General features: G+C 68.0%; 49 protein-coding genes, 1 tRNA gene and 1 rRNA gene. 18 read left to right on the top strand and 33 right to left on the bottom strand.

What is annotated here, in order from left to right; all coding sequences use genetic code 11:
* From ACFV15_RS30015 to ACFV15_RS29995, 5 genes are all read right to left on the bottom strand, one after another.
* Positions 1-212, bottom strand: a 212-nt coding sequence (locus ACFV15_RS30015; protein WP_378354391.1) for a hypothetical protein, incomplete at its 3' end; no start/stop codon positions are given.
* Entirely contained in the window at positions 209-439 is a 231-nt protein-coding gene (locus ACFV15_RS30010; RefSeq protein WP_378354389.1) for a hypothetical protein, read from the bottom strand. The genes ACFV15_RS30010 and ACFV15_RS30015, both read right to left, overlap by 4 nt.
* Positions 436-825 carry an SsgA family sporulation/cell division regulator gene (locus ACFV15_RS30005; protein WP_378354388.1) on the bottom strand — a complete coding sequence of 130 codons (390 nt, stop codon included), beginning with the start codon at positions 823-825 and terminating at the stop codon, positions 436-438. The genes ACFV15_RS30010 and ACFV15_RS30005 overlap by 4 nt, the downstream gene beginning before the upstream one ends.
* Complete coding sequence (locus tag ACFV15_RS30000; RefSeq protein ID WP_378354386.1) at positions 822-2,858, bottom strand: type IV secretory system conjugative DNA transfer family protein; 2,037 nt, start codon at positions 2,856-2,858, stop codon at positions 822-824. Before ACFV15_RS30000 ends, ACFV15_RS30005 begins: the two co-directional genes overlap by 4 nt.
* Positions 2,858-3,115 (bottom strand): helix-turn-helix domain-containing protein, encoded by a 258-nt coding sequence (locus ACFV15_RS29995; RefSeq protein ID WP_378354384.1) that lies wholly within the window; start codon positions 3,113-3,115, stop codon positions 2,858-2,860. Before ACFV15_RS29995 ends, ACFV15_RS30000 begins: the two co-directional genes overlap by 1 nt.
* Positions 3,116-3,467: 352 nt before the next feature.
* Between ACFV15_RS29995 and ACFV15_RS29990 the strand changes: the two genes are divergently transcribed.
* The gene (locus ACFV15_RS29990) at positions 3,468-4,145 is read left to right on the top strand and encodes a GntR family transcriptional regulator (RefSeq protein WP_378354383.1); all 678 of its coding nucleotides are present in this window, start codon (positions 3,468-3,470) and stop codon (positions 4,143-4,145) included.
* A 66-nt stretch (positions 4,146-4,211) separates the two neighbouring features.
* On the opposite strand, the gene ACFV15_RS29985 is transcribed toward ACFV15_RS29990, so the two are convergent.
* Complete coding sequence (locus ACFV15_RS29985) at positions 4,212-5,048, bottom strand: hypothetical protein (protein ID WP_378354382.1); 837 nt, start codon at positions 5,046-5,048, stop codon at positions 4,212-4,214.
* Between the two features lie 410 nt (positions 5,049-5,458).
* Here ACFV15_RS29985 and ACFV15_RS29980 point away from each other — a divergent pair, with 410 nt between their 5' ends.
* Entirely contained in the window at positions 5,459-6,250 is a 792-nt protein-coding gene (locus ACFV15_RS29980) for a lysozyme (RefSeq protein WP_378354380.1), read from the top strand.
* Positions 6,251-6,299: 49 nt separating this feature from the next.
* On the opposite strand, the gene ACFV15_RS29975 is transcribed toward ACFV15_RS29980, so the two are convergent.
* The 3 genes from ACFV15_RS29975 to ACFV15_RS29965 form a co-directional block, all read right to left on the bottom strand.
* Positions 6,300-7,925, bottom strand: a complete 1,626-nt coding sequence (locus ACFV15_RS29975) for a carbohydrate-binding protein (RefSeq protein WP_378354378.1) — start codon at positions 7,923-7,925, stop codon at positions 6,300-6,302.
* Between the two features lie 234 nt (positions 7,926-8,159).
* Positions 8,160-8,618 (bottom strand): nuclear transport factor 2 family protein, encoded by a 459-nt coding sequence (locus ACFV15_RS29970; protein WP_378354376.1) that lies wholly within the window; start codon positions 8,616-8,618, stop codon positions 8,160-8,162.
* 10 nt (positions 8,619-8,628) lie between these two features.
* Entirely contained in the window at positions 8,629-9,498 is an 870-nt protein-coding gene (locus ACFV15_RS29965; protein WP_378354375.1) for an LLM class F420-dependent oxidoreductase, read from the bottom strand.
* A gap of 60 nt (positions 9,499-9,558) precedes the next feature.
* On the opposite strand from ACFV15_RS29965, the gene ACFV15_RS29960 reads away from it, so the two are divergent.
* Entirely contained in the window at positions 9,559-10,386 is an 828-nt protein-coding gene (locus ACFV15_RS29960) for a class I SAM-dependent methyltransferase (protein WP_378354374.1), read from the top strand.
* A gap of 95 nt (positions 10,387-10,481) precedes the next feature.
* A complete protein-coding gene (locus ACFV15_RS29955; protein ID WP_378354373.1) occupies positions 10,482-11,273 on the top strand; it encodes a hypothetical protein in 792 nt (263 codons plus the stop codon).
* Between the two features lie 54 nt (positions 11,274-11,327).
* Here ACFV15_RS29955 and ACFV15_RS29950 read toward each other — a convergent pair whose 3' ends face one another.
* A complete protein-coding gene (locus tag ACFV15_RS29950; protein ID WP_378354372.1) occupies positions 11,328-12,137 on the bottom strand; it encodes an Fpg/Nei family DNA glycosylase in 810 nt (269 codons plus the stop codon).
* Positions 12,137-12,607: a ribose-5-phosphate isomerase gene (locus ACFV15_RS29945; RefSeq protein WP_378354370.1), complete on the bottom strand. Its 471-nt coding sequence runs from the start codon at positions 12,605-12,607 to the stop codon at positions 12,137-12,139. Before ACFV15_RS29945 ends, ACFV15_RS29950 begins: the two co-directional genes overlap by 1 nt.
* A 76-nt stretch (positions 12,608-12,683) precedes the next feature.
* Between ACFV15_RS29945 and ACFV15_RS29940 the strand changes: the two genes are divergently transcribed.
* The gene (locus ACFV15_RS29940; RefSeq protein WP_378354368.1) at positions 12,684-13,313 is read left to right on the top strand and encodes a 2-phosphosulfolactate phosphatase; all 630 of its coding nucleotides are present in this window, start codon (positions 12,684-12,686) and stop codon (positions 13,311-13,313) included.
* Positions 13,310-14,137, top strand: coding sequence for an MBL fold metallo-hydrolase (locus ACFV15_RS29935; RefSeq protein ID WP_378354366.1), 828 nt, complete (start codon positions 13,310-13,312; stop codon positions 14,135-14,137). The genes ACFV15_RS29940 and ACFV15_RS29935 overlap by 4 nt, the downstream gene beginning before the upstream one ends.
* Here the strand turns inward: ACFV15_RS29935 and ACFV15_RS29930 are convergent.
* On the bottom strand, positions 14,100-14,711 hold the full coding sequence (locus ACFV15_RS29930; RefSeq protein ID WP_378354365.1) for a DsbA family protein: 612 nt from the start codon (positions 14,709-14,711) through the stop codon (positions 14,100-14,102). The two genes, ACFV15_RS29935 and ACFV15_RS29930, sit on opposite strands and share 38 nt — an antisense overlap.
* Positions 14,712-14,871: 160 nt before the next feature.
* Here ACFV15_RS29930 and pepN point away from each other — a divergent pair, with 160 nt between their 5' ends.
* Entirely contained in the window at positions 14,872-17,442 is a 2,571-nt protein-coding gene (pepN, locus tag ACFV15_RS29925) for an aminopeptidase N (RefSeq protein ID WP_378354363.1), read from the top strand.
* Positions 17,443-17,499: 57 nt separating this feature from the next.
* Here the strand turns inward: pepN and ACFV15_RS29920 are convergent, their stop codons facing one another.
* The 5 genes from ACFV15_RS29920 to ACFV15_RS29900 all read right to left on the bottom strand — a co-directional run bounded on the left by ACFV15_RS29920 (position 17,500) and on the right by ACFV15_RS29900 (position 24,487).
* Positions 17,500-18,084: a hypothetical protein gene (locus tag ACFV15_RS29920; RefSeq protein ID WP_378354361.1), complete on the bottom strand. Its 585-nt coding sequence runs from the start codon at positions 18,082-18,084 to the stop codon at positions 17,500-17,502.
* 8 nt (positions 18,085-18,092) lie between these two features.
* Positions 18,093-22,469 (bottom strand): DUF6531 domain-containing protein, encoded by a 4,377-nt coding sequence (locus ACFV15_RS29915; RefSeq protein WP_378354360.1) that lies wholly within the window; start codon positions 22,467-22,469, stop codon positions 18,093-18,095.
* 156 nt (positions 22,470-22,625) lie between these two features.
* A complete protein-coding gene (locus ACFV15_RS29910; RefSeq protein ID WP_378354358.1) occupies positions 22,626-23,108 on the bottom strand; it encodes a DUF5130 family protein in 483 nt (160 codons plus the stop codon).
* On the bottom strand, positions 23,095-23,334 hold the full coding sequence (locus tag ACFV15_RS29905; RefSeq protein WP_378354357.1) for a hypothetical protein: 240 nt from the start codon (positions 23,332-23,334) through the stop codon (positions 23,095-23,097). The genes ACFV15_RS29910 and ACFV15_RS29905 overlap by 14 nt, the downstream gene beginning before the upstream one ends.
* A 652-nt stretch (positions 23,335-23,986) precedes the next feature.
* A complete protein-coding gene (locus tag ACFV15_RS29900) occupies positions 23,987-24,487 on the bottom strand; it encodes an HNH endonuclease (RefSeq protein ID WP_091291826.1) in 501 nt (166 codons plus the stop codon).
* A gap of 386 nt (positions 24,488-24,873) precedes the next feature.
* On the opposite strand from ACFV15_RS29900, the gene ACFV15_RS29895 reads away from it, so the two are divergent.
* From ACFV15_RS29895 to ACFV15_RS29885, 3 genes are read left to right on the top strand one after another with little or no spacing between them, the layout of a single operon-like run.
* Complete coding sequence (locus tag ACFV15_RS29895; protein ID WP_378354355.1) at positions 24,874-25,938, top strand: mechanosensitive ion channel family protein; 1,065 nt, start codon at positions 24,874-24,876, stop codon at positions 25,936-25,938.
* Positions 25,935-26,324, top strand: coding sequence for a globin (locus ACFV15_RS29890; protein WP_176968751.1), 390 nt, complete (start codon positions 25,935-25,937; stop codon positions 26,322-26,324). The genes ACFV15_RS29895 and ACFV15_RS29890 overlap by 4 nt, the downstream gene beginning before the upstream one ends.
* The gene (locus ACFV15_RS29885) at positions 26,324-27,895 is read left to right on the top strand and encodes a glycoside hydrolase family 13 protein (protein WP_378354353.1); all 1,572 of its coding nucleotides are present in this window, start codon (positions 26,324-26,326) and stop codon (positions 27,893-27,895) included. The genes ACFV15_RS29890 and ACFV15_RS29885 overlap by 1 nt, the downstream gene beginning before the upstream one ends.
* A 58-nt stretch (positions 27,896-27,953) precedes the next feature.
* Here ACFV15_RS29885 and ACFV15_RS29880 read toward each other — a convergent pair whose 3' ends face one another.
* Positions 27,954-29,381 carry an LVIVD repeat-containing protein gene (locus tag ACFV15_RS29880; RefSeq protein ID WP_378354352.1) on the bottom strand — a complete coding sequence of 476 codons (1,428 nt, stop codon included), beginning with the start codon at positions 29,379-29,381 and terminating at the stop codon, positions 27,954-27,956.
* Between the two features lie 87 nt (positions 29,382-29,468).
* On the opposite strand from ACFV15_RS29880, the gene ACFV15_RS29875 reads away from it, so the two are divergent.
* On the top strand, positions 29,469-30,101 hold the full coding sequence (locus ACFV15_RS29875) for a DUF305 domain-containing protein (protein WP_378354351.1): 633 nt from the start codon (positions 29,469-29,471) through the stop codon (positions 30,099-30,101).
* Positions 30,102-30,105: 4 nt separating this feature from the next.
* Here ACFV15_RS29875 and ACFV15_RS29870 read toward each other — a convergent pair whose 3' ends face one another.
* The 7 genes from ACFV15_RS29870 to ACFV15_RS29840 form a co-directional block, all read right to left on the bottom strand.
* On the bottom strand, positions 30,106-30,750 hold the full coding sequence (locus ACFV15_RS29870; RefSeq protein WP_378354350.1) for a hypothetical protein: 645 nt from the start codon (positions 30,748-30,750) through the stop codon (positions 30,106-30,108).
* The gene (locus ACFV15_RS29865) at positions 30,743-31,162 is read right to left on the bottom strand and encodes an acyl-CoA thioesterase (RefSeq protein WP_378354349.1); all 420 of its coding nucleotides are present in this window, start codon (positions 31,160-31,162) and stop codon (positions 30,743-30,745) included. Before ACFV15_RS29865 ends, ACFV15_RS29870 begins: the two co-directional genes overlap by 8 nt.
* Positions 31,159-36,120 carry an NAD-glutamate dehydrogenase gene (locus tag ACFV15_RS29860; protein WP_378354348.1) on the bottom strand — a complete coding sequence of 1,654 codons (4,962 nt, stop codon included), beginning with the start codon at positions 36,118-36,120 and terminating at the stop codon, positions 31,159-31,161. The genes ACFV15_RS29865 and ACFV15_RS29860 overlap by 4 nt, the downstream gene beginning before the upstream one ends.
* Before the next feature lie 165 nt (positions 36,121-36,285).
* The gene (locus ACFV15_RS29855) at positions 36,286-39,066 is read right to left on the bottom strand and encodes a hypothetical protein (RefSeq protein WP_378354346.1); all 2,781 of its coding nucleotides are present in this window, start codon (positions 39,064-39,066) and stop codon (positions 36,286-36,288) included.
* A gap of 171 nt (positions 39,067-39,237) precedes the next feature.
* A complete protein-coding gene (gene ettA / locus ACFV15_RS29850; RefSeq protein WP_378354345.1) occupies positions 39,238-40,914 on the bottom strand; it encodes an energy-dependent translational throttle protein EttA in 1,677 nt (558 codons plus the stop codon).
* A 103-nt stretch (positions 40,915-41,017) separates the two neighbouring features.
* Positions 41,018-41,491 carry a single-stranded DNA-binding protein gene (locus tag ACFV15_RS29845; protein WP_378354343.1) on the bottom strand — a complete coding sequence of 158 codons (474 nt, stop codon included), beginning with the start codon at positions 41,489-41,491 and terminating at the stop codon, positions 41,018-41,020.
* Positions 41,492-41,660: 169 nt separating this feature from the next.
* Positions 41,661-43,649, bottom strand: a complete 1,989-nt coding sequence (locus ACFV15_RS29840; protein ID WP_378354341.1) for a cytochrome c oxidase assembly protein — start codon at positions 43,647-43,649, stop codon at positions 41,661-41,663.
* Between the two features lie 36 nt (positions 43,650-43,685).
* On the opposite strand from ACFV15_RS29840, the gene ACFV15_RS29835 reads away from it, so the two are divergent.
* Entirely contained in the window at positions 43,686-44,402 is a 717-nt protein-coding gene (locus ACFV15_RS29835) for a histidine phosphatase family protein (protein ID WP_378354339.1), read from the top strand.
* Here ACFV15_RS29835 and ACFV15_RS29830 read toward each other — a convergent pair.
* Positions 44,298-45,482 (bottom strand): MFS transporter, encoded by a 1,185-nt coding sequence (locus ACFV15_RS29830; RefSeq protein ID WP_378354337.1) that lies wholly within the window; start codon positions 45,480-45,482, stop codon positions 44,298-44,300. The two genes, ACFV15_RS29835 and ACFV15_RS29830, sit on opposite strands and share 105 nt — an antisense overlap.
* Before the next feature lie 92 nt (positions 45,483-45,574).
* Between ACFV15_RS29830 and ACFV15_RS29825 the strand changes: the two genes are divergently transcribed.
* The 3 genes from ACFV15_RS29825 to ACFV15_RS29815 all read left to right on the top strand — a co-directional run bounded on the left by ACFV15_RS29825 (position 45,575) and on the right by ACFV15_RS29815 (position 47,512).
* Positions 45,575-46,654, top strand: a complete 1,080-nt coding sequence (locus ACFV15_RS29825) for a LacI family DNA-binding transcriptional regulator (RefSeq protein ID WP_378354335.1) — start codon at positions 45,575-45,577, stop codon at positions 46,652-46,654.
* Between the two features lie 152 nt (positions 46,655-46,806).
* Positions 46,807-47,190: a peptidase inhibitor family I36 protein gene (locus tag ACFV15_RS29820; protein WP_378354333.1), complete on the top strand. Its 384-nt coding sequence runs from the start codon at positions 46,807-46,809 to the stop codon at positions 47,188-47,190.
* Positions 47,191-47,438: 248 nt separating this feature from the next.
* Positions 47,439-47,512: transfer RNA gene (locus ACFV15_RS29815), tRNA-Arg, on the top strand.
* Positions 47,513-48,145: 633 nt separating this feature from the next.
* On the opposite strand, the gene ACFV15_RS29810 is transcribed toward ACFV15_RS29815, so the two are convergent.
* From ACFV15_RS29810 to ACFV15_RS29800, 3 genes are read right to left on the bottom strand one after another with little or no spacing between them, the layout of a single operon-like run.
* Positions 48,146-48,517, bottom strand: a complete 372-nt coding sequence (locus ACFV15_RS29810) for a VOC family protein (protein WP_378354331.1) — start codon at positions 48,515-48,517, stop codon at positions 48,146-48,148.
* Positions 48,514-48,918 carry an SgcJ/EcaC family oxidoreductase gene (locus ACFV15_RS29805; RefSeq protein WP_378354329.1) on the bottom strand — a complete coding sequence of 135 codons (405 nt, stop codon included), beginning with the start codon at positions 48,916-48,918 and terminating at the stop codon, positions 48,514-48,516. The genes ACFV15_RS29810 and ACFV15_RS29805 overlap by 4 nt, the downstream gene beginning before the upstream one ends.
* A complete protein-coding gene (locus ACFV15_RS29800) occupies positions 48,915-49,658 on the bottom strand; it encodes a hypothetical protein (protein WP_378354327.1) in 744 nt (247 codons plus the stop codon). Before ACFV15_RS29800 ends, ACFV15_RS29805 begins: the two co-directional genes overlap by 4 nt.
* 17 nt (positions 49,659-49,675) lie before the next feature.
* On the opposite strand from ACFV15_RS29800, the gene ACFV15_RS29795 reads away from it, so the two are divergent.
* Entirely contained in the window at positions 49,676-50,641 is a 966-nt protein-coding gene (locus tag ACFV15_RS29795) for a LysR family transcriptional regulator (protein WP_378354325.1), read from the top strand.
* A 19-nt stretch (positions 50,642-50,660) separates the two neighbouring features.
* Positions 50,661-51,158: a VOC family protein gene (locus ACFV15_RS29790; RefSeq protein ID WP_378354323.1), complete on the top strand. Its 498-nt coding sequence runs from the start codon at positions 50,661-50,663 to the stop codon at positions 51,156-51,158.
* Here ACFV15_RS29790 and ACFV15_RS29785 read toward each other — a convergent pair.
* The 3 genes from ACFV15_RS29785 to ACFV15_RS29775 all read right to left on the bottom strand — a co-directional run bounded on the left by ACFV15_RS29785 (position 51,129) and on the right by ACFV15_RS29775 (position 53,913).
* Entirely contained in the window at positions 51,129-53,237 is a 2,109-nt protein-coding gene (locus ACFV15_RS29785; RefSeq protein WP_378354321.1) for an MMPL family transporter, read from the bottom strand. The two genes, ACFV15_RS29790 and ACFV15_RS29785, sit on opposite strands and share 30 nt — an antisense overlap.
* Positions 53,238-53,347: 110 nt before the next feature.
* Positions 53,348-53,596, bottom strand: a complete 249-nt coding sequence (locus ACFV15_RS29780; RefSeq protein WP_378354320.1) for a hypothetical protein — start codon at positions 53,594-53,596, stop codon at positions 53,348-53,350.
* A complete protein-coding gene (locus tag ACFV15_RS29775; protein ID WP_378354318.1) occupies positions 53,593-53,913 on the bottom strand; it encodes an ArsR/SmtB family transcription factor in 321 nt (106 codons plus the stop codon). The genes ACFV15_RS29780 and ACFV15_RS29775 overlap by 4 nt, the downstream gene beginning before the upstream one ends.
* 192 nt (positions 53,914-54,105) lie before the next feature.
* On the opposite strand from ACFV15_RS29775, the gene ACFV15_RS29770 reads away from it, so the two are divergent.
* Positions 54,106-54,780, top strand: a complete 675-nt coding sequence (locus ACFV15_RS29770) for a DUF4328 domain-containing protein (protein WP_378354316.1) — start codon at positions 54,106-54,108, stop codon at positions 54,778-54,780.
* Between the two features lie 216 nt (positions 54,781-54,996).
* On the opposite strand, the gene rrf is transcribed toward ACFV15_RS29770, so the two are convergent.
* Positions 54,997-55,113, bottom strand: a 5S ribosomal RNA gene (gene rrf, locus ACFV15_RS29765).
* Positions 55,114-55,262 lie beyond the last annotated feature (149 nt).

Raw genomic sequence — 55,262 nt, 5'->3', positions numbered from 1 at the left:
GACGCCGCGTCCGGGGTGACGTTGTCGGCGAGGAATTGGGTGATCTGCTCGACGGTCTGGCCGTGCACAACGCGCCACACGACGATGTCCACCAGTGCCCGCGTGGTCGCGAACAACGGCGCGTCCGCCGGATCGGTCACCTGGCGGGCGATCGCGTCGATCACGGCCTGTACGTGCGATCGGGAGAAAGTCCCGTTCGGGTCGGTGCTCATCGGGTCACCTCCACGAGGTCGAAGCGGTTGTGCAGGTCGGACCAGGCCGCGTGGTGGCGACCGTCGGCGGTGTGCCATTGCCCGTCGAGGCCGTGGCACCAGCACCGCATCAGCCCGTCACGCACCTGCGGGCAATCGGCGGGTTCGGGTGCGGCGCCGAGTCCGGCGACCAGCCACACCCTCGGCCGCGTGATCACGTCGGTGGTGGGGTTCGGTGGCGTGTTCACAGCGACACCCCCGGAAAGTCGGTGATGTCCGACCAGTCCAGAACGAGAGACTCATCGCCGGGGCGCACCAAGCGGTGTGTGCGGTTGACCAGCTCGGCGACGTCATCGCGGCGGAACACGACCGTGGCCGTGCCCGTCGGGCTCGTCAGGGCGAGCACCACCAGGTCACCGCGCGCAGTGACGTGGATGGCCCCGACGGCGTGGCCAGCGTGCCCGTGCCTCAGCGCGGCGGCCAGCAGGTCGCGGCTGACCATCCACTCCGTGTCGGGGTACAGCTCGGAGAAGTCCAGCAGTACACCGAACGGCTCCTGCGGTCGATAAGTCGCCACCAGTTCCGCGTTCCCGACAGGCAAGCTCGCCTGAATGCGCATCGTCAATGCGTTCATCGCACACCGCCTTCGGTGGTGTCGTCGCTGGTCGTGTGGTCGCCCGGCACCGCGGACAGCTCGGCGTCCAGCCGCGCGAGCGGGTCCTCGTCGAGCCGGGTCGCGTCGGCCGAGATCACCGGCCGCCACGCGCCGCTCGGGTCGTCGCTGGTCGTCTTCGTGCCGCTGAGGCGGTCGAGCATCCGCTCGACCCACGGGTTGACCTTGTCGGCGACCCGGTCGACGAACGCGCCGAACCGCTCGGTGAACTCATCGCGGCGCGTGACGATCCGTTCGCGCAGCTCGATCCAGCGTTCCTGCCGCTCGATGGCCTTGACGTCGCGGCGCTTCCACGCCATCTGCAGGCGCCCGATCGCGGCGGGCATGCCCCGGCGCACGATCACCGCGTGCAGCTCCGGCAGCTGCGAGATCTGCCCCGGCGAGAGCACCGGCACCAGCTGCGGAGTCCGCCCGGTCACATGCCCGTCGACGTCCTCGGTCTCGACCATCTCGTGCCGCTCGGACGTCAGCAGCGAATACGCCTTCAAGTCCTCGTCATCGCGGGCCCCGGCAAGGATCAGCACCGTCGCGGAGTTCGTCATGATCGCCGCGCACCCGGTGTTGCCCCACCGGTCACGCAGCTGAGCCCTGCTCTGCGCGCCGATGTGGATGGTGACGTTGCGGCCACCCATGTCGGCGGTCCACTTGTCCAGCGGCACCGGCGACACGAGCGCGGCCTCGTCGAGCACCAACGTCAGCGCTGGGTCCAGCCGCCCGCCGGGCGACTCGGCCGCGATCCGGCGAGCCTCCCGCGCCAAGTGCGAGGTCAACGCAGCCACCAACGACGCGGTGTGGCCCTCCTCGGCGCCGAGCATGTACACCGTCGCGCGCTGCTCCAGCAGCTCGGCGACGTCGAACGTGCCCCCCGGTGCCGCGGCGGCTTTCGCGTTCGGGTCGGTCAGCCACTCCAGCGCGGGCGTGATCGTGGTCGTGATCGACGACCGCGTGCGGTCGTTGGTGGTCAGGAACTGCTGCGCGGCGGTCGAGAACGCCGGCTCCGGCGAGCGGCGCAGCAGGCGCAGCACCTCATCCGCGGAGCCTTCCGGGTCCGCGACCCAGTCGGCCACGTCGGTCATCGCGAGGTCGCCGACCGCGGCGGCGTGCAGCAACGTCGCCAGCGCACGGCGAGCCAGCTTGATCCAGTGCTCACGCTCGGGATCCCCGCCGTCAGCCGGGATCAGGTCCGCCCCGCGATGGAGGGCGGTCACCGGGTCCGCGCACCCCGACAGCGGGTCGAAGGTGATCGTCGACGGCAGCTTGCCCAGCCCCGACGGGTTGAACACGTACACCGGGCCGCGCCGCTCACGCAGCTTCGCGGTCAAGTCGATCAGGTCCGTGCGGGTCGAGGTGGCGATCACCGCGCCCGGCGCGTCCAGAATCCGGCACGCCAGCTCACCGGTCTTACCCGAACGTGGACCACCGAAGCGGGTCGTCACGTCCTCCGCCGGAGACCAGATCTTCTGCCAGCCGACCTTCGCGATCGGCGTGGCGTACTCGATCACCGGCACCCGCCGCCGCGTCCACCACATCGCCCTACGCAGCGACGGCTTGAGCACCTTCGCCTTCCGACGCATCGCCGACGCCGACGCCACCCGCCAGATCTGCCACCGCGACGCCACACCACCGTTACGCCGCGAACGACGCGACCACCTACTGATCAGCCCACTCGAACCACGCCGACCACGCAAACCGGAGACCAGGCCGAACAGTAGGACCGGCAGTCCCATAAGGCCCCACGGCCACGCGCCGTACCCCGGCGTCTCCACCGGAACCCAGCCCGCGAACCACACCGACAGACCAACCAAGCCAGCCGACACCACCGACGCACGAGCCAGGTTGCCCCGCGCGAGCTCAGCAGCACCAAACACCGCCGCAGCCACGCCCAGCGTGACCAACCACGGCCAGATGACCGCGACCTTGACGTGCGCGTCGCTCAACGCCACACCCAAGAAGATCAGCACAGCCGCCACCAAGGCGGCACCAAAGGTACGCATCAGGCCGCACCCCCAGCGGCGAAATGCACTGCGTCGCCATCAGCGGGCTGACCGGCGCGGGTTGCCGCAGCCAACTCGCATGCCTCGACGTACTCCTTGAGTGCGTCGCCGGGGATTCGCACAGTGCCTTTCCCCGCGCCCAAGCGAATCGCGCGCAGCGCGCCGGACTCCACTGCCCTGTAGATCGTCGCGACCGAGACGTCGAAGCCATCGGCCACCGTTCGAACCCGGTACAGCCGGGTACTCTCAACCTGCATCGTTTCTCCAAGGTTTCGGTGCTTGCCCTGGTTGGTGGTGACGCACTGACCAGGGTTTTTTGCTGTCCTCAGCACCCTCGCTAGCTGCTCGGCGGTTGCTGCTTTCTCAAGGTATACCCAACTGGGTATACCCACAAGCTCTGCGCATGCACAGTTGGGTATACCCAGAGCGCCGGTCCCGCGAATCACGGCTTCCACCTGCACAAACGCCCAATTATTCCCGTTCGCAAACTTCTGTAGCCAGCCGGATTTCAGGCAGCTAGCACACTTCAACCCATGAGCGGTCGCCTATGTATACGCAGTTGGGTATGCTCTCCGCGTTGTCCACTCACCGAGCAGAAGGGGTCCGCACATGGCGGAACCGGCGTACGTCTCAATTGCCAGCGGCTACGCTCGCCGAATTCGAAGCGGCGAGCTACCTGCCGGAATGCAACTCCCGAGCGTCGCGGAAATCGCTGAGCAGAACGGCGTATCCCCTATCGTTGCCCGGAAAACTGTTGAGCTGCTACAGAATCTGGGCCTCGTCCGAACAGTTCAACGCCGGGGCGTGTTCGTAACTAGTCGACCTAACCTCGTTCGAGTTTCACCTGAGCATCAAATGCAGGATGCTGAAACAACGTTCGGGAACGAGTCCGACAAGAAGATCCGCGTCGAGCGCGAAACCGAAGAAGTCGAGGCGGACGAAGATGTCGCAAACGTACTCGGAATTTCCCCTGGGGTTCGCGTCACGCGAACCGTAACACGCGGCATGGAAGACCGGCGAGCGATCTCCATTTCAGACACGTATCAGCCATTGGGTATTTCAGGAATAGCGTCCGCTGAGGACCTCGAAGAGGCCGTTTCGGAGGCGCTTCCGTCGCCCGCACACGCCGAGTGGCTCAAGACGTCTCCGGGCGATCTCGCGTGGAGCGTCGAGCAAAAGTTCACTGACAGCGCAGGCCGCGTGGTGATGGCGTCTAAGATCTCGTACCCACGCGACCGCTACGCCAAGTTCGTATTTCGCATGTCACTCAAGCCTGCAGAGGAATAGGACTCAGACATCCACCGCCATTGCCGTCGGGCTGCCTCGTTCCACACAGGCAGCCCGACGGCTTTTCTACGGATGGGTCCAAAATTGACCAACGTCGGAAAGATTCCACCAGCTCACAAAGTGGACATCTTCGGATTCGAGATTCCAGCCTTCGCTTAGCGCATCGAAAAACCCATCATCGCCGGTCTTTCCACCTTTGGGTTCACCAACGAACAGCAACCTTCGACCACCTGCCTCTGCGAATCCGCGCAGGGCTTCTGACGCCATCGTGTTTCCCCAGCCCGGTGGCCAGCACAAGAACAGCACCGATTCACTATCGACCGAACCACGGGCGGCGTACTCGGCCATACCGTCGACCGCCCGCCAAGCCTGTACGCCCTCACCGTTCGCGGAGAACGACGGATTCTCGCCCTTGCGGGGCGGGTCGATGTCATACGCCTCCACCACGAGCCCCAAGCGGTCAAGCTGCGCTGCCCAGTAGCCGCGGCCGGCGCCCAGCTCGACGACCGTCCGCCCGGCGCACAGGGCCTGAATCCACGTCAGCGTTTCAGGTGAGGGCACCGCGTACGCATAGGCGTCTTGCAGCACAGTCTCAGCGAATGCCAGCCTGGCGCTGCCGTCAACGCGTCCTCCGTCGACGATTCGACGACCGTTCCGCTCGGTAACCGACGGGCCGACGATGTCCCAGTAGGGATTGCTGCTCTCGGCAGCACCACCGGTGACGTAGTGCAGCATTCGCAGGTCAAAAGCGGCATCGGCCTGGTCGTTGCCGGTGCCGGCCAGTCCTGGTGCCATATCGAGATACTCGGCAAGCTTCGGGTACGTGCTCTTCAGCCGCTGCTCGTCATCAAGCAGCGCGAGCAAGTCGCGTCGACGTTCGTCCGTCAGTATCAGATCAGCCACCTGGCCATCGTGGCGCAACTCGGGGCCTGGCCCTAGTCGGGTACCACGTTCGGACGGCACCGAAGACGACCAGTTCGAGCCGAGACGGCTCCGACGGCGTCGGGGGCCCGTCTCAGTTTCCGTCTCAGTTCGTACCGTTTCAGGGTGACTCAGAGGTTGCTCGAAGCGCGCTGACCAGCACTGGAGCGACCTGTGTATACCCAGAGAACCGCGTGCCCGAGTCTTTGGGTGGGGTGGGTCGCTTTTAAAAACCCTGAAAACCCCCCCATAAATGTGGTGAGTGTTGCGGACGGTTCTAGCCGCCGGCAACACTCACGACTCATTTCAGCGGTGCTTGAAAGTCTTTGTCCGCCCAGTCCGCGCGCTGCACGATGAGCCAGTTGTCCGCGCACGACTTGACTGGGGTGCACATGAAAAGGACGATCCTGCTCTGCCTGACCGCGGCCGCGGTCGCGTTGACCAGCGCCACGACCGCCAACGCCGCCGCGCCCGGTGACCACGCGATGGGGTCACAGATCGCCAAGCACGAGGGCCGCCAGACCACCAACGGCGCCATCCGAACAGCCGGGGAAACGGTGCCCGGCATGGATGTCAGCAGTTACCAGGGCAACGTTGACTGGCAGGCCGCGTACAACGCGGGCGCACGCTTCGCCATCATCAAGGCGACCGAGTCCACCGGGTACCGGAACCCCTACTTCACCCAGCAGTACAACGGTTCCTACAACGCGGGCCTGATCCGCGGCGCCTACCATTTCGCGCTGCCGAACGAGTCGAGCGGCGCCACGCAGGCGAACTACTTCCTGGCCAACGGGGGTGGCTGGTCCGCCGACGGAAAGACGCTGCCGGGCGCGCTCGACATGGAGTACAACCCTTACGGCGCAACCTGTTACGGCTTGAGCCAGGCTTCGATGGCTGGCTGGATCCGCGACTTCAGCAACGCCTACTACGCCAGGACCAGCAAGCGACCGGTGATCTACACGTCGACCACCTGGTGGCGCCAGTGCGTCGGCACCCAGGGCGCCTTCGCCGACACGAACGCGCTGTGGATCGCGAACTACGCGTCGAGCCCAGGGCCACTGCCGTACAACTGGACGTACTACACGTTCTGGCAGCACGCGGACGCCGGCCGCTTCCCCGGTGACCAGAACCTGTTCAACGGCCCCTACAGCCAACTACAAGTTTTCGCCCGCAACCACGACTGAGTCGTGAGCGTTGCGGGCGGTTCTGACCGCCCGCAACGCTCACGAGTCCTTAAGCCGTGGTCACGTCGAGGTAGTCGAGGTTCGCCGGGCCGTCGGCCGTGGTGGCCGTGATCCGGATCGTGTTCGAGCCCGCGGCCAGGTTCGCGGTGCGCGAGATCTTGCTCCACGTGGTCCAAGCGCCGGTGCCCGGGAACGTGACCCCGGACGCGACGACCGTCCCGTTGACCGAGATGTCGACCGGCCTGGCGGTCACGGTTCCGTTGGCGTAGCCGAAGTCCAGCGTCGCCTGGCCCGCCGCGGCCGCGTTCACGGTCCACTCGACGTAGCTGCCGGCGGCGTTGGTGCCGTTGGCGAAACCGGTGCCGGAGAAGCCGACGTGGTTGGAGTCGATGGTGCCGCCGGTGGAGAGGGTGGCCGACTCGGCCTCGTAGCGGACGGTGTCACCGGGAGGGGTGCCGCCGCTCTTCGAGACGCGGTAGAGCACGGTGCCGTGCGACGGCACCGAGGCGCTGATCGCGCCCGTGGTGTTCTTGCTGGACTTGGTCCACAGGTCCTTCAGCGTGTACGAAGCCGAGCCGCCCATGCCGATCGCGGACGCGGTGGTGCTGATGGTCGCGGTCGCGCCGGTCTCGTTCGACAACGCCACCGCGTGGTCGCCGTTGGCCAGCACCTTGTTGTAGACGACCAGTCCGCCGCTGTTGCTGGTGATCGTGGCCTGCTTGCCCAGCTTGTCCTGGTCGACGTCGATGACGTCCTTGTTCTCCAGGATCTTGAACGTGTCGTCGTTGACCTTGCGCAGGTCCGAGCCGATCAGCAGCGGCGCGGCCATGACGGCCCACAAACTGAAGTGGGTGCGGTACTCGGTCGGGGTCATCCCGCCGTTGCCGACCTCGAGCATGTCGGGGTCGTTCCAGTGCCCGGGACCGGCGTACTGCGACAGCACGCGGTTCGCCTTCGCCTTGCCGATCATGCTGGACCAGTTGTCGGAGATGTCACCGGTGGTGCGCCACAGGTTGCCGACCGGCTCGCCCCAGGTCCAGATCTTCGGGTCGCTCTTGCCCCACTCGCAGATCGAGTAGACGATCGGGCGGCCGGTGGCCTTGAGCGCGTCGCGCATGGCCTTGTAGCGCTTCTGCGCGTCGACGCCCTGGTTGTTGCAGTTGTCGTACTTCAGGTAGTCGATGCCCCACGAGGCGAAGAGGTTCGCGTCCTGCTGCTCGTGGTTGAGGCCGCCGGGGAAACCGGCGGTGTTGCAGGTCTTGGTGCCGGCACTGGTGTAGATGCCGATCTTCAGGCCCTTCGAGTGGACGTAGTCGGCGACGGCCTTGATGCCGTTGGGGAAGCGCTTCGGGTCGGGCTGGAGGTCGCCCTTGGAGTTACGGCTCGGCAGCGCCCAGCAGTCGTCGAGGTTCACGTACTGGTAACCGACGTCCTTGAGGCCCTTGTTCACGAAGATGTCGGCGATGCCCTTGACCATCGCCTCGTTGAACTCCGCCCGGCATCCGGTCGTGTTCCAGTTGTTGAAGCCCATCGGCGGTGTCCTGGCGAGGCCGTTCTCCAGGGCGAGTGCTTCTTCGGGGACGCTCAGCCAAGCGGTGGCCGAAGACACCGCGCTCAGCGCGAGAACTGCCGCGGCGGCCGTGGCCAGCTTTCGCAGCAGGGGGGATGCCGACATTCGTACTCCTAGGTTCCACTGGGTGGTCACTACGACCCGAAAGCAGCCGAAACGTCGAATGATCAGATGGATGCATGACGGCTTGCACCCATTAATCCGACAAATGTCCCTGCGCCACTTTGAGCCAGTGGTAAAGGTAGGAGGTCTGAACCACATTAGTAAAGGGGGCTTACGAAACGGAGTCGGCGCACCGCCGTCCGCGTGACACTTCCACAGGTGACCGGTCCTGCCCGGTTACTTCCCGTGTTCGACCTGGCGGGCGGTCGCGAGCGCGCGGTCGGTCTCCCAATGCGCGCGCATCGAGCGGATGAGCCCGTCCTCGCCGACGCGGTAGACGAACACGCCGTCCGTGTCGACGACATAGCCGCCCGGCAGGTAGGTGGTGATCGTGCCGACGTTGGCGACCTCGCGGCCGTCGTTGGCGGCGTGCGAATCCCTGATGACGAACTCGAACCGCTCCACCTGTGCGATCGTGAGGTCCCAGAACGCGGCCACCGCGTCGGCGCCGCGATGCCCCTTGCCCTCGGCGTCGAACATCGAGGGGCCGACCGGGTCCTCGATCACCGCGTCGGCGGCGAACAAGGCGACCCAGGCGTCCTTGTCGCCGGCGCAGACCGCGTTCATCGACCGCCAGGCGGCCTGGCGGGCCGCGGGCTGCTCGGCAGCGGGATCCCAGCACACTTCGGCACCCACGGCGCGCTCCTTAAAATCGAGAGATGATCTCGTCGCCGAATTTCTTGATGGAGTCCTTCTTGGCGTTCAATTCACCGTCGAAGCCGATGCCGTCGAACACCCACGGCATGGTGATGATGTCGGTGACGCCGATTTCCGCCTGCGCGCGATAGCCGTCCAGGCCGAACTTGTCGATGCAGACGGCCTGATACTCGAATGGATCGTCCGCGCGCCCGCTTTCGGCGAGCAGGGCACGCAGCCGCTCGATGGTCTCGCGCAGATCGTCGAACTTCATCATCGCCGAAGACCAGCCGTCCGCGACGCGCACGGCGCGGCGCAGCGCGACGTCGGTGTGCCCGCCGATGTAGAACGGGACGCGCTTCGGCGGCGTCGGGCTCATCCGGAGCTTGCCGAAGTCGAAGAACTCGCCGTGGTACTCGACCATCCCGCCGTCGAGGATCAGCCGCAGCACGTCGATCGCCTCGTCCACGCGCTTGCCACGCCGCTCGTACGGCGCGCCGCACCACTCGAACTCCTCCGGCGACCAGCCGACGCCGAGGCCGAGCCCGAACCGGCCGCCGGTGAGCGTCGCGACCGAGTTGACCTGCCTGGCGAGCAGCACCGGATTGCGGGAGCCGAGCTTGAGCACCGAGGTGTAGAACTCGATCTCGCTGGTCACCGCGCCCATCGCCGCGGCGGCGACCAGCGGGTCGGACCAGGGGGTCTCTTCGGTCCAGAAGCGGCTGCCGTCGGGGGTGTACGGATAGTCGGCGGAGACCGTCTCGGAGTAGAAAAGCGAGTCAGGCAAAGCGATCGACGAGAAGCCGCACTCCTCGGCCGTGCGGGCGAGGTCGGCGAAGTGCTCCAGCGGATTCATCGCGACCGAGAGCGTGAACTTCATGGTTCCGGACTATAACGTGTTCTAGTTTTCTCCGCCAGTGATCGCCGTCGGCTGAATCGGTTGCCCGGCAGCGCGATGATCGGCAGGCTCGGCGGCATGGGGAAAGTGCGGATCTTCGCGGGTGACACGGTCGACAACTACGCGAAGCACCGGCGGGGCTACCGGCCGGACGTGATCGGGCATCTGGCGGCCGCGTTCGGCGTTGGCGCCGGGTCGCGGGTGCTCGACCTGGGCTGCGGCACCGGGCAGCTGGCGTACCCGTTCGCGGAGGTGGCGGGCGCGGTGATCGGGATGGACCCGTCCGTCGACATGCTCGCGCAGGCACGCGCCGGAAGCACGGCGTCGAACATCACCTGGCTGCTCGGCGCCGACACGGACGTGCCGACACTGGAAACCTTGCTGGGCAAGGAAAGTCTTGACTTGGCGACGATCGGTTCGGCGTTGCACTGGATGGAGCCCGCGCCGCTGTTCGCGGCGCTGGCTCGCCTGCTGCGCCCCGGCGGTGGCGTCGCGGTGACCGCTAACGGCATTCCGATGTGGACGCACGACACGCCGTGGTCGCACGCACTGGCCGAGGTTTCGGCCGAATACCTGGGAAAGCCCGACCTGTCCGGCTGCGGGACCGACGACACGGCACGCGCGGGCTATGCCGAGGCGTTGCGCGCGGCCGGTTTCACCGACGTCAAAGAGGAGCGGTTCGACTACACGGAGGCGCACACGCCCGACGACGTGATCGGGTCCTTGTATTCGGCGGCGAACCTGGACGCGCTGACCGACGAGCAGCGGGCGGATTTCGACGCCGCATTGCGGGCGGCGCTGGGCGGCGGGCCGTTCGTCGAAGACGTGCCGGTGAAGGTGCTCACCGGGCGGTGTGCCACGTCCGGGTAATCCCCGGTGTGCCCTGGGCCTCATCGGGAACCTCCGGCGTACCGTCCGCGTTGTCCGACTCAAAGGCTCTGCTTCGAAGAACCCGGGAGTGACCCATGGGCACCGCGATCTTCCTGATCGTGCTCCTCGTCCTTGTCGTCGGCGGCGGCATGTACCTCGCGAAGTCGCGGGCCGCCGCCCGCCAGCAGCAGCTGGACGACGCCAAGGCCGACGCGCGCCGCCTGATGGAGCGGCTCGGCGGCCAGGTGCTGAACCTCAGCGGCACCGACACGGCCTCCCAGCAGGCGCTCGCGGACGCGGCGGAGCGCTACAACGCGGCAGGCTCGCAGATGGAGCAGGCCAAGACCATCGAGCAGGCCCGACTGGTCAAGGACACCGCGGTCGAGGGGCTGTACTACGTGCGCGCCGCGCGCGTGGCGATGGGCATGGACCCCGGCCCCGCGCTGCCGGACGACGCCGAGCGCGAGCGCGCGGGCAAGGTCACCGAGTACCGCAGCGTCGACGTCGAGGGTCAGCACTACGAGGCCTCGCCCGAGGCGGGCAACAACACCCCGTACTACTACCCCGGTGGCCGCGTCGCGGGTCGTCCGGTCCCGCAGGGCTGGTACAGCGAGCCGTGGTGGAAGCCCGCGCTCGTCGCCGGCGCCTGGGGCATCGGTTCGATGTTCCTGTTCAGCGCGATGTTCTCCGGCATGGGCGGCATCGCGAGCGCCTCGGCCTGGGAATCGGGCTATGACGCGGGCCAGGCGGACGCCATGGACGCGGGCGGTGGCGGTGACGCCGGCGCCGACATGGGCGGTGGCGATGGCGGCGGCTGGGACGGCGGCGGCTTCGATGGTGGCGGTTTCGACGGCGGCGGCGACTTCGGCGGCGGCTTCGACTTCTAGTTTCGCAGCTCAAGGGTCGTGAGTGGTATTGCCGGTTCTAACCGGCGAAAACACTCACGACCCTTGGCATTTCGGGCACCAGTAGAGGTTGCGGCCGACCAGTTCCGAGTGCGCGATCGGCGTGCCGCACACGTAGCACGGCAACCCGGCGCGGCGGTAGACGTAGACCTCGCCGCCATGGCGGTCTTCGCGAGCGGCGCGGCCCATCGCCTCGGGCAGGTGCTCCGGGGCGACCGTGTCGATGCGGCCGGTGCGCACGCCGTCACGCATCAGGAACACCAGGTCGGACCAAATGTCCTTCCACAGCGCGGAATCCAAGGAACGACCGGGCACCATCGGCGCGATCCCGTGCCGGAACAGGACCTCGGCCCGGTAGACGTTGCCGACGCCGGCGAGCACCGATTGATCCATCAGCAACGCCGCGAGCGAGGTCTTCGACCGTGAGATGCGGGCGAAGGCCTTGTCCGGGTCGGCGTCGCGGCGCAACGGGTCAGGCCCGAGGCGGGCCATGATGGCGTCGACCTCACCCGAAGTCAGCAGTTCGCAGCGAGTAGGGCCGCGCAGGTCCGCCCACTGGGTACGGCCGACCATCCGCATCCGCACCTGGCCGACCGGCTCGGTCACCGGCAGCTTCATCTCGCTGAACGTGCCGTACAGCCCGAGATGGACATGGACTGTCCCATGTGGACCGTAGTCGTGGAACAGGTGCTTGCCGTACGCCTCGGCGCGGACCAGTACCTGACCGTCCACAAGAGACGCTTCAGCCGCGAACCGGCCCTGTGGGCTGCTGACGGCCACCGGGGCGCCGGCGAAGCGGCGCTGGTGGGCCTTGGCGAGCCGGTGGAGCGTGTGCCCTTCGGGCATCAGGCAGGCAGTGCCGGCGGGGTGCCGGTGCGCTCGTAGTCGAGCATCTGCTGGACGCGGCGACCGTGCCGCTCCTCCGGCGACGGCGGCGTCTCGAGGAAGGCCTCGACGATCGCGGTCGCCTCTTCGACGCTGTGCATCCGCGCGCCGACGCCGATGAGCTGGGCATGGTTGTGCTCGCGGGTCAGCTTCGCCGTCTCGACACTCCAGGCCAGCCCGGCACGGGCGCCGCGGACCTTGTTCGCCGCGATCTGCTCGCCGTTGCCCGAACCGCCGACCACGATGCCCAGGCTGCCCTCGTCGATGACCACGCGGCGCGCGGTCTCGATGCAGAACGCAGGGTAGTCGTCGGCCGCGTCGTAGACGTGCGGACCGATGTCGGTCACTTCGTGGCCCTGCTCGCGCAGGTGCGCCACCAGGTGGTTCTTCAGTTCGAAACCGGCATGGTCGGATCCCAGATAGACACGCACAGTGCGGAAGTCTGCCATCCGGCCATCGGGCGGGCATGCTGTGGGGGTGGGCTACTGGGGCCAAGACGGCTTTGACGTGAGGCTCGAATGGGGCCGCGAAGGCGTCGAGACGCTCGGCGCCGCCTGCGCCGTGCTGGTGATCGTCGATGTGCTTTCGTTCAGCACCACGGTCGATCTGATACTCGGCCGTGGCGGCGGCGTGCGACCGCTCACCTGGCACTCGGGCGCGCGGCTGCCGAGGCCCGCGGCCATCGGCGACTCCCCCGGGCTGACCGACCTGCCGTCACCGAACGGCCCCACGCTCACCGCGGCGGCGAAGGAAACCGGCGCGATCGTCCTGGTCGGCTGCCTGCGCAACGCCACCGCCGTCGCCGAGGCCGCGAACGCACTCGCCGGGACCGGCCCGGTCGGTGTCATCGCGGCCGGCGAGCGCTGGGGTGTGGTCGACGGCCCGCTCCGGCCCTGCGTCGAAGATCACCTCGGCGCGGGAGCGATCGTTACGGCACTCAGCCGTAGCAAGTCCCCAGAAGCCGCGTTGGCCTCCGCTGCTTATCAAGCGACCGACGTCGAGCGAGCACTCGCCGAATGCTCGTCCGGGCGAGAACTCATCGACAAGGGCCACGGCGCCGACATCCCGCTCGCGGCCGCCGTCAACGTCAGCACGACCGTCCCGATACTCAACAACGACATCCTGGAGAAGCTTTGACCTGGCTGGAACTGGCCGAGGGCGTCTACGCCCGCCGCTACGAGGAACTCGACCTGACCGTCGGGCTCGTCGTCGGCGCCGAGAAGTGCCTCGTGATCGACACCCGTGGCGACGTCGACCAGGGCGCCGAACTCGCCGCGGCCGTCCGCGAGATCACGCCGTTGCCCTGGATCGTGGCGTACACGCACGCGCACTTCGACCACGCCTTCGGCACGACGCCGTTCCTGCCGTGCGAGGTCTGGGCGGCCGAAGGCTGCCGCGCCGAGCTCGACAGCTTCGGCGACGACGCCCGGCGCAAATGGGCCAAGTCCTACCTCGAGCAGGGGAAACCCGAGATCGCGGACGCGCTGGAGCGCACCGAGATCGAGCGGCCGGACCGGGTCGTGGACACCGAGGTCACGCTGGACCTGGGCGGCCGCACGGCGGTGCTGATCAACCTCGGGCACGCGCACACCGACCATGACCTGGTCGTCCACGTGCCGGACGCGGGGGTCGTCTTCGCGGGCGACACCGTGGAGAACGGGCCTGCCGGGTTCACCGCCGACTCGTTCGGGGTCGACAACGACTTGACGAACTGGCCTGCCGCACTTGACCGGATTCTGGCGTTATGCCCGAAAATAGTCGTGCCGGGCCATGGCGAACCTGTCGGTCCGGCCTTCGTTGCCGAGCATCGTGACGGTATGGCTTCGCTGTCCGTGCTCGACGCCGCGGTGACCGCGGGCGAGCTCACCGTAGTCAGTGCGCTCGCCCGCTCCCCTTATCCGGAGGACGTCACCAGGGCGGCGCTCAGTCGAAATTCAGCTCGCCCGTCCGAGTCCGCTTGAGCTCGAAGAAGTCGGGGTAGCCCGCGAGCAGGCGAGCGCCGTCGAAGACCTTGACGGCGTCCTCGCCGCGCGGGATCGAGGTGAGCACCGGGCCGAAGAACGCGACGCCGTCGATGTGGATGGTCGGCGTGCCGACGTCCATGCCGACCGGGTCCATGCCCTCGTGGTGGCTCTTCTTCAGCGCCTCGTCGTACTCGGTGGAGTTCGCGGCCTCGGCGAGCTCGGCGGGCGCGCCGATGGCGGCGAGCGCCTCCTTGATGACGACGTCATAGTCCTTGACCCCGCCGTTGTGGTGGCGCGTGCCGAACTCGGTGTAGAAGCCGCGCAGCGCCTCTTCACCCTCGGACTTGGCGAGCGCGGTGGCGACGCGGACCGGGCCCCAGCCCTTCTCCATGAGCTCGCGGTACTGCTCCGGCAGCTCGTCGCGGCCGCTGTTCAGCACGGACAGGCTCATGATCCGGAAGCGGAGGTCGAGGTCACGATGCTTTTCGACCTCGAGGATCCACCGCGACGAGATCCACGCGAACGGGCAGATCGGGTCGAAATAGAAGTCGACCTTCACCTTCTCGGACATTCGATGACTCCCTGGAAACAACTGGCTTGTCGGGACCGTCCCCACACTGCGAGCCAACAGCATCAGAGCGACGCTTGTTCCCGGTCGTCAGTGCGCGTGTCCACATGATTGGATGCCAGTAACCACTACCGAAAACCGATACCAACAACCAGAGGTGCCCGTGCCCGCCCCGAACCTGACCCGCGACCAAGCCAAGCAGCGCGCCGAGCTGCTGGAGGTCGAGTCCTACGACATCGAACTCGATCTGACCGACGGTCGCGGCGGTCCCGGCGAGAAGACCTTCTTGTCGACGACCACCGTCCGGTTCACCAGCAACCGTGCGGGTGAACGCAGCTGGATCGACATCGTCGCCGAGAGCGTCCGCTCCGCGACCCTCAACGGCGTCGAGCTCGACGTCTCGGCCTACATCGAAGACAAGGGCGTCGAACTGCCCGAGCTGGCCGAGTCCAACGAACTCGTGCTCGTCGCGGACTGCCGGTACATGAACACCGGTGAGGGCCTGCACCGCTTCGTCGACCCGGTCGACGAGAGCGTCTACCTCTACACCCAGTTCGAAACCGCCGACGCCAAGCGGATGTTCGCGTGCTTCGACCAGCCGGACCTGAAGTCGGTCTACCGGCTGACCGTGATCGCGCCTCAGGACTGGAAAATCATCTCGAACGCGCTCGCCGAGTCCGTGGAGGAGACTCCGGAAGGCGCCGCTCGCACCGTTTTCGGCGTCTCGCCGAGGCTTTCGACCTACCTGGTCGCGCTGATCGCCGGTCCGTACGCCGAGTGGCGTGACGAGTACACCGACGAGCACGCCACCATCCCCCTGGGCATCTACTGCCGTGCCTCGCTCGCCGAGCACATGGACGCCGAGCGGCTGTTCACCGAGACGAAGCAGGGTTTCGGCTTCTATCACCAGAACTTCGCGACGCCGTACCCGTTCGGCAAGTACGACCAGCTGTTCGTGCCCGAGTTCAACGCGGGCGCGATGGAGAACGCCGGCGCCGTGACGTTCCTGGAGGATTACGTCTTCCGGAGCCGGGTCACCCGCTACGCCTACGAGCGCCGCGCCGAGACGCTGCTGCACGAGATGGCGCACATGTGGTTCGGCGACCTGGTCACCATGCGCTGGTGGGACGACCTGTGGCTGAACGAGTCGTTCGCGACCTTCGCGAGCGTGCTCGCGCAGGCCGAGGCGACCGAGTACAAGAACGCGTGGACGAGCTTCGCGAACATCGAGAAGTCGTGGGCGTACCGGCAGGACCAGCTGCCCTCGACGCACCCGATCGCGGCCGACATCGTCGACCTGCACGCGGTCGAGGTCAACTTCGACGGCATCACGTACGCCAAGGGCGCGAGCGTGCTCAAGCAGCTCGTGGCCTACGTCGGCCTCGAGCACTTCCTCGACGGCCTGAAGGTCTACTTCACCAAGCACGCGTGGAACAACGCGACGCTGGCCGACCTGCTGTCCGCGCTGGAGGAAGCCTCCGGCCGCGACCTCTCGTGGTGGAGCGCGCAGTGGCTGGAGACGACCGGCCTCAACTCGCTCAGCCCGCGGTACGAAGTGGACACCGACGGCACCTACCGCTCGTTCGCGGTCGTGCAGACCGGCGCCAAGCCGGGCGCCGGTGAGCTGCGCACGCACCGCGTCGCGGTCGGCGTCTACGACGAGGACGGCGAAGGCAAGATCGTTCGTATCCGCCGCGTCGAGCTCGACATCGACGGCGAGCGCACCGAAGTGCCGGAACTGGTCGGCACCGCGGCGGGCAAGCTCGTGCTGGTCAACGACGACGACCTGACGTACTGCACCATGCGTCTCGACCCGGCCTCGCTGACCACGCTGATCGACCGCATCGCCGACATCACCGAGCCGCTCCCCCGCACGCTGTGCTGGTCGGCGGCCTGGGAGATGACGCGCGAGGCCGAGCTGAAGGCCCGCGACTTCGTCACGCTCATCGCGCGCGGCATCCACTCCGAGAGCGAGGTCGGCGTCGTGCAGCGGCTGCTGCTGCAGGCGCAGACCGCGCTCAACTCGTACGCCGACCAGGACTGGGCGCGCGAGCAGGGCTGGCCGTCGTTCACGCAGCGGCTGCTGGAGCTGGCTCAGACGGCCGAGGCGGGCTCGGACCACCAGCTCGCGTTCGTCAACTCGCTGGCCGGTTCCGTGCTCGACGAGAAGACGCTGGCGGTGCTGCGGGGCTGGTTCGACGGCTCCGCCCCGCTGGAAGGCCTGACGGTCGACACCGACCTGCGCTGGCGGCTGCTGCAGTCGCTCGTCGCGCACGGCAAGGCGGGCGAAGACGAGATCGACGCCGAACTCGCGACGGACAACACGGCCGCGGGCCGCCGTCACGCCGAGCGGTCACGCGCGCTGCGCCCGACCGAGGAGGCCAAGGCCGACGCGTGGCAGCGCGCGGTCTACGACGACGCACTGCCGAACGCGGTGAGCGACTCGCTGATCTCCGGCTTCTCGCACCCCGGCCAGAAGGCACTGCTCGGCTCGTACGTCGCGAAGTACTTCGAGGTGATCGACGAGGTCTGGGCCCGCCGCTCCAGCGAGCGCGCCCAGCCGACGGTGGTCGGCCTGTTCCCGTCGTGGGCCGTCGAGGCGTCCACGGTGGAAGCGGCCGACGCCTGGCTGACGGGCGAGCAGCCCGCCGCGCTGCGTCGCCTGGTCTCCGAAGGCCGCGCGGGCATCGTGCGCGCGCTGGCCGCCCGGGATTTCGACTCCCACCAGGCCTAGCCGAACCCCGAAAGTGGCTTTCGTCAGATCGGATCTGACGAAAGCCACTTTCGGGCTTCACGAGCCCAGCGCGGCCCTGATCTCGGCGACGACGCTCGGCGGGAACCAGTCGTCCAGCTCCAGCGACTGGGCGACGCGGTCGAGTACGGGACGCGCGCCGAGGGTCAGCGCGACCCGGACGAGGTGGCTCGGCGGTGGAAGGTCGTCGTCATCGTCGCCACGGACGATGTCGGCCAGCAGGTCGTCGACGACGTCCAGCGCGTCAGCACGGCCCAGCCGGAGCAACGCGATCGCCTTGATCTCGCTGAGGCGGACCACCCGCCAGGCGAGGTCGTTCGCCGGGAAGAAACCCGGATCGACCTCCCCGGCGAAGCGCAACGCGGCCTCGTCGTCGCCCGCGAGTATCGCGGCTTCCGCGAGGTGAGCACGGATCCAGTCCGGCGCGGCTCCCGACTCGATCGCCGCCGCACCCGCCGAGACCGCCTGGCCGAGCCGGTCGGGGAACTGCTGCGCGAGCATGGCGACGGCGATCGCGTGCGCCTCGGGGTCCGCGTCATCGAGCGCACGCTCGAGCAACGCGGCCCGTTCCTCACCGAAGGCAAGGCCTGCGGCTTTGTTGATCAGCTCCCGCGGAGAGGTCATCGAGTTCCTTAAACGGCGTGGTTGATGGCGCGTGCCCTGGCGTCATACCTCTTGGCCTTCGCCAGCAGCGCTTCCTTGACCTCCGGCAGCAGGCCGGGAGTCTTCGCCTCCTCGCGCAACCCTCGCGCGGCCGCGGTGAACGCGGCGCCGTGCTGGCCCATGTCCGTGGCGCCTTCCTGGGTCCGGTTGGCGTTCTTGTGCTCGCCTGCCGCCACGCTGGCATTTTCGTCGGCGCTGCGCCAGTCAGGACAGTCGTCGTCGATGCCGATGCGCCTGCCGTCCGGGCGGATCTCGCCGCAGCGGCACGGTTTGCGCCGCCGTGACTGGTTCGCGGCCAGGCCGAGCGGGTCGGACCAGGTCAACGGGTTGGGTACGTAGGCGTCCGGATTGGGCGACGGCAGCAACCCGAGCGGGTCGCCGCTGAAGTACCGGCCGGTCTCCGGTTCGTAGTAGCGGTGGTGGTTGTAGTCGAGCCCGGTCTCGTCGTCGTGGTACTGGCCGGGGAACCGCAACGGCGTGTACGCCCGCTGCCCCAGCGCGGCGAGCGCCTGCCCCCACACGGTGCTTTGCTTGTGCCACGCCAGGTTTCCGGCCGCGTCGATCAGCTCGGTCGGGGTGCCGACGAGATCGGTCACGATCGAGTAGAACTGCTCGTCCACCCACTGCTGGGACGGACGCGCCCGCTCTGTCTGCGTCAGCACCTTGCCGCTCTCGGGATGATGCGCCCAGGTGATCGCCCGGCCCGCGCTGTGTGTCTGCTCGACCAGTTGCTCACCGGCCCAGCAGAAAGCGACCTGCTCGGCGACGGACCCGGCGGCGTCCAGCCGCTGCTTCGCGATCCGCCGGCCGAGCGGGTCGTAGAGATAGCGCCATTGGGTGCCGTCCGGCGTCACGACACCGACCATGCGGTCCTCGATATCCCAGGAATACCGCCAGGTATCGGGTTTGGCGGAGAGCCGCTTCCGCTGCTTCATCACGACGCGGCCCTGCGCGTCATACCGGTAGTGGACGTTGCCCGCCTGGCGCAGCCGCGGCCCGTCGTACGCGCGAGTGCCTTGCGCGTCCGTGTCCTGACTCGGCCACGCGGCCGCGGTGATATTGCCCGACTGGTCGTAGGCGTACCGCTCGGCCCAGCCGTTCCCGTGCGCCGCCGTGATCCGGCCGGCCGGATCGAGCTCGAACCGCCGCGTGCCGCCGATCTGGTCATCGATCGCGAGGACTTCGCCATCGGCGCGGTAGCGGTACTCGCGCCGCTGGACGACCTGCGCCCGCCGGACGTCCGAAGCCACCGACGAGACCGTCTGCGAGGTCAGCCGATCGCAGGCGTCCCATGACTGCGCGATGATCGCACCCGAGTCGAGCAGCCGCTCGACTTCACGCTCGGCCGCGTCATGGCCGAAGGACATCGTCCGCCCCGAGGTGCGCAGTGAGACCGGCTGCCTGCCGGCGTCGAACGTCCACCGCTCGGCCGCCCCGGTCGGCGTGGTGCGGGAAACCCGCCTGCCCGCCAGGTCGTATTCGGTGCGCACGGTGCGCCCGTTCACGGTCTCGGCGACGATCCGGCCGAGCACGTCACGCTCGAAGGTGACGGCGGCGTGCGCGTTGGCCGCGGCCACGAGCCGTCCACGCTGGTCGAATTCGTAGGTCGCGATCGTGCCGTCCGCCGAACGCCGCTCGATGATCTCGCCGAGCGTGTTCCGGACGTACTCGACGCGCTCGCCGGCGCCGTTGACCGTCGCGGTCACCTGGCCGGCGAGATCGCGCTCGTACCGGGTGGCGCGGCCCGCGAAGTCCGTTTCCGCGACGAGCCTGCCCACCGGGTCGTAGTCGTAGCGCCAGACCTCGCCTTGGGTGTTGGTCACCGCGACGAGGTTCATCTCGGTGTCGTACTCGAACGCCAGCCGCGACCCGTCCGGCCTGACCTCCGAACTCGGGAAGTCGAAATGCGTCGTCTCGATCCGGCTGACGTTGCCCAGCACGTCGACATGCTCGACCGGGCTGCCCTCGCCGTCGTAGCGCCAGCGCTCGACGGTGCCGTCCGGATGGGTGTGCGAGGTCATCTTGCCCTCGACCGTCCACGTGAACCGCTCGACACCGCCGGTGGGCAGCGCGATTTCGCTGACCCTGCCGAACTGGTCGCGCGCGTACCGGGTCGTCGCGCCCAGCGCGTCGATGACGGCGACCGCGAGCCCGGCCGCGTTCCGCTCCACGCGGCGGGTACCGCCAGTGGGATCGGTGATCGCGATCGTCTGCCCGCGCTCGTTGCGTTGATAAGTCGTCGTCGCGCCGAGCGGATCGGTCGAGGAGACCAGGAAACCCGTTTCGTCGTAGGACTGCCGCCACACCGCGCCGTCGGGATCGACGATGACCACCGGCAGCCCGAGTTCGTTGTACTCCGCCATCGCCTGGGTGCGGTCCGGGCGGGTGATGCGCACGACGTTGCCCGCGTCGTCGCGTTCCCAGGTGGTCCGGCGGCCCAGCGGGTCGGTGCGCGACACCAGCCGGTCGTAGTCGTCCCATTCCTGCAGCGTTTCCTCGCCGAGCGGCCCGATCTCCCGCACGACCTGCCACAGCTCGTTGAAGTGGTGGGTGAACGCGTGGCCACGCGAGTCGGTGTAGACGGTGACCGCGTTTTCCTCGTCATAGGACCAAGAACCGGCCATCGCACCGCCGGATCCCTCGGTGCGGACGCATCGTCCTTTGTGGTCATAGTGGTACGCGTACCACTCGCCGTTGCGGTCTTCCCAGCGGATGATCCGCCCTGAGGCGTCGTAGCGGAACCGGTGTGCCCTGCCGGAGGAGTTGACCACCTCGGTCAGCCGCCGCTGCTCGTCGTAGCTGTAGCGCATCAGGGTGATCGGCTCGTCGCCCTCCAGCCACATCCTGCGCACCAGCAGATCCGCCGTCTCCACGCCGATGCGATAGCCGCCGGAATGCCGGATCCCGGTCGGTGCGCCGTTTTCGTCGTAGTCGAAGGCGATCTGGTTGCCATGGCGGTCGGTGATCGCCGCGATGGGGACCAGCCCGGCGTGCCCGGTGAAGGTCAGCGTCCGCCCACGCTCCGGCTGGTCGATCGCGTAACCGTCGGCCGTCCGCCGCAACGCCCAGCGCGCGCCGAACTCGGCGAACACGGCCGCATCGCCATCGGGCGGCAGCGGGTAGACGAGCCTGGCGCCGTCGGAATCGGCGAAATAGACGGCGTCGTCCTCGATCTCGATCCGCTGATCGAGGGTGGAGGACCAGGACGGGCCGAAGAACCGGCCGACCCGGTACGAGGAGTAGTGCGTGCGCTCGAAGTCGAGCGGCAAGGTGCCGACCAGCTCGATGTCGTACTGCTCCAGGTACATCTGCCCGGTCGCCAGGTCGATCGGTTCGCCGGACCCCGGCGTGCACTCGGTGTCGCGTGCGTCGGTCTTCGGGTTGTCCGCGTTGTCCTTCATGGACGGTGACTTGCCGTCGCCGCTCTTGGGCTTGCCGCTCGGCGAGGAGCCAGGGCCGTCCACCCCGTCCACGCCATCCGGACTGGACGGCGTGTCGCCGCCCTTGGGCTCATGGAGGTTCGGCCCGTCCGCTTTCGGGCCCGCCTTGGCGGCCGACGGTGTCGTGCCACCCTTGCCGCCCGCCTTGCGGCCCAGCTTGGCGAGCTTCTCCATGATTTCGCCGAGCTTGTCGATGATCTTGCGCAATTTCGGCGCCACGTTGCCGATGGTCTTGACCAGCTTGCGGATGAACTCCGACACCTTGCTGATCGCCTTCGTGATCGCCGTGGTCGCCTGGACCGCGACCAGCGGAGTGGCGAAACCGAGTGTGCAGGCCTCCTCCAGCGCCCAGCTGATCAGCTTGCCGACGAGCTCGGCGACGAGGTCTCGCACCAGCTCGCGGACCGCGGACACGACCGTTCCCATGATCATCACGCCGGTGGACACGCCATCGGCCAGCGACGCGGCGCCCGCCAGCGCGTCGGACTGCTCGGCGACCGTGGCCCGGTAAGCCTCCGCTGCCGCGCCGTCCCAGCCCGCGGTGCCGTTCTTGGCCTCGTTCAGGTAATCCTGCGCCACCGCCGCGACCTCGGTGGAGACGTTCGCCCAGGTGTCGGAGAACGACTGGATCACCGGCGGGTCGCCCGCCAGCCAGTCGAGTGCCTCCTTGAGCGGCTGCACATGCTCGATCAGCCACGAGACGCCGTACTGCGCCAAGGTTCCGATCGGGTCGACGACCAGTGAGAGCGCCTCGAGTCCGACGCCGACCGCGCCCAGGCCCGACTCGACCCAGCTGCCGTCCTTGACCCCGTTCGCGAGATCGACCGCGGACTCGGCGATGCCGATCCCGGTGATCCCCGTCGTCTGGGACTTCGCTTGCGCCACAAGCGGATTTCCGTCAGGCATGGCAGGCCCCCTTCGCAAGGGACCGACGCTGGTGACGCTTACGAGGTTCCTCAACCGCCCGAGGTTGCGACGTTCGGCCTAGCCAAGCCTATGGTTACCCCGACAACGCGAAGGCCCCCTGCCGGAAACCGGCAGGGGGCCTTCGACGGGAGAAACTCAGTGCTTGGGCGCCGGGCCCGCCTGGTCGGCGAGCATGCGCAGCGCGTTGACGAGACCGCCGACGAGGTCGCCTTCCTTGAAGGACGCGACCATGCTCGCGGTGGCCAGCTTGGCGCCGCGGTCGGGCAGGCGCTGGAAGGCGATGCCGCCGGTGACGATCTCGATCAGGCGCTCACCGGGCGACACGGCGACGAGCACCGCGTTGCCGGGGTTGTCGACCGACTCGTGCAGCTTCTCGGCGGCTTCGCGGCTGTCCGAGCCGAGCTCGCCGAGGTAGATGCTGAAGTCGAGGCCGGTCTCGCGGCTCGCGAAGGTCAGCGCCTCGTCGAGTCGCGCAAGCTGCTGCGGCGTGAAGGGGCCGGATGGAGCAACCGGTTCGTACATCTTGGCGACAGAACGCCGTCCGGTGGCCGTAATGGCGACGCCATAACCGGGTTCTTCGGTGTCCGCTGACTGGGACACGAGTTCACCAGTTGCCACGTGCGCCTCCCTTGACGGTCGGGGTGTTCTCGGCGGGTGCGGCCGTCGCGTGGTGGCCGACGCCTTCGGGGTTGGCGGTCCACCACAGCGGCGGGTAGTCCCACTGCTGCCCTGGCCGGTACCTCGGCGTACCGCCGCCCTTGGAGCGCAGCGTCAGTGCGCCGAACAGGAAGTAGATGGCCGCCGGGATCGCCACGAAGACCACGATCGTCTCGACAAGGTTCACGCGCGCAGCGTATCGGATACCCGAATGGACCACCCGATCACGCCGCACTAGCGAGAGTGAGTTCGTCGACCGCTCGACGCGTCAGACCGGCCGTCCGCCGCTTGCGCGACCCGGACTCCCACTTTGGGGCGAACATGCGCGCGCGAAAGGTTGCAACTCAACGTACAGGCGGCTGCACCCGTCGCTGTTGTCTTGTCGGCGCGGTGAAATCCTCGTAGCTTTTTCACCTGTACGGGCCTTGCGCCCCGCTCCCCATGCTCAATTTGGTAACGCACCGGTCTCAGGAGGACGCATCATGCACAAGGTCCAGCCCCCCACCCAGGCGACTTTTGACGACGTTCAGTCACTGCTTGAAGGTATTTTCGAGCCCGGAACACGTGTGACGGCCGGCACAAGGGTGACTCGCGGTACACGCGTCACCCGCGGTACCCGGGTCACGAACGGGACACGGGTCACCCGCGGCACCAGAGTGACCCGCGGTACCCGCGTCACGGCGGGCACGCGCGTCACCCGCGGTACCCGGGTCACCCGGGGCACCCGCGTGACCATGGGAACGCGCGTCACCGCTTCCTGACCGAAGGAAGAAGAGCAGCAGACCGGCTCGCCCCGGCCGCCTTGTTCAGGCGACCGGGGCGCCGATATGTCCGGGGGCTTAAGCCGCCGGTGCACCGAGGTACGGCCGCCACAGCGGGTCCGCCTCGGTGGAATGTGCGAGCAGCCGCCAATGCGGCCCGTGCGGAGCACGCGGCACGACCCGCAACCGCCAGCCCAGTTCGGCCAGCGTGTGATCCGCCTTCTTGTGATTGCATCTCGCGCAGCACGCGACACAGTTCTGCCAGGTGTGGGGTCCACCCCGGCTGCGTGGCTGCACGTGATCGATCGTTTCCGCCCTTCCGCCGCAGTAAGCGCAGCGGTAGCGGTCGCGGTGCATGAGTCCCGCCCTGGTCAGCGGCACCTTCGCGCGGTAAGGGACCCGCACGTAGGTACTGAGCCTGATGACCGAGGGCACGGGGAGCGACACCGTCGCCGCGTGCAGGAGCGAACCGGCCGGGTCACCGTGAACGACCTCGGCCTTGCCACAGAGAACCAGCACCACGGCCCGCCGCAGCGGGAGCGCGGTCAGTGGCTCGAACGTGGCATTCAGTAGGAGCACCCTGCGCCGCCCCCACAAGGGAGCGCCGTTGGGCATGGTTTCCCGCCCTCTACGTTGTCCGGGCGGTCTGTTTGCACCCCCTGGCCGTGTTCCCGGCCCACTGCTGTGGGCACTCAGGACGACCTCCGGCGCTGGTCCGGCCATGGCTTGGCTCGGGGCGCCGAGGGGGATGGGTTGTCGGTCTGGCACTCGACCACCTCCACCGGTACAGCCATAGTCGACCACAGATCACACCCAAAGTGCACGTGTGTTAAATGACGTGTCACCGGGCCGTACCTTGATCGACGCATGACGGACTCCGCCGAACGCGAATCGGACCTCGGGCCGCTATCGTGGCGGCGGGCGCACTCCCGCCGCGAAATACACAGGAAAAGGATTTGCTCTTCGTGACGCTCCTGCTCGCTGAAGCCCCGCCGTGCATCAAGGACCAGAGCACCTGGTGCGCGCAGGTCTTCAACATCACGCACAACGAATGGCTCGCCGGCTCCGCTGACTGGCTGTTGACGAAGCCGTTGCGGATCGTGTTCATCCTGCTCATCGCGTTCATCTCGCTGAAGCTCGTGCGCAGGCTGATCAACCGGCTCACCACGATCCCGAAGAGCAACGGCGGCAAGCTACCCGCGTTACTGCGGCCGTTGCGCGAGCGCGCGCCGGATGTGCTCGGCCCCGCCGTCATAGAGCGCAGGCGGCAGCGCGCGCAGACCATCGGCTCGGTGCTGAAGTCGTTGTCCACCTTCATCATCTACGGGCTCGCGTTCATCCTGATCGTCGGCGAGCTCGGGGTGAACCTGGGCCCGATCATCGCCTCCGCGGGCGTCGTCGGCGTCGCGATCGGTTTCGGCGCGCAGAACCTGGTGCGTGACTTCCTGTCCGGGATCTTCATGATGCTGGAGGACCAGTACGGCGTCGGCGACGTCGTGGACCTCGGCAGCGCGACGGGCACCGTCGAGGCGGTCGGCCTGCGGATCACGACTTTGCGTGACGTCAAGGGCACCGTCTGGTACATGCGCAACGGCGAGGTGCTCCGCGTCGGCAACTCGAGCCAGGGCTTCGCGGTCGCCGTCGTCGACCTGCCGCTGGCGTACAACGTCGACCTGGACCGCGCCACGGCCGTGCTGGCCGAAGCCGCCACCGCGGCGGCCGAGACCGAGGCGGTCGCGGCCGATCTGCTGGAGCAGCCGGAGATCCTCGGTGTGGAAAGCGTCACACCGGAGGCGATCACGCTGCGCGTGACCGCCAAGGTCCGGCCTGGCCAGCAGTGGGCCGTGCAGCGCGCGCTACGTGCCCGGATCATGGGCGCGCTGGAGGAAGCCGGTTTCGAGCCGCCGATGGGCCGGTTCCCGAAGCCGCACGCCGTGCTCGAAGCGCCCGTCGCGACGCCGAGCCCGTCGAACACCACCGGGCAGTCTGACGGACAGCCCCGCCAGGAACAGGGGACAATGAACCCGTGACCTCTCCCGGTGAAGTGAGCCTGTACGAAGCGATCGGCGGCGAGCCGACGTTCCGCGCGATCGTCGCGCGGTTCTACCAGGAGGTCGCGGCCGACGAGGTGCTGCGGCCGCTGTACCCCGAGGAGGACCTCGGCCCGGCCGAGGAGCGCTTCCGGCTGTTCCTCATGCAGTACTGGGGTGGCCCGCACACCTACTCCGACCAGCGCGGGCACCCGAGGCTGCGGATGCGGCACAACCCGTTCAAGATCGGCCCGATCGAGCGGGACGCGTGGCTGCGCTGCATCCGGATCGCGGTCGACGAGGTCGGCGTCGAAGAGCCCTACCGGGCACAGCTATGGGCTTACCTGGAGATGGCGGCGCACAGCATGATGAACAGCTTCGTCTGATGAGACGCGCGGGCAGGGGGCCGCAAGACGAACAGGCGTGGTGGCGCGAAGCCGTCTTCTACCAGGTCTACGTGCGGTCGTTCGCCGACTCCGACGGTGACGGGGTCGGCGACCTGGAAGGCATCCGCGGCAGGCTCGGCTATCTCGAACTGCTCGGCGTCGACGCGATCTGGCTGACGCCGTTCTACTCGTCGCCGATGGCCGACCACGGCTACGACATCGCCGACCCGCGCTCGGTCGACCCGTTGTTCGGCAACCTGGCCGATTTCGACGCGCTGATCGGCGACGCGCACGCGCGCGGCATCAAGGTCACCATCGACCTGGTGCCGAACCACACCAGCAACACGCACACCTGGTTCAAGTCGGCGATGGCCGCCGGGCCCGGCAGCCCGGAGCGCGACCGGTACATCTTCCGCGACGGCAAGGACGACGGGCCGCCCAACAACTGGGTCAGCTCCTTCGGCGGCCCGGCGTGGACGCGGGTCCCCGACGGCCAGTGGTACCTGCACCTGTTCGCGCCGCAACAGCCGGATCTCAACTGGGCCAACCCCGAGGTGCACGCCGATCTGGAGCGCACAATGCGGTTCTGGCTCGATCGAGGCGTCGACGGGTTCCGCGTCGACGTCGCGCACGGCATGGCGAAACCGGCCGGGCTGCCCGACATGGACCCGCGTGCGCAGCCGATGGTCGCGACCGGGTTCTACGATCCCCGGTTCGACAACGACGGCGTCCACGAGATCCACCAGATGATCCGCAAGGTGCTCGACGAGTACCCGGGCACCATGGCGGTCGGCGAACTCTGGGTCAGCGACGAGGAACGGCTCGCGAAGTACCTGCGGCCGGACGAGCTGCACCTGGCGTTCAACTTCAAGCTGGTGCTGACGCATTTCGACGCCGACGCGATGCACGCGGCCATCGAGCGGTCGCTGGCTGTCCCGCGGGCCGCGGGCGCACCGGCGACCTGGGCCCTGTCCAACCACGACGTGTGGCGTCAGGTGAGCCGCTACGGCGGCGGCGAACAGGGTGTCCGGCGTGCCAGGGCGATGGCCTTGGTCGAGCTCGCGCTGCCAGGTGCGGTGTACCTCTACAACGGCGAGGAACTCGGCCTCGGCAATGTCGATGTCCCGGCCGAAGCGATGGCGGACCCGCGTGCGAAAACTGCCGGTCCCGAGCACAGCCGGGATCGCTCGCGCGTGCCGATCCCGTGGGAAGGCGACGTGGTGCCGTTCGGGTTCTCCCGCAACGCGCGGACGTGGCTGCCGATGCCTGCCGAGTGGGCGGCGTTGACGATCGAGAAGCAGCTCGAGGACCCGGATTCGACGCTTTCGCTGTACCGCCAAGCCGTTGAGCTGCGCCACGAGCACGCGGCGTTCAGCGGCGACGAGATCGAGTGGTACGGCGCGCCCGCAGGGTGCTTCGCGTTCCGGCGCAGCCCTGGCGGGCTGATCTGCGCGCTCAACACGAGCGCGGCGCCGATTCCGTTGCCGCCGGGGAACGTGCTGCTGTCCAGCTCACCGCTGGTGGACGGCAAGCTGCCGCCGGATTCGTCAGCCTGGCTCGTCAAGGCTTAGAAACGCGATAAAGCCCGCTAGATCCCGTGGGATTTAGCGGGCTTTATCGCGTCTTACCTCAGAACAGGCCGTAGTGCGGCTGGCTCTGCGGGTTGAACTGGTTGTAGTGGTTGAGCTTCGCGGTGGCGGTACGCCAGTCACGCAGCTCCAGCACGTCGAAACCCTTCACGATGTCCGACGAGTAGATGTAGCCGTTGTAGTAGTACGCCGACCACGTGCCGCCGGTCTTGTTCCCGGTGGCTTCGAGCGGACCACGCTCCCAGAACGCGATCTCCTTCGGGTGCTCCGAGTCGGTGAAGTCCCACACCGAGACGCCGCCCTGGTACCAGGACTGCACCATGTAGTCGCCGAACAGCGTCGGGATCAGCGACCCGTTGTGCGCCACGCAGTTCTCGTTCTCGGCCTGCAGGCGCGGGATCTTGAAGTAGGACTTGAACTCGAGCTTGCGCTTGTCGCCGCGACCCTTGATGTCGTAGATGCCGTCGGCGCCACGGGTGGGCCCGAACTTGGCGAGACAGGTCGCCATGCCACCGCCGCCGAGCTCGTCGGTGAAGATCACCTTCGTGCCGGCGTTGTTGAAGGTGGCGCTGTGCCAGAACGCGAAGTTCGTGTCCTGCACCCGGTCCAGGACCCGCGGGTTGAGCCGGTCCTTGATGTCCCAGAGCATGCCGTCACCCATGCACGCGCCCGCCATGACGTCCTTCTGCGGGTACGAGGTGAGGTCGTGGCAGCCGGTCGTCGCCGAGCGGTTGGTGCCGTCGGGGTTCGGGCCACCGGCGTTGCCGCCGTCCGGGAAGAGCACCGGCTTCGCGACCACGGCCGAGGCCTCGGGGTGGTCGACCGGGACCTTCACGATGGAGATCTTGTCGTGCGGCGGCAGGCAGTCCGGCAGGTTCGCGGCAGGCGAGTACGACGAGACGTACAGGTACAGGTCGCGGCTCTTGTTGTCCGGCACCAGCGTGTGCGTGTGCGAACCGCAGTCGGTCTCGACCGCCGCGACGTACTTCGGGTGGGCCAGGTCCTTGATGTTGAAGACCTTGATGCCTTCCCAAGACTCCTTGACCGAAGCAGGCTGCGCGACGCTGTTGCACGAGCTGTCGCTGCGTGAGCTGTCCGTCGACAGGAACAGCAGGTCACCCGAGACCGAGACGTCGTTCTGGCCGCCGGGGCAGAGCACCTGGCTGACGATCTTCGGCCTGGCCGGGTTCTTGATGTCGTAGATCACAAAGCCGTCGTAGTTGCCGACGATAGCGTGGTCCTTGGTGAACGCGATGTCCGTCCCGACCGGCGACGTGAACGGCGCCTGGTGCGGGAGGTTCGCGAGCTGACGGAGATTCGGGCTGTGCACGATCTCGTCGACACCGGGGATGGCTCCCTCGGCGATACCCGCCGGCGCGGCGACGGCACTCGACAACGCGAGTCCGGCGACCGCGGTCGTCAGGGTCAAAATCCTGGTAAGACGACGAGCGCCACCTGGCTTACCCACGATGTGGATCTCCTCTCGACCACTTTTGCCCCGCGATTATCCGATCTTTACCCTTTTGGTGGCTAGCGACTATGGGAGGGTCTCAGTATGAGGAATCGTCTCGCCGGGCTCGTGCTGCTGACCGCGGCACTCGTCTCAGGCTGTGCAGGCGCACCCGCCGAAACAGAGCCGACCGTCCCTGTCGTGCTGCCCGGAAAGCCCGGTGACCCTGGCACGATCGTCCCCGGTGGGCAGGCGAAGAAGTTCGAGACGAAGCCCAACCAGGCCGACATCGACTACGTGACGATGATGATCCCGCACCACGAGCAGGCCAAGATCATGACCGACCTCGTCGCGGCCAAGTCATCGGATGAGCAGGTGCGCTCACTCGCAGGCCGGATCGCGGTGTCCCAGGACGGCGAAGTCACGCTCATGAAGGACTGGCTGAAGAACGCGGGCCAGCCGGTGCCCGGTGCCGGGCACGAACACGGGCATGATCACGCCACGATGCCGGGCATGGCGACACCGGCGCAGCTCGACGCGCTGCGCGCGGCCACCGGCAAGGACTTCGAGCGGATGTTCCTCGACCTGATGATCGCGCACCATCAGGGCGCGCTCACCATGGCGGACGGCCAGCTCGCCAACGGGGTCGACCAGAAGGCCCAGGAGATGGCGCAGCACGTCGTCACCGGGCAGAGCGCGGAGATCGAGCGCATGAAGACGATGCGGCTGCGGTTCTGAGGTTCTAGAAGAGCAGCGGCAGCAAGGCGTGGCGGCGCTTGAGCACGGCGCCGTACCGCGCGTCGATGCGCATCCAGGAGTCCGTCGCGGTCACCCGCACGACGTCGTCGGCGACCGACGCGTCGAGGAAACCCATGCCGGACAACGCGAACAGGCAGCGCATCTGCACCTTGACCTCGACCGACTCGCCGGTCACGGTCAGCACCGCCTGATCCATCAGCGAAGCGGGCGGGGTGCCGTTCGGGCCGACGTTGTCCTTGGCCAGCGTCACGCCCTTGTCGGCGAGATCCGAGATGACGGCCGCCGGCAGTTCGTCGACCAGCTGCCAGCGCGACGACACGGGCAGCTCGGAGTGCCACATCATGTCCCGTGCCGGGCCCGGATCCATGACAGGGCCGCCCGCCACGGTCAGCGCGGCGAGCAGCTCGTTGCCGGAGACCGTGAGGTCAGACGGGCTGATCTCGCCCGCGACCGCGCGGGTGGCCAGCACCTCGAACGGGGTGGTCACCCACGCCTCGACGACGGGCAGTTCACTGTCCGGCCGCTGGCGCAGCCGCACGAACGTGCCGCCGTCCAAGCGGACCGCGCGCGCGACGAACGCGCCGAGCGTCTCGCGGTCGGCCGCGTCGGGAATTCTGAGCTCAGGCACTACGCAGTCCCTCTTCCAGGAACACGCGTTCCTCGTCACTGAGCCTACGTGGCCGCTCGGTGACCGTGTCGAACGGTGCCAGCACGGTTTCCGCCGTCACCGCCACCTTGTCCGCCTCCGAAGGTCCATTGTGGACGCTGTAACCGAGCGTGAAGCTCGCGAACCTGAGTTCCTTCAACGACAACACGATCCGGATGTCCTGGCCGTCCGCGATCACCGGGGCGTGGTAGTTCACCGACATCTTGACCACCACCACGCCCTTGGGCAGTTCGGTGAGACCGGCCTTGACGGCCTCACCGAACAGCAGCGGAACGCGGGCCTCTTCGAGCAGCGTCACCATCGCGGCGTGGTTGACGTGCCCGAAGACGTCCATGTCCGACCAGCGCGGCCGGACCAGCGCGACATAGGTCACCGGACGGTGCTCCGGATCTGCCTGGCGGCGACGGACAACGTGGCCAGGTCGAGCCTGCCGGACAGCGCGATCTCCTCGAGCGCGGCCCGTGCCCGGCCGATGCGCGCGGAGTTCGTGCGCTCCCACTGGGCGATCTTCTCGTCGGCCGTGTCGTCCGGCTCGCTGTGGCGCAGCGCGTCCAGCGTGATCGCCCGCAGCGACGAGTAGACGTCGTCACGCAGCGAAAGCCTGGCGAGCGCGTGCCAGCGGTTGCCGCGGTCGAGTTCGCTGATCGAGGTGAGCATCTGGTCGATGTTCAGGTGATCGGACAGCGCGTAGTACAGCTCGGCCGTCTCGGCCGGGGTGTGCACGGTGTCGACGCCGATCTGCTGCTCGGCCAGCTCCGCCACCTCGGTGACGTCGAGCAGGCCGTAGGTGTGCAGCAGGATCGCGACCCGCCGGGCCAGTTCCTCCGGCACGCCCTTCCCGGTCAGCCGGTCGATCTGGGCCTGCACGGATTCCGCTTCGCGGCCGCGCAGCAGTTCGCCGACCTTCGGCGCGAGCTCGCCGACGACCCGGCCGAAGCGGTTGATCTCCGACAGTGCGGCCAGCGGCTGCGGCCGGTTGGTCAGGAACCACCGCGCCGCGCGGTCGAGCAGGCGGCGGGTCTCCAGCATCATCGAGTCGGCGACGTCGGTGGCCACCACGTTGTCGAGCTTGTCGATCTCGTCCCAGATCGAGCGCAGGTCGTAGACCGCGTTGACCACGGCGTACGCGCGGACCGCGTCGGTGGCGGTCGCGTTCATCTCTTCCGAAAGGCGGAAGACGAACGAGATGCCCGCGCCGTCGATGACCTCGTTGGCCACCTGGGTGGTGATGATCTGGCGCTGCAGCGGGTGCTCGAAGATCGCCGACTCGAAGCGCTCACGCAGCGGCTTCGGGAAGTACTCCGGCAGCCGCCTTGAGAAGACCTCGGACTCGGGCAGCTCGCTGGCGAGCAGCTCGTTCTTCAGGTCCAGCTTCGCGTGCGCGAGCAGCGTCGACAGCTCGGGCGAGGTCAGGCCTTGCTCGGCCTTCTCAAGCGCCTTGAAGTCGGACCGGCTCGGCAGCGCCTCCAGCTTGCGGTTGAACGCACCGGCCGCTTCGAGCGCGGCGACCTGGCGTTCGTGCACCGAGAGCATCGGGCCGTTGTGCGCGCGGCTGACGCCGAGTACCGCGTTCTGGCGGTAGTTGTCGGCGAGCACGAGCGCGCCGACCTCGTCGGTCATCTCGCCGAGCAGCTCGTTGCGCTGCTCGTGGTCCAGTTCGCCCGCCATGACCAGGTGGTCGAGCAGGATCTTGATGTTGACCTCGTGGTCGGAGCAGTCGACACCGGCCGAGTTGTCGAGCGCGTCGGTGTTGATCTTGCCGCCGTTCCTGGCGAACTCGATCCGGCCGAGCTGGGTCAGGCCCAGGTTGCCGCCTTCGCCGACCACCTTCACGCGCAGCTCGCTGCCGTTGACGCGGACGGCGTCGTTGGCCTTGTCGCCCGCGTCGGCGTGGGTCTCGCGCTCGGCCTTGACGTAGGTGCCGATGCCGCCGTTCCACAGCAGTTCGACCTCAGACAGCAGGATCGCCTTCATCAGGTCGGTCGGCGACAGCTTCTCGACGCCTTCGTCGATGCTGAGCGCCTCGCGGACCTGCGGGGTGATCGCGATGGCCTTGGCCGTGCGCGGGTAGATCCCGCCGCCCTCACTGATCAGCGAGCGGTCGTAGTCGTCCCACGAGGAGCGCGGGAGGTCGAACAGCCGCTGCCGCTCCGCGAACGTCTTCGCCGCGTCCGGGTTCGGGTCCAGGAAAATGTGCATGTGGTTGAAGGCGGCCACCAGCCGGATGTGCTCGGACAGGAGCATGCCGTTGCCGAACACGTCACCGGCCATGTCGCCGATGCCGACCACGGTGAAGTCCTCGGACTGGGTGTCCTTGCCCAGCTCGCGGAAGTGGCGCTTGACGCTCTCCCACGCACCCTTGGCGGTGATGCCCATGGCCTTGTGGTCGTAGCCGACCGAGCCACCGGAGGCGAACGCGTCGCCGAGCCAGAAGCCATAGTCGGCCGAGACGGAGTTCGCGATGTCGGAGAACGTCGCGGTGCCCTTGTCCGCGGCGACGACGAGGTAGCTGTCGTCGTTGTCGTAGCGGACGACGTTCGGCGCGGGCACGGTCTTGCCCTCGACCCGGTTGTCGGTCAGGTCCAGCAGGCCGGAGATGAGCATCCGGTAGCAGGCGATGCCCTCCTTCTGGAAGGCCTCGCGGTCGATGCCGGGGTCGCCGGTCGCGACCGGCGGGCGCTTCACGACGAAGCCGCCCTTGGCGCCGACCGGGACGATGACCGCGTTCTTCACGGCCTGCGCCTTGACCAGGCCGAGCACCTCGGTGCGGAAGTCCTCACGGCGGTCCGACCAGCGCAGGCCACCACGCGCGACCTCGCCGAAGCGCAGGTGCACGCCTTCGACGCGCGGCGAGTAGACGAAGACCTCGAAGCGCGGGCGCGGCTCGGGCAGCTCCGGCACCGACTTCGGGTCCAGCTTGATCGCGAGGTACTCGCGGTTGTTCCCATCGGCGTCGGTGACGTGGTAGTTCGTGCGCAGGGTCGCGGTGATGACCGCGAGCAGCCGCCGCAGGATGCGGTCTTCGTCGAGGCTGGTGACCTCGTCGATCATCTTGGTGATCTCGGCTTCCAGCTGGCCTGCCTGCGCGAGGCGCTCGTCCTCCTGGCTGGTGACGTCGAAGCGCACCTCGAACAGCTTGACCAGCGCGGTCGCGATGTCGGTGTGCGCGGTGACGGCGCGCTGGATGTACTCCTGCGAGAACGGGCTGGCCGCCTGGCGCAGGTAACGCGAGTAAGCACGCAGGACGCTGGCCTGACGCCAGGTCAGCCCGGCACGCAGCACCAGCTCGTTGAAGCCGTCGACCTCGGCGAGGCCGCACCAGGCGGCGTTGAACGCCTCCTGGAAGCGGACCCGCAGGTCACCTTCCTTGCCGGACTCGATCTGCTCCAGCACGCTCGGCGCGATACGCAGGCCGAAGTCGTAGATCCAGGAGCGCTTGCCGTCTTCACGGCGCAGCTCGTAGGGGCGCTCGTCGACGACCTCGACGCCCATGCGCTGCAGCACCGGCAGCACCTTCGACAGGGTCACGCCCTCGCCGAGCAGGTACAGCTTGAAGCGCCGCTCCCCCGGCTCGGCGTCGGCCGGGACGTAGAACGACATCGACAAATCGCCATCGCCCGACAGCGCGTCGAGCTGCCGCAGGTCGGCCAGCGCTTCACTCGCCGTGAAGTCTTCCTTGTAGCCCTCCGGGAACACCGCGGCGAAGCGCTGGCCCTGGTCGGTGGCCGACTCCTCGCTGAAGTTGTTCGGCTCGGAGCGCTCGCGGCGCTCGTTCAGGATCGCCTCGACCATGAAGTCGTCCCAGCTGCGGACGGCCGTGTTCAGGCGTTCCTGGATGTGGACGGTGTCCGGCTCGATCCGGCGCGCCGGGTCGGTGTGCACCACGAAGTGGACCTGCGCGAGCACCGTCTCGCCGACGCGGGCGCTGTACTCGAGTTGGGTGCCTTCGAGCTCCTCGACCAGCACTTCCTGCATCGCGAGGCGCGACCGGGTGGTGTAGCGGTCACGCGGGAGGAAGACCAGGCAGGAGTAGAAGCGGCCGTACGGGTCGCGGCGCAGGAACAACCGCAGCCTGCGGCGGTCCGACAGCGTGATCGCGCCGGTCGTGGTCGCGTAGAGCGAGTCGGTGTCGGCGGAGAACAGGTCGGCGCGCGGCCAGTTCTGCAGCACCTCGAGCATGCGCTGGCCGGAGAACGACTCCATCGGGAAGCCCGCGCGGTGGATGACCTGGCGCACCCGGTTGCACACGACCGGGATGTCCAGGACGTTCTCGTGCAGCGCGGTCGTGGTGAACATGCCCAGGAACCGGTGCTCGCCGGTCACCTTGCCGTTCGCGTCGAAGGTCTTGACGCCCACGTAGTACGGGTAGATCGGGCGGTGCACCGTCGACGGCGCGCTGGCCTGGGTGAGCACCAGCAGCGTCGGGGCGAGCGCGCTCGCGGCCGTGTCCGGACCGGCGGTGAGCCCGCGCGCGGCGAGTGAGTCCTGGCGCAGCACGCCGAGGCCGGAGGCGAGCACGGCACGCAGCGCGGGCTCGTCGGCGTCGGGGTGCGGGTTGTCGATCAGTTCGTAGCGGCGGTAGCCGAGGAAGGTGAAGTGGCCGTTGGCGAGCCAGCGCAGCAGCTTGGCGCCTTCGACGACCTCGTTCTCGGGCAGCGACGGCGGCTTGGTCTCGAGCTCGTCGGCGAGCTGACGGGCCTGCTCGGCCATCTTCTCGGCGTCCTCGACGACCTCGCGGACGTCGCCCAGCACGCTGGAGAGACGGTTGTCGAGCTCACGAGCCCGGTTCGGGTCGGTGATGAGGTCGATCTCGACGTACATCCACGATTCGGTGTCCGCGCCCTCGGGCGGGTCGGCGGCGTCGGCGGTCGGGTAGACCTCGCGCAGCTCACCGGTCAGCTCCCGGCTGACTACCACGATCGGGTGAACGATGCGGTGCACCTGCACCCCGTCGCGCGCGAACTCGGCGGCGACCGAGTCGACCAGGTACGGCATGTCGTCGGTGACGACCTGCACGACCGTGGCCTCGCGGGTCCAGCCGTCCTCGGCGGTGGTCGGGTTGAGCAGCCGGACCGCGGGACGGCCGGGCATCCGGTGCTGGGCGAGCTGCAGGTGCGACCGCACCGCGCCCACCAGGTCGACCGGATCGTCGCCGAGTACCTCTTCGGCGGGAATGTGGCGGTAGTACAGGCGGATCAGCTCACCGATCTCCGGTGCCAACGCGGCCGCGGCGTCGATCAGCTCATCCCTGGTCTGTTCCGGACTCGTCGCTTGGCGAGTGGCGCTTTCGACGCCTTGACCGGTAGGGGACGAGACTCCCGTCGAGCTCATTGAGCAACTCTCCACTGTGCGTGATTGACACCCGTTCCGGCACGGCGATGTGCCGGACGAACCCCACCCTAGTGCGCGAGGTCGAGCCGTCTGCAAAAGACCGGGAAGTTACTCGATCACGTCGGGAAACCTTTCACGGGCAAGGAAAACCCGGAATCGGTTTAGTTACTCACCAGTTCGGCGACGGGTCCCGTCATAGGCCTCACCATTGGCCCGGTGCCCGTTGACCGGCCGCGGTGAACTGTCCCGTTGCGACCCGAGTTGCTTGACCAGGGCGGCGGCGCTCGCGGTACCCGCCTGATGCTCGGCGAGGGCCCGCGCGAGCAGATCGGCGAGACCGGCGTCGGCCGGTGGTTCGTCGGCCGCGATGGCCTTGGCGTAGCTGTTGTCGCCGAAAGGTTCGGAAGCCGGCGTCCAGCTGTCCGCGTCGAACGGATCGAGCGCGGGCGGCATCCTCAGCCGCGGCAGCCACGGCCCGGTCTCCTCTTCGGAGTACGACGGCGTGTCAACCGGCGGCTCGACCTTGGGCTCGGGCTTCGGCTCGGGCTTCGGCTCAGTGGGGGGCTCCGCCCGCGACGGCTCCGCCGCGCTGTCACCGGCCGGCTCGTACCGCTCAGGCCTGTTCTGCGACGGCTCCTCCGACGGCGCCCGCCGCCGCCCACCCCCACTGGACGAAATGCCCAGCCGGTCCAAAACGGACTTGGCGGCCACCGAGCCGTGTTCCGAATCGTGCCGCGTGGTCCTGGCAGCGGGCACGGACGGCGTGTCCCACGACCGCTCGTTGTTCTCCCACCGCGGCTCCGTGGGCTCCGGCACCCGGTGTCCGGTTTCACCGGCGGCGACGTCCCTGCTCACCCGGGGCGCAGGCTCGGCGGCCGGTGCGGGAGCGAGCGGAATGTCCGGAAAGTCAGGAAGCGGCGGCAGCACCGGCGGCCGAATGGAAACCCGCGTCCACGAACTCTCGTCGGTGTCCCGAGCCGGCTTCGACTCAGCCTCGGCCTCGCGCTGAGGCTCACGGGCGGGTTCGGGCGCCCACTTGGACTCGACTTCCCGCCCATTCCCGTACTCGCTCGCCCACCGAGACTCCGGCTCACGGTCCGGCCGCTCCGATTCCGGTTCCCAGTCAGGCCCGCGCACCTGCCGGGGTGCGACTTCCCGCGCCCACGGCGGCTTCGACTCACTCGTGGCCGCCTGCGCCTGCCGCCATTCCGGCTCACTTTCGAACCGTGGCTCGGCGTCACGCCGCGACTCCGGCTCTCGCCGCAGTTCACTCTCGCGCCGCGTCCCGGATTCGAGCCACGCGTCGGCTTCACGCTGCAGCTCGGCTTCACGCCGGGCCTCGGCCTCGCGCCGCTTATCGGCTTCACGTCGTGCTTCAGCCTCATGCCGTGCTTCAGCCTCGCGCCGCAGTTCGGCTTCACGTCGAGCCGCGGCCTCACGCTGCGCGGCCTCGGCTTCACGTCGTAGCTCAGCTTCACGCCGCATCTCTGCTTCGCGCTTTGCCTCAGCCTCGCGTCGCAACTCGGCCTCACGCCGCGCCTCGGCTTCACGCTGCGCGGCCTCGGCTTCACGCCGCGCCTCAGCCTCACGCTGCGCGGCCTCAGCCTCGCGCCGCGCCTCGACCTCGCGTCGCGCTTCACTCTCGCGTCGCGTTTCAAACTCACGCCGCGTTTCAAACTCACGCCGCGCCTCAGCCTCGCGCCGCAGCTCGGCTTCGCGCCGCAGCTCAGTCTCGCGCTGCGACTCAGCGTCGGACCGCATCCCGGTTTCGCGCTGGCTAGCGGTTTCGCGCCGCGCGTAGTCCTGCTCCCGGCCCAGCACCTGCGCACGTTCCGGCTCGCGGGCATAACCCGGCTCCGGTCGGCCTTCCGGCTTCCGGACCGCGGGCGACAACAGCTCGTCGAGCTCGACGGGTGCCTGCTCCCCCGCGCCGAAATGGCCGGAAAGCAGCGCGCACGCCTGCCGCCGCGCCCGCACGTAGAGGTGCTCGGCCGCACGCGACCGGTGCAGGCAGTCGATCGCCTCGCTCGGGTTGCCGAGGCGTTCCTCGACCTGCGCGAGCTCGAGCCACAACCGCGCGGTCAGCGCGTGCAGGCCATGCCTGTCCGTGCTGTACACGGCTTCCCGCATCAACGTCGTCGCCGCTTCACTGGAACCCGAAGGCAGGAACACCCGCGTCGCGATGGCCAGCTTCAGCCACCCCGAAGGCGCCACGGCCGCGGCCCGCATCGGAGCGTCGAGCAGCGGCTGCGCGACCTCGAGCGCCATCTCGACGTCTCCGCGGTCGAGCAGGGTGCACACCAGCTGCAGTGTCAGCCGGATCCGCACCAGGCCACCGTCGTCGTCCGGCCGGTGCAACCGCTCCAGGTAGCCCAGCCCTGTCCGCGCGGCGTCAGCGGCGGCCGTCAGGTCACCATGCCGCCGCCGGTGCGCCGAAATGCCGACCCGCACGAGGCCACGCAACAGCCAGCGCGTGTCCGCGTCGAGCGTCTCGTCCGACGTGCAGAGCCTGTCCGCCTCCAGCAGCACCCGGTCCAGCTCGGCTTTCCGGCCGAACTGCGCCAGGCAGCCGACGAGATGCGACAGGGCCGCGGCCCGATGTGCCGCCGTCAGGTTCGGATCCGCCAGCACCGGCCTCAACGCGACGAGCCCGGTCAGCGGCGCGCCGACACTGCGCGCGCAGACGGCCAAGTCGATCCGCAGCCTGGCCGCGATCGCCGAATAGCCGGCGTGCTCGGCCGCGTGCAACGCCGCGACCGCGCGGCCGACTGTGGCCGCCCGCTCGCCGAGCCGCACCTTGGCCGAAACGACCTGGCTCTCCGCCCGGATCCACAGCTCGTCCGAACCCGCCGCCTCGGCCAAGGCCGCGGCGCGCTCACCGAAGACCAGCATCAGCTCGGGCGCACGCAGGTACAGCGCGTCCGCCTGCTCGACGAGCCGCCGCACCGGTTCCAGTGACCCACCCGGGGTAGCCGCAGCCCGCCCTCGCGCCGGGGACTCGGCGTAGGGATGCGATGGAACCTGCTTGCTGCTGGCTACCACGGGGGAACTCCGCTCGATCTGCGAACTAGGGGCGTGCTCGCTCAGCTGTGTTGAGCCTAAAGGCAGGCACTGTCACTAGTCGCGCTTCAGCTTGCGGTGGGTCACCCGGTGCGGACGGGCGGCTTCGGCGCCGAGACGTTCGATCTTGTTCTTCTCGTAGCCTTCGAAGTTCCCTTCGAACCAGAACCACTTCGACGGGTCCTCGTCGGTGCCTTCCCACGCGAGGATGTGGGTCGCCACCCGGTCGAGGAACCACCGGTCGTGCGAGATGACCACGGCGCAGCCGGGGAACTGCTCGAGAGCGTTCTCCAGCGAGCCGAGCGTTTCGACGTCCAGGTCGTTCGTCGGTTCGTCCAGCAGGATCAGGTTTCCGCCCTGCTTGAGGGTCAGCGCCAGGTTCAGCCGGTTGCGCTCACCACCGGAGAGCACGCCCGCCGGCTTCTGCTGGTCCGGGCCCTTGAAGCCGAACGCGGAGACGTAAGCACGCGAGGGCATTTCGGTCTGCCCGACGTGGATGTAGTCCAGCTTGTCCGAAACCACCTCCCATACCGTCTTGGCCGGGTCGATACCCGCCCTGCTCTGGTCCACATAGGACAGTTTGACCGTCTCGCCGATCTTCACCCGGCCGTCGTCCGGCTCCTCGAGCCCGACGATGGTCTTGAACAGCGTCGTCTTACCGACACCGTTCGGCCCGATGACACCGACGATGCCGTTGCGCGGCAGGTCGAACGAGAGCCCTTCGATGAGCACCCGGTCGTCGAACCCCTTGCGCAGCTTCTCGACCTCGACGACCACGTTGCCCAGCCGGGGCCCCGGCGGGATCTGGATCTCTTCGAAGTCGAGCTTGCGGTGCTTGTCCGCCTCCGCGGCCATCTCCTCGTAGCGGTCCAGCCGGGACCGCGACTTGGTCTGGCGCGCCTTGGCGTTCGACCGCACCCATTCCAGCTCGGACTTCAACCGCTTCGCTAGCTTCGCGTCCTTCTTGCCCTGGATGGCGAGACGCTCGCCCTTCTTCTCCAGGTAGGTGGAGTAGTTGCCTTCGTAGCCGACCACGTGGCCACGGTCGAGTTCCATGATCCACTGGGCGACGTTGTCCAGGAAGTACCGGTCGTGGGTGACGGCGAGAACGGCACCGGCGTAGCGCGCCAGGAACTGTTCCAGCCACAGCACGCTTTCGGCGTCCAAATGGTTGGTGGGCTCGTCGAGCAGCAGCAGGTCGGGAGCCGACAGCAACAGCTTGCACAGCGCGACCCGGCGGCGCTCACCACCGGAGAGGTGGGTGACGGGCTCGTCGGCCGGCGGGCAGCGGAGCGCGTCCATCGCCTGCTCGAGCGTCGAGTCGATCTCCCAGGCGTCGGCGTGGTCCAGCTCCTCCTGGAGCTGACCCATCTCTTCCATGAGCTCGTCGCTGTAGTCGGTCGCCATCAGCTCGGCGATCTCGTTGTACCGGTCGAGCTTGACCTTGATCTCGCCGAGGCCCTCCTCGACGTTCCCGCGGACCGTCTTCTCCTCGTTGAGCTCGGGCTCCTGCATGAGGATGCCGACGGTCGCGCCCGGCTGGATGAAGGCTTCGCCGTTGCTGGCCTGCTCGATCCCCGCCATGATCTTGAGCACGGTGGATTTACCGGCGCCGTTCGGTCCCACCACGCCGATCTTGGCGCCGGGATAGAACGCGGTGCTGACGTCGTCGAGGATGACCTTGTCCCCGACGGTCTTGCGCACCTTTTTCATGGTGTAGATGTACTCGGCCATACGAGCGATCGTAGTTCGGCCGCACCAGGCACTTGACGGCGGTCACCTCACCTTCGCCGATCCGTTCCGTCCGCCAGCGTGTGACGACGCGATCACGGCCCGTTCACGGTGAGGCCGCCGTCACTCTCGTGCCCATCCTGACGAGCGGATTCGCACCTCTTGGAGCCGCGGCGGGCCGCCAGTCGAGGAACTCCGGCTGCTCCGCCGGACGCGGCGGCGGGCGGCGCGTGAGCACGGCCGTGCACCGGTTCAGGTCGGGCGCGACGATCGAGGCCTCAAGCTCAGGTATAGCGCTAGGTTCCCCGCCGTCGCCGGGCCCGCCGTTCGACATCCGGCCGGTGACGATCACCGGATCGCCCCGGTTCATCGACATGAACACGGACTCGCCCAGCCTGCGCCAGCACACCACCCGTACCGAGAGGTTCCGGCCGTCCACCCACAGGCCGCTCTTCCTGTCCCGGCGTCTTTCCTTGCTGCGCATCCAGAAACTGACCACGTCGTGCCCGTCACGCGTCTGCCTGACCAGATCACTGACCACGTTGCCGACCATCGTGACCGTGGTTTCGCCGATCGCCATCGTCCTCACCCTTTCGCAGTGCCGGGACGTCGTGTCCCGGGCCTGCGACCAGCTTCCCGCCGGAACGGGGCCGGGAACGGCGCCGCCGGAAATCTGTGGATAACGAGGAGCGATGTGGACAACTCGGCCGGGCCGGACCCGATCCGAGCGGAATTGTCGGTGCCTTCGGCTAGGATCTTTTGCCCTTGTCCGCGAGCTGCTTGAGCATCGCGTTGTAGGCGTTGAGGTCCTCGTCGCCGGTCGCCGCCTCCCTGCGGTCCTTGCGCTTGGCCTCCCGCTCGTCCGCCCGTGCCCACTGCACCAGCAGCGCGACCAGCACCAGCAGCACCGGGATCTCGCCTGCCGCCCAGGCGATACCGCCGCCGAGCCGCTGCTCGATCAGCAGGTCACCGACCCACGGCAGCTTGAGCGAGCGATAGAACGACTCCCCGATGACGGTCTGCATGTTCATCAGGATCACGCCGAAGAACGCGTGGAACGGCATGGCCGCGAACATCATCCCGAGCTTGCCCAGCGCCGGGATCCGGCGCGGCGCCGGGTCGACCCCGATCACCGGCCAGTAGAAGAGGTAACCCACAAGCAGGAAATGCGCGTTCATCGCGAGGTGCGCCCAGTGGTAGTTGAGCGCGGAGTCGAACAGCCCGGAGAAATACAGTCCGTAGAACGACCCGACGAACAACAGCAGTGCGACCACCGGATGGGTGAGGAATCGCGAAACCGGTGAGTGCACGAAGGCGAGCAGCCATTCGCGCGGCCCCGGCGGGGCTTCCTTCCCGGCCGCAGGCAGCGCGCGCAGCGCGAGCGTCACCGGGCCACCGAGCACGAACAGCACCGGCGCGATCATGGACAGCAGCATGTGGCTGCCCATGTGGACGCTGAACATCGCGGGCGAGTACAGCCCGATCCCGGACGAAGTCGCGAACAGGAGCACGAAACAGCCCGCGAGCCAGGCCACGGTCCGCCCGACCGGCCACGAGTCACCGCGAGCGCGCAGGCGCCGCACGCCTGCCAGATACAGCGCGGCGAGCACCAGCGCGAGCGAGCCGTAGACCAGGTCGAAGCGCCAATCGAAGAGCAGCCGCGCGGCCGTCGGCGCGGCTTCGAGCGGATAGCCGATGAGGAGTTCGGTGTTGGTCGGATACGTCGTCTGCGGCGGCGGTGGCGTCTTGGCCAGCGCCGACGCGAGCCCGATCGTCACGAACATGACGACCACTTCGACCGCGGCGAGCCGCAGCAGGGTCCCGCTGTTTTCGACGACCTCGCGGACCCCGCGCTGACGCTGCTGGTGGCCGAAGACGCCGAGCAGCAGCAGCGCGACGGTCTTCGCCACCACCAGCAGTCCGTAATCCGTGGTGAACAGGTCGGACGGCGCGATGCGGACCAGCGCGTTGACCACGCCGGAGATCGCCATGACGATCCAGCACACCAGCGCCAGCTTCGAGAACCGCTGCGCCGCGAGCGGCAGCCCGGCGCCGCGTCGCCAGCCCAGCGCGAGCAACGCGATCAGGCCACCGACCCACAACGCGGCGCCGACCAGATGGAACAGCAGGCTGTTGGTGGCCATGTCGTGTGAACCGCCGCTGGCCGAGTGCCCGGTCACGGCGACCGGGATCAACCCTCCGACGGACAGGAAGAACAATGCCGCCGTCCAGCCCCACGAGAGCACGAGACGGCAGCCGAGCGCGATCAGCAACGCGATCATCGCCGTGCAGACCCAGGCTTTCGGCTGCTCGATAGCGTCGACCAGGTCGACGAGCGTCCGCGCCGAGAACATCTCCGTGACCGGCTTGCCGGCACCGTCGGCGGCGCTGAACAGGATCGACGCCGCGGCGGCCGCGCACCAGAACCAGGCCGCGATCCCCGCGGTCCGCAGTGCCGCGTACCCGCTCGGCGCGAGCGTGCCCGACTGCTGTGGCGGCACCAGGAAAGCCGCCATGAGCAGGGACCCGATACACACCACCGAAGCCGCTTCCGCGAGCACGCGGACCACCGTCACGCCATAGCGGGTGACGAGGCCGGGATCGGTCAGCCCGGTGATGACGGACCCGGCGCCACCGGTCAGCGCGATCAGGCCGACGGCCACCACCGCGGCGATGACCACGCCGACCGAGAGCAACGGCAGCACGCTGACTTTGCGCTGGGGGGTTTCAGCAGACACGTCAACGAGGGTATGCCCGGAGGGTTAGATGGTTGTGTGCGGATCATCCTGCTGCGGCATGCCGAGTCACTCGGCAACGTCGACGAACTCGCCTACACCCGGATTCCCGACCACGCGCTGCCATTGACCGAAGCCGGTCGTGAGCAGGCGCGCCAAGCCAGGCCAGTGCTCAAGGACCTGTTGAACGGCGAGCGGGTCGCCGTTTACGTCAGTCCTTATCTGCGTACGAAGGAGACATTGCGGCTGCTCGACCTCGACAGCGCTTGTGAACGGATCGTGCCCGAGCCCCGCCTGCGTGAACAGGACTGGGGCAACCTGCAGGACCCGCTCGACCAGGAGGTCCAGAAGCAGCGACGGCATGAGTTCGGCCACTTCTTCTACCGGCTGCCGTTCGGCGAGTCCGGCGCGGACGTCGACGACCGGGTCGCGGCCTTCCTCAGTGAGCTGAACTCCGCGGGCGACGGCCATCCCGAGACGACGCTGATCGTGTCGCACGGGCTGACCATCCGCCTGCTGTGCCGCCGGCTGTTCGGCTGGAGCGTCGAACTGTTCGAGTCACTGTCCAATCCGGACACCTGCGAGGTGCGCGTGCTCGAGCGGACGGCCGCCGGGTGGGCGCTGGACCGTCCGTTCGAGCAATGGCGCGAGTCACCCGACGGGCAGGTGCAGGGCCCGTTCGCGCAGCCTGGCCCGGTGCGCGAGCAGCGCGGCGGGCGCGATGCAGGCACCGACCAGTCCGATCACGACGAATGAGACCGAGAGCGACGTGAGCTCGGCGATCGCGCCGATCGCGGGCGGCCCGGCGAGGAAGCCCGTGTAGGCGATGCCGGTGACGAAGGCGATCTCACGCTCGCCGCCGCTGCCGTCGGAACGCTTGCCCGCTTCGCCTGCGAGGCTGAGCGCGATCGGGAACGACCCGGCCAGTCCCAGGCCGGCGAGCGCGAATCCGGGGTACGCGACCCACGCGACCGGTATCAACGCGGCCGCGAGCAGGCCCGCGCCCGCGATGGCGGCTCCGAGGGCGAGCGTCTTCGTCGGCCCGAAAAGCCGTTGCAGCCAAGCGCCACCGAGCCTGGCGGCGATCATCGTCACCGAGAAGGCGGAGAACGCCAGCGCGGCCGCTCCTTCGGTCATGCCGTGCACCTTGACCAGCAGCATCGCGGACCAGTCCGCGGTCGCGCCCTCGGCGATGGCCGAGCAGAGCGCGACACCCGCCAGCAGCCAGAGGGCGATGCGGCGGAACGGGATCGCGCCACCGGCGGGTGCGGGCTCGGCCGACTGGGGCTGCGACTCGCCGGGTACCCAGCGCACCACGGCCACGAGAATCGCCAGCTCGACCGCCGCGACGATGGCCAGATGCGGCGTGAGGTCGAGGCCATGCGCCGCCGCGAACGCCGAGCCGCCCGAACCGAGCAGGCCGCCGAGGCTGAACCCGGCGTGGAAGACCGGCATGATCGCGCGTCCGGTCCGCCGTTCGACCAGCACCGCGCCCATGTTCATGGCGACGTCGACGAGCCCGACCCCGACACCGAGTGCGAACAGCACCAGCCACACCATGGGAACGGTTCCCGCCACGCCCAGCAGGATCGGGATGACCGCGCTCGCCGCCCCGGCGATGATCATCACGCCGCGTGCGCCGATCCGGGCCATCAGCTTGGCCGAGAACGTCGTGGACAACACCATCCCGGCACTCGCGCCGAGCAGTGCGAGCCCGATCGCGCCGGGGCCGGCGTGCACCTGATCCGCCAGTGCGGGCACGCGTGTCGCCCATGAGCCGTACACGCCGCCGTTCAGCGCGAACACGACGAAAACCGCGATCTTCTGCCGGTCCAAGCCTGCACTCCCTCCAGTGAACCCCCTTGCCCCAGAATGACTGAAGCGCTTCAGAAAGTCCACTGGTTTTCGCTCGCACTAGACTTGCCGGAGTGACCAGCCCCCGACGCCGACGTCCGACGCTGGACGACGTCGCCGAGGCGGTCGGCGTCTCGCGGGCGACGGTGTCCAACGCCTACAACCGGCCAGACCAGCTGTCCGCCGTCCTGCGCGAAGAGGTGCTCAAGGCGGCGAAGAAGCTCGGCTACACCGGCCCGAATCCGACGGCACGCAGCCTCGCGACCAGCCGCACCGGCGCGGTCGCCTTCATGCTGGATGCCGGCCTTTCGGCGGCGTTTTCCGATCCTGCGCTTTCGGTCACACTCGACGCGCTCGCGACGGCGATCGACCCGCAAGGGCACGCGCTGCTGATGCTGCCCGGAGAGGAAGGCGGCCCGCGCGCCGACCGGATCTTGGCGGCGCAGGTGGACGTGGCCGTCGCGTATTCGCTGTCCGACGACGCGCCCGCGTTGCGCGCGGTCCGCGACCGGGGGCTGCCACTGGTGATCATCGACCAGCCGTTCGCGCGGGGTGCCGCCAGGGTGAGCGTCGACGACCGCGGCGGCGCGGCGGCCGCGGCCAAGCATCTGCTGGAGCTCGGGCACCGGCGGTTCGGGATCATGTCGGCGCAGTGCCTCGCGGCGCCGCGTGGTGGCGAGATGACCGCCGAGACGGCGTTGAACAGCCGATACCGCGACAACCGCGACCGGCTTTCCGGTTATCTGGACACACTGTCCGAGGCGGGCATTCCGGCGTCGGAGGTGGCGATCTGGGAGACCTCCGGACTGTCCATCGAGGACGCGACACCGGGCGCGCGCGGCCTGCTGGACCGGCCGAACCCGCCGACGGCGTTGCTGTGCATGTCCGATCAGCTGGCGCTGGCCGCGGTGAGCGTCGGCAAGCAGCTCGGCCTCGAAGTGCCGCGCGACCTTTCCGTTGTCGGCTTCGACGACGCGCCGCCCGCGCGCTGGTCGACACCACCGCTGACGACGGTCCGCCAAGATCTGGTCAGCAAAGGCCGGATCGCGGGCGAGCTGGTGCTGCGGCTGCTGGCAGGCGAACGGCCGCCGACGCCCACGACGCTGCCGGTGGAGCTGATCGTGCGCGGCTCGACCGGCCCTAGCACTCGCTGACACGTTTCGCAATAGGCATTTCACGATCTGTGGACAACCGGGTTAACTGAAACTACTTATCCACAGAAGTAGAAATGCGGGCTGACAATCTTCTCTCCCCGGGTCATCGTGGAATCACGGCATTCACACCACAACCGAGGGGGAATCCCATCATGGAACGACGTTTGCTCCGCGCCCGCCTGCCTCGCATGTTCGCTTTGACGGCGGCTTGCCTGATCGTCGGCGGCGGAGTCGCGCAGGCGAGCACACCGCCACCGGAGTTCGCCTGCCTGAAAGGTGAATTCTGCGCGTGGACCGATGAATTCTACGGCGGCAAGATCACCCGATTGGATTTACGCACGGCCAATCCCGAGGAATGCGTGCCACTACCCGCCGATTTCGACGGCCGCGCGTTCGCCAACCGGCTGGACCGCCTGATCACGGTCTACCAAGGCCGGGACTGCTCGACCGAAGGCGACTTCACCACGTACCCGGGAGGAGGGACCTTCGTGCCGCAGGCGCCGTTCGTGGCCAGAGCCATCCAGATCTGGGAGTGACCGGCTGAAAGCTGGGTCAGGCGGTCGTTCGCTCCTGGGCACGGATGCAGCTGAACACCGCCTGACCCGGGCCGTCCGCGCAGCGGCCCACCCCCGCGGGCGCGCCGCGCCGCCCCACCCGGCGCGCCCGCGGGCCCAGGTCAACGACAGTTCCCTGCCGATGTGAAACGATTCGGCGGTGTCGAGCGATCGAGTGGATGACGGTGACTAAGCTGCTTCGGGGTGACCAGCAGCCGTCGCCGCCGCCGGCCCTCGTAGCTCAGCTGGATAGAGCAAGAGCCTTCTAATCTCTAGGTCGCAGGTTCGAGTCCTGCCGAGGGCACATTTACCCTGGTCACAAGCGTGGCCAGGGTAGGGTACAGAGGTTCGGTACCCACTCTGGCCGGATCTCAAACCACGAATTTTCCACCGGTCGGCAGAGCCCGGCCGCAGGCTGCCCGGCCTGGGCGATCGTGTTGATTCTTAGCCTTGCTACCTAACCCGCTCAGGCGGTCAGTGACCCGAATCACGGCGGCACGGATTCACAATTCTGGGTAGTCATTCAAATACGCAGCGAGGTTTAGACCACTTGCCGTCTTGACGTGGTCGGAGCGCCGTGCGGGCGTGAAGCGGCGGGTGAGCGGCTGCCGGGCCCGGCGTCGCGGCGGAGTGCGGCGAACCGGGCAGGTTCACACCGTCGGGTGACCCGCGCCCGGGACGCGATGCTGAGGCCGAGCTCGCATTTACGAGCCCGGCCGCCGCATTTGTTGATAACGAATTCAGCGCGCGGGAGGAGATTGTCGCACCGGAGCGTCCCCATTCGCCTTTTCCGGCGTGGCGGGCTGCGGAGCCGGGGGCTTCCCGTCACCGCACATGTGCTTGTACTGCTCACGGCACGAGCGTGCGTACCGTCGCGACCCAGCGGTCATACCTCGATGATAGAAAAGAATTCGTCGGGGCACACCTTAATTCGACCTCAAGCCGGCGGCGGGAGGTATCCGTGTTCCGAAAGATCGAACCAGTTCCCCTCCGGATCGATCGCCCGATACTCGGCGAACGGACGGTCGCTGGGCCGTTGGACCGGCCGTGGCACGCCGGCGTCGGCGAACCGGTCCGAGACGATCCCGACGTCGTCCACCTGGAAACCGAAGTGGTTGAAGCCACTGGGCGCTTCGCCGTCGAGCCGCTGCTGGATCAGCGCGAGGTTGATGTACCCGTCGGTGAGGAAGTGGCTGCCGTCCGGGTCCTTGTGGAAGATCTCCATCTCCAGCCGGTCCCGGTAGAAGGTGGCGAGCTGCTCGGCGTCGCGGACGACGAAGGCGAGGTGGCGCAGGCGGGGCCGGGTCATCGGGACGCTCCTGAGGGGATGAACGGGATCATGTTGTGGAAGGCGGTGATGGACCAGCTCTCGCCGCGCCTGCTCACGACCGCCTGGGCGTGGGTCGTCATGGCGGGCTTCTCGCCCGCCGGCAAGACCGCCGAGGTGACATGCACCAGCGCGAGGTCGTCGCCGAGCGGGCGGATCAGCCGGACGTCGGGTTCCATCCGGCTGCCCGCGTACGCCGTGGCGAACAGCCGGGCATGCCCTTGCTCGACCTCGGCGCGGGTGGCCTGCTCCTCGCCGCGGACCGAGACGAAGGAGACGTCCTCGTCGAAGACCGAGGCGAACAGCCGCGCGTCGCCCTTCTCCCATGCCAGCGCCATCGTGGCCCACACACGCTTGATGGCGTCCTCGTCGGGCGCGGTCATCGGCGCGGCTCCGGGATCGGGGCGCTGACGCGCAACGGGATCGGCTCGCAGTCCGCGCTCCAGGCGGCGAGCGTGTAGTAGAAGGCGCCGTGCCTGCGTTCGAGGTAGCAGACCACATTGACGGGCCAGCCGCTGTTGCCGAAAACGTACTCGTCCATCGGTGTCGGGTGTTCGGACAGCGGACGGCACCGTTCGGATTCCGGGCCGAGCCGATGCCAGTCCGGATGCAGATGAATCGAACCGAGAATTTCCGCGCCCATTTCGTCGGCATGGCGCGAGATGCGCAACAGATCCGCGGGGTCGAGCCACCACGCGCGAACCGGATTCTCATACGCGGACCCGAAACGAGGGACGATGGCCGCCGAAAACTCCTCGGCCGCGGCAGGCGTGGTGCGGCGCGCGTTGCGACCGAACGCGATTTCCTCCACCACGTAAGAAGAACCGGCCGACCGTCCAATGAGGACAGCGAAACACGGTCTCGGCTCGTCCGCCGTGATGGCGACGTATTCCGCACGCGCGGCTCTCAGGAAATCGTGCAGCGACCGTTCGGACAACAGGACAACGGGCTGATCGACCAGCCCGTATTCGGGCGCGACTTCCAAAACAATCGACAAGGGGGACTCCACCACTGAGGTCGGGGAAGTTTCACGGTAAGGGCAGTTCGAGCCGCCACGGAACCACGCACACCTGAACGGCCTTATTACATTCGGCGATAACACGGCACCATAGATGTGGATCACGCCCGTAGAATCACGCCATGCACCTGGACTTCCGCCACCTCGAGCTCCTGGTCGCGATCGCGGAAGCGGGCACTTTGCGGCGGGCGGCGGCGGAACTGCATCTCAGCCAGCCCGCGGTGACCACGCAGCTCAAGCGCATCGAACACCACATCGGCGGCCCGCTGTTCCTGCGCAGCCCCGACGGCGTGGTGCCGACCCAGCTCGGCGCCGGAGTGATCGAGCACGCCCGCAAGGTGCTCGTCGAATTCAGCGAACTGGAGCGGCGCGCCCAGCTCAACGCCCAGCGTGACGCCGAGTACGCGCCGATCCGCGTCGGCGGTATCCCGGCGAACCAGTTCTGGTTGCTGGTCAGCGCGCTGGGCGACGCCTTCCCCGACCGTGAGATCACCAGCCGGACGGTCAAGTCGACGGCCATGCTGACCACGCTGCTCGGTTCCGGGGAACTCGACGTCGCCGTGATGCGCCGGTTCCCGCGTTTTCCGCTGCGGCTGCCCGAATCCGTGGTCCAGGCCAAGCTGCTGACCGAGCCGATCTTCGTCGGCGTCGGCCTGGACCATCAGCTCGCGGATCGCGGCGAGATCGGGCTCGGCGAGCTGGCCGACGAGACCTGGGTCATGCCGGAACCCGACGACAGCGGGATGAACGAGTTCTTCGGCACCGTCTGCGCCGACAACGGGTTCGAGCAGCGGGTCGCGCATCTCACCAACGACTCGCACATCGCGTTCGCGCTGACCGCGGCAGGCGCGGTCTGCCCGCTCTACCCGATCGGCTTCTCGCCGAGACAGGGACTGGCGACGATCCCGTTGGCGGGCAACCCGTTCTACCGCGAACTCGTGCTCGTCTGGCGGACCGATTCGCTGATCGCGCCGCAGATCGGCAGGCTTCGTGACCGGGTCAAGCAAGGGTATCTTGAACTTGTCGGTGATACTCCTGTGTACTCGGCATGGTGGGAGCGCGGCGGATCCGCCTTCGCACTTCCGTGACCGGCGAAAGGAGCCGACCTTGCCCATCAGGGGACTGAACCACGCGGTGCTCTGGGTCCGCGACGCGCACCGCAGCGCTGAGTTCTATGTGGACGTTCTCGGCTTCCGGATCGTGCACAGCACACCGAAATCCGTTTTCCTGCAGGCGCCAGAGTCGGCGAATGACCACGATCTAGGCCTGTTCGGCGTCGGTGACCAGGCCGTGCCGAGCACCGCGGGCTCGGAGCAGGTCGGGCTCTACCACCTCGCGTGGGAAGTGCCGACGCTCGCGGATCTGCGTGACTGCGCGGAAAAGCTCAAGGCGGCCGGTGCGCTCGTCGGCTCCGCCGACCACGGCACGACGAAAGGGCTCTACGCCAAGGATCGCGATGGCAGCGAGTTCGAGGTCTGCTGGCTGCTCCCGCCGGAGCTGATCGACGAGAACGCCTCGCAAGCGCGAGGCGAACTCGACATCGACGCTGAGATCGAGCGCTATGGCGCCGACACCTTAGGAGCTTGCGCCCGCGTGGGCGCTTGATCTCCGCCAAGCGCGGTCACCCAGCAACGACATCGCGGCCGGCAGCAGCACCCCACGCACGACGGTCGCGTCGACGAAGATCGCGATCGCCATGCCGGTGCCGAGCATCTTGTACTCGATGGCATTGAGCGTGACGAAGATGGCGAACACCGCGACCATGATCGTCGCCGCGCTCGTGACCACCCCCGCGCTCGTGCCGATCCCGCCGACGACGGCGTCGTGCGGACTCGCGCCTGACTGCCACCGTTCACGGATCCGGCTGAGGATGAAGATGTGGTAGTCCATGCTCAGCCCGAACAGCAGCACGAACAGGAACATCGGCAGCCAGCCAACCACGGCGCCGTACGACGTGAAGCCGAGCACCGACGAGAGGTGGCCGTCCTGGAAGATCCAGGTCAACGCCCCGTACGCGGCGCCGATCGACAGCAGGTTGAGCACGATCGAGACCAGCGGGATCCACAGTGAGCGGAATGCCCAGCCGATCAGGATGAACGCGAGCAATCCGACCGAGAGGTACACCAGCGGCGCGCGGCTGGTCACCAGCTCGGCCATGTCGTGCGGAACCGCGGTCTTCCCGGAGACCGCGAAGTCGATTCCGCCGACCTTGCCGATCGTGTCGGGCAAAGCCTTGGTGCGCAAGGCTTCCAGCGCACGGTTGGAGAGCTCGTCGGTGCCCTGCCCGGCGAGCGGCACGCGGACGACGATCGCCCTGTCGACCTTCATCACGGCCAGCGGCTCAGCCAGCAAGCCACCGCTCTGCGCGACCTGCTCGTGGAGCCCCTCGATAGCGGCGCGCACTTCGGGCGTGTCCGCTGAAGCGCCCTTGATGTCCCAGATGACCACCCGCGCCGGCAGCGGCGAGCCGGGGAACGCCTCCTGCATCCGGACGGCGGCGTCGACCGTGGGAAAGTCACGCGGCAGGCTGTTCACGACAGCGGCATCCTGCAAACGCATGCCCAACGCGGGCAAGGCCATCACGACGAGCAGCGCCACCGCGAGCCCGCCCCACAGCGCGGGCCGCTTGACCACGCCGCGAGCGACCGAAGTCCAGATCCGCGATTCGTTCGCCGGAACACGGCGCAGCACACGGCCGCGGTTCACCCGGTCCCCTAGCAGCGAAAGCAACGCGGGCAACACGGTCACCGAGCCGAGCATCGCGACACCGACGACCAGCGCGGTGCCGATCGCGCCGCCGCGCAGGTTGTCCAGCCCGACGAAGAGCAACCCGCTCAGGCAGAGCATCACGGTGACTCCGGAGACGAGCACAACGTGTCCGGACGTCTTCGCCGTGATGCGCAGCGCTTCGCTCTCACTGCGGCCTGCCGCGCGCTCTTCGCGTTGCCGTCGCAGGAAGAAGAGCGTGTAGTCGACGCCGACCGCGAGACCGATCAGCAGGATCATCGCGTAGGTCACGGAGTTGACGGCCATCCAGTGTTGCAGCACACCGACCAGCCCGACGGCCGCCAAGACCGCGGTACCGGCGAGCAGCAACGGCACGGACGCGGCGACCAGCGCGCCGAAGACCACGACCAGGATCAGAAGCGTGACCGGCAGCGAAAACAGACCTGAGCGTTCGAGGTCGACGCTGACCGCTTTGTCGACCACCCCGCTGAGGCTCAGGTCCCCGGCTTGCGCCAGGCGTACCCCGGGATGCCGCGCCGCGACCTGCGTGACAGCGTCGGTCGCGGCCTTGAGGTGAACCTTGACCTGCTCATCCGGATTCCTCAGCCCGAAGGTCACCAGTCCCGAACGGCCGTCCGCGGAAATGAGCGGGCCGCTGACGTCGGTGACCGCGTCGCGCGGAAGCGTCGCCAGCAGATCGTTCGCGGCCGCGTCGGACATCGGCTGGATGAGGACGTTCTCCCGCAGCAGCTCGGAGCCGTGCTGGGTGCTCAACGCGACCTTCGCACGACCGGATTCGCCGGGGTCGGCGCCACTCGCCTTCTCCCCCGGTATCAGCGCGCTCGCGAGCAACGACAACGCGACGAACGCCAGCCAGCCCGCGATCGCGAGCGTGCGATGCCGGACCGACCAGCCGACGACCCGTTCGGCCATCGGCTGACTGCTTTTGCGCAGCATGAACTAAAGTCCTCTCGTGAAGGAGTGTTCTGTGAGTGCTCGCCCCAGGGCGAGTTGAGCCTTCTTCGCATTACTGGGCCGTCGAGTTGCCGCTCGGCGGCCCAGTGTCGTTATTCGACTTCCTTGAGCACCTTTTCGACGCTCTTGAGCCGCGTCTGCATGTCGGCGAGTTGCCGTTCGATGTTCTCCTGACTGCTCACCGCGCGTTCGGCGAGCTTGCGGTACTCCTCCTCGCGCGCGAGGACGGCCTTCGCCCGCCACGTCGCGGCGACCTGCGAGATCGCCACCGCGATCACGACCGTCAGCAGCACGAAGATGCCGATCACGCCCGCCACTTCTCCCCAGACGCGGATGTTCATTCCTGCGTTCCCTTCTCGACGGTGAGCGTCCGCGCCGCGAGCGCCACGGATTCCGGCGTCAGCTGGAAGGCGAACGGGGTGACCTCGTAGAACTTCATCGCCTTGCCGTCCTCCGAAAACTCGAGTTGTGAGGTGACCAGCCCGGCCGCTTCCAGCTTGCGCAGGTGCACCTGCAGCAGCGCCCTGCTGATCCCCAGTTGGCGGGCGAGGCCGCTCACGTAGTTGCGTTCCCCCACGAGCGCGGCGACCACGCGCACCCGATGCGGGTTGGCCAAGGTCGCCAGCACCTGCACCAGGTCGTCCCCAGTTAGCTTCATAACCGCACCTGGCACATGCCAAAAAAAGTTAGCACATGCCGTGTCCGGTTGCGAGTGATTGAAACGAGATGACCGCGGGAAGCGATGTCCCCTCGGAATCCTGGGCAATCCCGGGCTGGGGAGAAGGGCTTGACCGTGACGGATCAACAACCCACTGGGCCGGCACCGGCCTATGGGCTACCACCAGGCCCGATGAGACCGGTGATCGACGCGCGAGGCCTCGGCATCGCCGCGTCGGCGCTGATCGGGCTGTCGGTCGTTCTCGACGGCGTCAGCGTGTGGTCGGACTGGCACACCCACCAAGTCGTGGACGGCTACCTCAACGACATCGCCGGCGTGACCCGGGCGGATCTGCTGACCGCGGACCGGATCACGCTGGTCACCTCGCTGGTGTCGCTGGCGATCATGATCGCGGCGGCGGTCGTGTTCATCGTCTGGCTGTGGCGGGTCAGGCAGAACGCCGAGGCACTGTCGATCGGCCATCATCGACACAGCCGCGGCTGGGTCGTCGGCTCGTGGTTCTGCCCGGTCGTGAACTTCTGGTTCCCGTTCCAGGTGGTCAGCGACATCTGGAAGGCGAGCAAGCCTGCCAACCGGTCCGAGCCGAACCTCGCCGCGCTGAGCGGCAGCGCCCGGCTGGACTGGTGGTGGAAGTTGTACCTCGCCGGCAACCTCGTCAACTGGTTCGCCTCGCGCATCGGCCGCGAGCCCACGATCGAGTCACTGAGGAACGCCGCGATAGCCGACACCGTGTCGTTCGCGCTGTCCACTGCGGCGGCCGTTCTGGTCATCCAGCTGATTCGGGAGATCAACGCCTGGCAGGCCGAACCGCGGCCCGCGATCTCCGGCGGTTACGCCATCGCCTGACCGAACGCCGATACCGGACACCCCACCCACGCGCGCCCAGATGTGCCCCAGTGGTCGGCTCACGTGCCTGAGCGGTCGGCTCGCGTGCCTGGAGGGTCGGGACTGTCCCTGGATGGACGGCACGCACAGGGCGCCGGTGGCCTGGTTTGGGCATGAAAAAGGCCCGGCCCCAGGAGAACCTTGTGGGTTCTCGACCGGGGCCGGGCTTTATGTTGAGTTCGGCGGCGTCCTACTCTCCCACAACCCTTCGGTTGCAGTACCATCGGCGCTACCAGGCTTAGCTTCCGGGTTCGGAATGGGACCGGGCGTTTCCCTGGCGCTATAACCACCGAAACACTACGAAACAACACACTCACTGCGTGCCGACTGATGCTGCTTGTCGGCCCACACGGTGTGGGGTTTCAGAGCTGTAGAGTGGATGCGAAGCATTTTTGTGGGCAAGCCCTCGGCCTATTAGTACCAGTCAACTCGATAACACATTA

The sequence above is a fragment of the Amycolatopsis sp. NPDC059657 genome (assembly GCF_042734395.1).
Classification (GTDB): domain Bacteria; phylum Actinomycetota; class Actinomycetes; order Mycobacteriales; family Pseudonocardiaceae; genus Amycolatopsis.
The sequence above is the reverse complement of the archived record's forward strand: the minus strand, read 5'-3'. Positions and strand labels throughout refer to the sequence as shown.

Excerpts from the sequence above, each read along its gene's own strand:
- ACFV15_RS29920 (WP_378354361.1), bottom strand. The coding sequence starts at position 18,084 with ATGACCTCTCCGCGGGAGCTGATCAACAAAGCCGCAGGCCTTGCCTTC.
- ACFV15_RS29795 (WP_378354325.1), top strand. The coding sequence starts at position 49,676 with ATGCACCTGGACTTCCGCCACCTCGAGCTCCTGGTCGCGATCGCGGAA.
- ACFV15_RS29915 (WP_378354360.1), bottom strand. The coding sequence starts at position 22,469 with ATGCCTGACGGAAATCCGCTTGTGGCGCAAGCGAAGTCCCAGACGACG.
- ACFV15_RS29845 (WP_378354343.1), bottom strand. The coding sequence starts at position 41,491 with ATGGCGATCGGCGAAACCACGGTCACGATGGTCGGCAACGTGGTCAGT.
- ACFV15_RS29775 (WP_378354318.1), bottom strand. The coding sequence starts at position 53,913 with ATGAAGCTAACTGGGGACGACCTGGTGCAGGTGCTGGCGACCTTGGCC.
- ACFV15_RS29950 (WP_378354372.1), bottom strand. The coding sequence starts at position 12,137 with ATGCCCGAAGGGCACACGCTCCACCGGCTCGCCAAGGCCCACCAGCGC.
- ACFV15_RS29805 (WP_378354329.1), bottom strand. The coding sequence starts at position 48,918 with ATGACCGCGCCCGACGAGGACGCCATCAAGCGTGTGTGGGCCACGATG.
- ettA (WP_378354345.1), bottom strand. The coding sequence starts at position 40,914 with ATGGCCGAGTACATCTACACCATGAAAAAGGTGCGCAAGACCGTCGGG.
- ACFV15_RS29975 (WP_378354378.1), bottom strand. The coding sequence starts at position 7,925 with ATGTCGGCATCCCCCCTGCTGCGAAAGCTGGCCACGGCCGCCGCGGCA.
- ACFV15_RS30000 (WP_378354386.1), bottom strand. The coding sequence starts at position 2,858 with ATGCGTACCTTTGGTGCCGCCTTGGTGGCGGCTGTGCTGATCTTCTTG.
- ACFV15_RS29885 (WP_378354353.1), top strand. The coding sequence starts at position 26,324 with ATGAGACGCGCGGGCAGGGGGCCGCAAGACGAACAGGCGTGGTGGCGC.
- ACFV15_RS29965 (WP_378354375.1), bottom strand. The coding sequence starts at position 9,498 with ATGAAGTTCACGCTCTCGGTCGCGATGAATCCGCTGGAGCACTTCGCC.
- ACFV15_RS29780 (WP_378354320.1), bottom strand. The coding sequence starts at position 53,596 with ATGAACATCCGCGTCTGGGGAGAAGTGGCGGGCGTGATCGGCATCTTC.
- ACFV15_RS30005 (WP_378354388.1), bottom strand. The coding sequence starts at position 825 with ATGAACGCATTGACGATGCGCATTCAGGCGAGCTTGCCTGTCGGGAAC.
- ACFV15_RS29860 (WP_378354348.1), bottom strand. The coding sequence starts at position 36,120 with ATGAGCTCGACGGGAGTCTCGTCCCCTACCGGTCAAGGCGTCGAAAGC.
- ACFV15_RS29955 (WP_378354373.1), top strand. The coding sequence starts at position 10,482 with ATGGGCACCGCGATCTTCCTGATCGTGCTCCTCGTCCTTGTCGTCGGC.
- ACFV15_RS29770 (WP_378354316.1), top strand. The coding sequence starts at position 54,106 with ATGAGACCGGTGATCGACGCGCGAGGCCTCGGCATCGCCGCGTCGGCG.
- ACFV15_RS29810 (WP_378354331.1), bottom strand. The coding sequence starts at position 48,517 with ATGACCCGGCCCCGCCTGCGCCACCTCGCCTTCGTCGTCCGCGACGCC.
- ACFV15_RS29995 (WP_378354384.1), bottom strand. The coding sequence starts at position 3,115 with ATGCAGGTTGAGAGTACCCGGCTGTACCGGGTTCGAACGGTGGCCGAT.
- ACFV15_RS29980 (WP_378354380.1), top strand. The coding sequence starts at position 5,459 with ATGAAAAGGACGATCCTGCTCTGCCTGACCGCGGCCGCGGTCGCGTTG.
- ACFV15_RS29785 (WP_378354321.1), bottom strand. The coding sequence starts at position 53,237 with ATGCTGCGCAAAAGCAGTCAGCCGATGGCCGAACGGGTCGTCGGCTGG.
- ACFV15_RS29820 (WP_378354333.1), top strand. The coding sequence starts at position 46,807 with ATGGAACGACGTTTGCTCCGCGCCCGCCTGCCTCGCATGTTCGCTTTG.
- ACFV15_RS29930 (WP_378354365.1), bottom strand. The coding sequence starts at position 14,711 with ATGTCCGAGAAGGTGAAGGTCGACTTCTATTTCGACCCGATCTGCCCG.
- ACFV15_RS29990 (WP_378354383.1), top strand. The coding sequence starts at position 3,468 with ATGGCGGAACCGGCGTACGTCTCAATTGCCAGCGGCTACGCTCGCCGA.
- ACFV15_RS29875 (WP_378354351.1), top strand. The coding sequence starts at position 29,469 with ATGAGGAATCGTCTCGCCGGGCTCGTGCTGCTGACCGCGGCACTCGTC.